We start from the raw sequence: 57671 nt of genomic DNA, 5'->3' as shown, positions 1-57671 counted from the left end.
AATCCAGAGAAAGGAAATCCATATGAAGAAGATGTGATTAATGCGTATTGGGGAAAATGGTTAAAAGAAATGAAAGTTAAAAAGTTTCAACTTGTGAGAGCAGATCTGCCATCACATGTAGATAAAATTATAGGGGAATTTTTATTAAAAAAGAACTAACATGAAAAAACTATTATTAATTGCGGGGATATTTTTAATAATAACAGCATTTGAAAAGAAAGAAGAAAAAAAAGTATTTATCTGTGTAAGTGTAGCTAGTAAGAGATATCACTTAAAAAAAGATTGTAAGGGGCTGTTAACATGTAAAGTGAAAATTAAAATAACTACAGCTAAAAGAGCAGAAAAATTGGGGAGAACCTTTTGTAAATGGGAAAAAAAACGATTAGCAAAAGAATAATAATAACACGCTGTTAGACCTTAAACTAACAGCGTTTTTTTATACGGAAATAAAAAAAGACCACTGGGAAACAAAAAGAATAAAAGAGAAAAACAAGCTAATATGTTTGCCGAAGAAAATTATAAAAGCAAACATAAAATGAAAAAAATTACCACATTATTCGCATTAATTTTATTAATACAATTCACTTCATGTTCAAAGGATGATACAGTGATAAACACAGCGCCAATTATTAAAGCGCAGGCTTTTGAGGTTAATGAAGATGCGATATTAAGCCTAAAAATAGTAGCGTCAGATTTAGAAGATGATGAACTTACGTTCTCAATAAAAAAAGACGATAATAACTTATTTGCGTTCTTAAACGATGGAACTTTAAGAGTGCAGCCAGGAAAGAAAATTTCACCAAAAACATATTTGATAGATGTAGAGGTATCGGATGGAAAATTAACATCTACTGCAACAATAACCATAAAAGTGAAAGCTGTAGCATAAAAATTTATTAGTTGAAGTTTTAGAGTTTAAATAATACACATTTTAAGCAAAAAGACGGGCTCTGTTGAAAATTAATTCAACAGAGTTTTTTGTTTTTACAGAGTAAATACTATTTTAGCAGAGACTTCAATTTCCTTAAATTTTATGACTCAAGAAACAAAATATACCGAAGATAATATACGCTCGCTCGACTGGAAAGAACACATCCGAATGCGTCCGGGAATGTACATTGGAAAACTAGGAGATGGTTCATCTCCAGACGATGGAATTTATATCTTGGTAAAAGAGGTTTTAGATAACTCTATTGATGAGTTTGTAATGGGTACTGGAAAAACAATAGAAGTATCTGTTCAAGGAGAAAAAGTAATTGTAAGAGATTATGGTAGAGGAATCCCGTTAGGAAAAGTAGTCGATGTAGTGTCGAAAATGAATACGGGAGGAAAATACGATTCTAGAGCTTTTAAAAAGTCGGTAGGACTAAACGGGGTAGGAACCAAAGCGGTTAATGCCTTATCTACGTATTTTAGAGTAGAATCTACAAGAGACGGGAAGTCAGCCTCTGCAGAGTTTGAAAAAGGAAGTTTAACAAATCAAGAGTTTTTAGAAGAAACATCGCGTAGAAGAGGAACTAAAGTAACTTTTATTGCCGATGATTCTATCTTTAAAAATTATAAGTACCGTCCAGAATATATAATCCGATTACTTAAAAACTATGTATACCTAAATCCAGGGTTAACCATTGTTTTTAATGGGGAAAAATTTCATTCAGAAAATGGATTAAAAGATTTATTAGAGGACAACAACAATCAAGATGATATGTTGTACCCAATAATCCATTTGAAAGGAGACGATATTGAAATTGCCATAACGCATAGTAAAACACAATATTCAGAAGAGTATCATTCATTTGTAAATGGACAGCATACCACACAAGGAGGTACACACCAAGCTGCATTTAGAGAAGCGATTGTAAAAACGGTTAGAGAATTTTACGGAAAGAATTTTGAGGCTTCAGATGTAAGAAAGTCTATTATTTCAGCGATTTCCATAAAGGTAATGGAACCAGTTTTTGAAAGTCAAACAAAAACAAAGTTAGGTTCTACAGATATGGGAGGCGATTTGCCAACTGTAAGAACCTATATCAACGATTTTGTTAAAACAAAATTAGATAATTACTTACATAAGAATACAGAAGTAGCAGAAGCTTTACAAAGAAAGATTTTACAAGCTGAAAAGGAACGTAAAGAGCTTTCAGGAATACGAAAATTAGCAAAAGATAGGGCTAAGAAGGCAAGCCTACATAATAAGAAACTTCGCGATTGTCGTATCCATTTTGGAGACACAAAAAAGGAAGCTTATTTAGATACTACTTTGTTTATTACGGAGGGAGATTCGGCAAGTGGATCGATTACAAAATCGAGAAATGTAAATACACAAGCAGTATTTAGTTTAAAAGGAAAACCTTTAAATTCGTACGGATTAACTAAGAAAATTGTATACGAAAATGAAGAGTTTAATTTATTACAAGCTGCATTAAATATAGAAGATGGTTTACAAGATTTACGATATAACAATATTGTAATCGCAACCGATGCCGATGTCGATGGAATGCACATACGTTTGTTATTAATAACTTTCTTCTTACAGTTTTTCCCAGAAGTAATTAAAGAAGGGCATTTATACATCTTAGAAACGCCACTTTTTAGAGTTCGAAATAAAAAAGAAACGATTTATTGTTATTCAGAAGAAGAAAAACAAGAAGCTATAAATAAATTAAGAGGAAAGCCAGAAATAACTCGATTTAAAGGATTGGGGGAGATTTCGCCAAATGAATTTGTACATTTTATTGGAGACGATATACGTTTAGATCCAGTAATGTTAGACAAAGAAATGTCTATAGATCAAATGTTACAATTCTACATGGGTAAGAATACACCAGATCGCCAAAAGTTTATTATAGAAAATTTAAAGGTAGAATTAGACTTAGCTGAGGAGAATTTATAAAAATGGATAAGCAGAGAAGAATAAAAATATATTTACTTGTAGCTGCAACATTTTTTATTATCAGTGTTTCTAACCTCGACTTTAATGATTTAAGTTGGAGTAGAAATAGTAAGAATTATGTAAGAATGATAGTTGCTATTTTAGTGTATCTAATAATATACTTGAGTAGTAAAAAACTAACAAATAAGAACTCTTAAAAGAATAAACATTATTCAATGAGTGAAGAAAACAACAATTACGAACACGACGAAGAATTAGCAAATCAAAATCACGAACAAACTGAAACCATTACCAAGGTTACAGGAATGTATAAAGAGTGGTTTTTAGATTATGCTTCGTATGTAATTTTAGAACGTGCTGTACCATCAATAGAAGACGGGTTTAAACCTGTACAACGTCGTATTATGCATTCGATGAAAGATTTAGATGATGGGCGTTATAACAAGGTAGCCAATATTGTAGGTCATACCATGCAGTATCACCCACATGGAGATGCGTCTATTGCTGATGCCATGGTACAAATGGGACAAAAAGAGCTGTTAATTGATATGCAAGGAAACTGGGGTAATATCTTAACAGGAGATAGAGCGGCAGCATCACGTTATATTGAGGCACGTTTATCAAAGTTTGCTCTAGAAGTAGTTTTTAATCCAAAAACTACAGAATGGAAAATGTCGTATGATGGAAGACGAAAAGAGCCAATAGATTTACCAGTAAAGTTCCCGTTATTATTAGCACAAGGAGCAGAAGGTATTGCTGTAGGACTATCGACTAAAATATTACCACATAACTTTAATGAGTTAATAGATGCCTCGGTAAAATATTTGAAAGGAAGAAGTTTTACACTAGTACCAGATTTCTTAACTGGAGGTATTGCCGATTTTACCAATTATAACGATGGTAAAAGAGGAGGAAAGGTAAGGGTAAGAGCTAAAATATCGCAATTAGACAAGAAGACGCTAGTAATTACCGAAATTCCATTTGCAACAACTACTACATCGTTAATAGATAGTATTTTAAAAGCTAACGATAAAGGTAAAATAAAGATAAAGAAGATAGAGGATAACACTGCAGCTAATGTAGAGATATTAGTGCATTTACCTCCAAATGTTTCGCCAGATAAAACCATAGATGCCCTATATGCTTTTACGAATTGTGAAAATTCAATATCACCATTAGCATGTACGATTGAAAATAACAAACCGGTATTTGCTGGAGTATCTGAAATATTAAAACATTCAACAGACTTAACTGTTAGATTGTTAAAGTTAGAGTTAGAAATTCAATTACACGAATTAGAAGAACAATGGCATTTTGCTTCGTTAGAACGTATTTTTATTGAAAATAGAATTTATCGTGATATTGAGGAAGTAGAAACATGGGAAGGAGTAATTGAAGCAATAGATAAAGGATTACAACCACATATAAAACATTTAAAGCGTCCAGTAACTGAGGAAGATATTGTTCGATTAACAGAAATTAGAATTAAAAAGATTTCTAAGTTCGATATTGACAAAGCGAAACAGCATATAGAGGCTTTAGAAGAAAAAATAGCAGAGGTAAAACATCATTTAGATAATTTGATTGATTTTGCAATTGACTATTTTAAAGCTTTAAAAGCAAAATTTGGAAAAGGACGCGAACGTAGAACTGAAATTAGAATATTTGATGATATCGTAGCTACTAAGGTAGTAATGCGTAACACCAAATTATACGTAAATAAAGAAGAAGGATTTATAGGTACTTCATTACGAAAAGATGAATACGTTACCGATTGTGCCGATATTGATGATATCATTGTGTTCAGAGATAACGGTACTATGATTGTAACAAAAGTAGCATCAAAAACCTTTGTAGGAAAAGGAATTTTACACATAGCAGTCTTTAAAAAGAAAGACAAACGTACGGTGTATAATATGATGTATAAAGATGGAACTAAAGGTCCAAGTTATATGAAGCGATTCAATGTAACGAGTGTAACTCGCGACAAAGAATACGATTTAACCAATGGAAATAAAGGTTCAAAAGTTTTATACTTTTCAGCAAATCCAAATGGAGAAGCAGAAGTAGTTACAATTAACTTACGTGCTGTAGGTAGTATAAAAAAGTTAAAATGGGACATTGATTTTGCCGATTTAGCTATAAAAGGAAGAGGAGTAAGAGGAAACCAAATAACAAAATTCGCAATAAAAAAAATCGAATTTAAATCAGCAGGAGTTTCTACTTTAAAACCTCGTAAGATTTGGTTCGACGATGCTGTTCAACGATTAAATGTAGATGGAAGAGGAGATTTATTAGGAGAATTTAGAGCAGAAGACAAAATATTAATAGCAACACAATCAGGAAAAATAAAAGCAGTTTCACCAGATTTAGCAATGCATTTTGAAAATGATATGATTGTACTGGAGAAATGGAATCCTAAGAAGCCAATATCAGCTATTTATTTTGAAGGAGCAAAAGAGCGTTACTATGTGAAACGTTTCTTAATAGAAACTCCAGACAAGGAAGAGGTTTTTATTTCTGAAAGTGAAAAATCTAAATTAGAAATTATTGCTACGGATTACAGACCAATGGCAGAGGTTGTTTTTTCAAAGAGAAGTTTAGAAAGAATTCAGGTAAACTTTGAAGAGTTTATTTCTATAAAAGGTATCAAAGCTTTAGGAAATCAATTAACAACTGATAAAATTAGAACAGTTAATTTATTAGAGTCTTTACCATACGAAGAACCAGAAGAGGAGAAAGTAGAAGAGATAGAGGTAAACGAAGAAGAAACAATTGAAGAAACATTACCTTTAGAAGTAGAGGAAGCTCCGCAAAAGGAATTTGTAGAAACTAAAGAGGATAAAGCAAAGAAAGCATTGGCAAGAGCACTTCAAAAGAAGAAAAAGAATGCCGAAGAAGATGACGATAGTCAAACAGCCTTATTTTAAATGAAAACAATAGGATTAATAGGAGGGATTACACCGCAGTCAACTATTATGTACTATCAGGTACTAAATAAGTTAGCCACAGAATCGTTTGGCGAAAAGCACTCGGCAAAAGTTCTTATTAATTCTATGGATTTTGGTAAAATATCTCAACTTCAAACCGAAGGTAAATGGGATGTTTTAGCTACCATTATGGTTGATGCAGCAAAAAGTTTAGAAGCGGCAGGTGCATCCTGTATTGTAATATGTGCCAATACCATGCATTTAACAATAAATGAGGTTAAAGAAGCCATACAAATTCCTGTTATACATATTGCAGAAGCTACTGGTGAGGTAATTTTAGAAAAGAAATTAAAAAAGGTAGCATTGTTAGGTACAAAGTATACTATGGAGAAAACTTTTTATACAGATGTATTAAAAAGTATGGGCATAGAAACAATAATACCAGATAAAGAAGATAGAGCTATTATCCACACAGTTATTTATAATGAATTAGCTAAAGGAGTTTTAAATAAAAACTCCAAAGAAGCATATCTAAAAATTATACGTAAATTAGAGGAGCAAGGTATAGAAGGAGTTATTTTAGGATGTACTGAAATACCTTTATTGATAAAACAAGAAGATGTTTCAATTCCTGTTTTTGATACTACAACTATTCACGCAACAAAAGCATTTAATCTTTCAAAGTAATGAAAGAACTACATACATACCAGTTTAATTTAGATTCTTTTTTTGGAATTGTAGGTTACATACTTGTCGTCGGATTAGTAGTTTGGTTATTATCTAGAATTACGCGTTATATTATAGTTCAAATAATAAAACGAAGAAAAACAGATCGCTATGGAAGAACAAGTATCTTGTTTTTTAGAAATTCGGTTAAGTTTTTTCTAGGTCTTTTCGGTATAGCCTATATTATTATGACTGTACCAGCTTTTAGAAGTAAAGCTACTTTAATATTCTCAGGAGCCGGTATATTAGCTGCGATAATCGGTTTTGCCGCACAGGCAGCTTTATCGAATTTAATAGCGGGAGCTTTTATTGTTATTTTCCGTCCGTTTAGAGTAGGAGATTATATCAAATTAGACGATACAAGAGTTGGTATTGTAGAAGACATTACTTTACGTCATACGGTAATTAATAATTTTGAAAACAAACGATTAATTATACCAAATTCGGTTATTAGTACCGATTCAGTATTGAATCATACGATAGAAGATTCACATGTTTTAAGTTTTAATAATTTCAAACTAGGTATAAAAGCTAATATTGATTTGGCTAGAAAAATTATACAAGAAGAAGCCATAAAATTACCAACTGTAATTGATTTTAGAACTCCAGAACAAGTAATGGCAAACGCAGAGCAAGTAGATGTACGTGTAATAGATATACATCCAGATCACATACATATGCGTGCTTATGTATGGTTGAATGAACCTTTTCAAGAGTTTAAAACAAAATGTGCTTTAAAAGAAGCAGTACACAAACGTTTTTTAGCTGAAGGAGTACAACTTCCAATTCCTATTCATAAAGTACTCAAGGTTTAGATATTCTTTTTAAGAAAAAATTATAGTAAAATCTATGTGAAATTTATTTTTTAGCTTTAGATTAGCAGTATTAATTTAAATTTTAAAACATGAAATTACTAGGAAAAGAATTAACCAGAACAGAACAATCAGAAATATTTGCAGGAGGTCCAAGTATGAGAAGATGCCAAAGATTACTTAATAGATCAGATAGACATCTTAGAAGAGGTGATGAAGAAGGTTCTCGAAGGTTAATAGCGAAATTTGAAAAGATTTGTCAAGAGTATATTGCAAATTAAAAAGAAAAGCTTAACATTTATGTTAAGCTTTTTTATATAGAATTAATTGTGTTTTAATTTTAAGAAATGCTTTTAATCATAATGGAAAATGATAATATTTATTATTATTAAAAACTAGCTTTTAAATAGGAAACCTAAACCTAAGCGACCTAAAAACTTTTTCTCGAAAGCCCAAAAGAACTTAAATTGACCAAATAACCAACCAACTATTGGTAACGTTGCTTGATAAATAGGGAAAATTAACAAAATACGTAATGGCCAATAAATCCAAGCAGCAGTTGTTTCTTGATGAAGCCCTAAGAAAGCTGTAATAGGTTTAGCAACCCAAGCTGCAAAAGAACCGTTAATAGCGAAAACAATTAGGATTGCTATGATTGCCCAATTATTTTCAATACCCCAACGTTGTTTTAATTTTTCCATAAGTAAATAATCGACTGCAAAAATAGTTAAAAGATTAAGTGCAGACAAATAGATTTTATTTAAAATCTCGTTGTCGTTTAGCTTCAAAAATTAATATAGCAGCAGCTACAGAAACATTCATAGAGTCTATTTCCCCCTGCATAGGAATGTTTATATTCTGAGTTGCTTTGTCACGCCATTCTTGTGTTAATCCATTAGCTTCAGTTCCTACTACTAATGCTGTAGCTTGTTTGTAATCGTTTTTATGATACTCATTAGAATTTTGCAATGTGGCACTGTAAATATGAATATTTTGCTGTTGTAAAAAAGCAATAGTTTCATCTGTAGTTCCTACACCTATTTGATTGGTAAATAAGCAACCAACACTAGAACGTACAATGTTAGGGTTGAATAAATCTGTTTTCGGATTTGCTATTAATACTGCATCAATATTGGCTGCATCTGCCGATCGTAACATAGCTCCAATATTTCCAGGTTTTTCAATCCCTTCTAATACTAAAACAAGTGGAGTAGGAGTGTTAAATTGAATAGAGTTCAACTCAAAATTTTTAGTTTTAACTACTGCAATTACGCCTTCGGTAGTATCTCGGTAAGCTAATTTTTGGTATACTTCTTTGGTTATTTCAATACAGTTTGTTGTATGCTTTTGTATTTCCTGTAAACTTTTTTCTGAAAATAATTCAGGAACAAATAAAATTGTTTCTATTTGATAAGCTCCTTTAATTACTAAAGATATTTCACGTTTTCCTTCTACTAAAAACAACCCTTTTTTCTTTCGTTCTCTGGATTTGTCTTGTAGTTTTAATAAATCTTTTATGTAAGAATTTTGCGTACTGCTTATTATTTTCATGTTGCAAAAATATTGAATATAGCGTATTTGACTTACTAGTTTTCAGATAAATTTTGAAGTATAAAAAAAGCTCGGTTAGTACCGAGCTTCTTTGTTATTGATTTTTATACTTGTTGGAATATCGTTTCCATAATTTTGTTTGATGTGTTTCCAAACTAATTTTTCTTCCTTGTATAAAAGCGTCTGTTAAAATATTTGTTCGCATATCTAAAGCATCACCTTCTGAAATAAATAAAGTTGCATCTTTACCTACAGCTAAGGTTCCTACTTTATCGTTTACTCCTAGAATTTTTGCATTGTTTTCTGTGATAAGTTGTACAGCTTTTTCTTTGTCTAAACCATAAGCGGCATAAGTTCCAGCATAAAAAGGAAGATTTCTTGTATTCATACGTTCCATATCTCCTTCCATACCTAAACCTACTAAAATTCCCGCATCGCTTAGCATTTTAGCAGCACGGAAAGGTAAATCATAATCTTCATCTTCACCTCCAGGTAATCTGTGGGCTCTTTCTAAAATTACAGGGATATTATTGCTTTTTAATAAATCAGCTACTTTTTCTGCTTCTCTACCTTTTACAATTACAATATTCTTAATACCAAGCTTTTTTAGAGTATTTACAGCATCTGTTATCGATTTTTGACCATTTACATGTACAAACATTTTTTGAGTACCATTTAACACTCCTTGTAAAGCTTCGTATGGTAAAATCTTTGCTTCTTTTTTTCCAGCTAAATAACTCTTAGCATTGGTAATGTATTTTTCTATATGATCAATACTTTTTTGGTAATTTTTGTTAGGTTTAAAATTTCCAACACCACCAAAGCTCCAGCTTGTAGGTCTAAAACTACTAGGCCAATTCATATGAACACCATCATCTGTTTTTAAAACAGCGTCTTCCCAGTTCCAAGCATCGAATTGTACAACTGATGATGTTCCCGATATTACACCTCCTCTTGGAGTTATTTGTGCCATAAAAACACCATTAGGTCTCATACTTTCAACAACTTTACTTTCTGTATTATAAGCAATAATACTACGTATATGAGGAAGCATATTTCCTATTTCATCAAAATCTCTAGTAGCTCTTACAGCATCAATTTCAGCTAAACCTAATGAAGTATTAGCAGCAATAAAACCTGGGTATACATGTTTTCCTTTGGCATTAATTATTGTACCTATACGAGCTATTCTCATATTAGCGCTACCAACAAAAGAAATTTTACCTTTAGAGAACATAATTAAAGAGTTTTCAATTACTTCTCCATTTCCTAAGTGAGCTGTGGCTCCCTCAATACTATAATCGGTAGTTTGTTTAGGAGCTGGCGTTTGTTGTGCCATTATATTTCCTATGAATAAGAAACACAATAGACTATATATTACTTTTAGTTTCATGTTTGTTTTTTTTAAGTTCTTATTCAGTATCACAGTGGAATAATTTTTTAGTTTTCTTAGAAGGTGCTTGAGTTTTAGCTCCTTTTAATTTTTCTTGTAACATCATATTAATCAATTTAGAACGCTCTTCTTTAATTGATTTTCTTTTTCGTAAATCGGCATCAATATCAAAGTAGATAGTACCATCAATAATTGTTTTTTCTGCTTTTGAATATACAGAAAGTGGGTTTCCACTCCATAAAACAACATCGGCATCTTTACCTTCTTTAATACTTCCAGTTTGTTGATCTAAGTGTAATAATTTAGCAGGGTTTATAGTTACTGTAGCCCAAGCTTCTTGTTCAGATAAACCACCATATTTTACCAATTTAGCAGCTTCTTGATTTAATCTTCTAGACATTTCCGCGTCATCAGAATTTATAGCAACCGTTACACCTTGTCTATGCATGATTGCTGCATTATATGGAATTGCATCATTTACCTCGTACTTATAAGCCCACCAGTCGGCAAATGTAGATCCACCAACACCGTGTTTTTTCATTTTATCAGCTACTTTATATCCTTCTAAAATATGTGTGAATGTATTAATGTTGAAATCAAACATTTCAGCAACTTTCATTAACATATTAATTTCTGATTGCACATATGAGTGACATGAAATAAAACGCTCTTTATTTATAATTTCTGCCAAAGCTTCTAACTCTAAATCTTTACGGTATGGTTGACCACTTTTCTTTTTAGCATCGTATTCTTTAGCTCTTTGGAAATAATCAATATAAACTTGTTCAACTCCCATACGTGTTTGTGGAAAACGTACAGTTTGTAAATCTCCCCAGTTTGATTGCTTTACATTTTCACCTAAAGCAAACTTGATAAATTTTGGAGAGTTCTTGTAAATTAATTTATCTGCGTTTTCACCCCATTTTAATTTAAGTATTGCAGAACGCCCACCAATTGGGTTTGCCGAACCGTGTAATACTTGTATTGAAGTTACACCACCAGTCAAGTTTCTATAAATATTAATATCATCAGGATTTACAACATCTTCTATAGTAACTTCAGCTGTTGAATTATGTCCTGCTTCATTTACTGCTGATGTAGCAATATGTGAATGCTCATCAACAATTCCGGCTGTTAAGTATTTTCCAGTTCCGTCAATAACTTTAGCTCCTCTAGAAGAAAGATTTTTACCTATTTGACTAATTTTTCCATTTTTAATTAAAACATCAGTATTGTTTAAAATAGTTCCATTTTCTGAGGTCCAAACTGTTGTGTTTTTAATTAAAATATTTTCTTGTTTTGGCTTACTAGTATTACCATATCCAACATTTGGATAAGTAACAGCTACTATTTCAGGAATTTTATTTTTGTCTCCTTTTTTAGCTTTTTTATCTTTCTTTTTAGAGTTAAAAACTGCTGACCATTGCGATGTGTTTCCATTATTATCTATAGCAGTTCCTTTTAAGTTTTTATCTTCTACAAAACTTGATAAGCGTGTGAAATTATCTCCTTCTCTCAAAGTAATAGTAACCCAGTTATCTTTGAAAGAAAATTTAGAATTCACTTTTTTATCACCTTGCTTTATAGCTGCTTTTTGTTTAGCTCCTTTTCCACTAATAGTCATATTATATGTTTTACCATTAGTAGTTAAAGTGTATTCTCCAGAAAGGTCTTTAATGTTCATAGGGTTCACAACATTTTTGTCTCCTTGAACCCAGTTTTCGTATAAGGTAGTATTCTTATCAAAAATATCTCCTGAAGTAATTAAGAAGTTAGCATAACTTCCATTGTTTAAGTTTCCAATCTTAGTATTTTTAAGAATATTTGCAGGAATTGTAGTTAAAGCTTCTAAAGCTTTCGTTTTGTTTAATCCATATTTTATAGCTTTTCTTAAGTTAGCTGTAAAATCAGTTGCTTTTTTTAATTGATACGTTGTTAAAGCAAAAGGAACTTTATTTTTAGCTAATACTGATGGATTAGAAGGCTCTTGATTCCATTTACGCATATCGCTAAGTGCTACTTGATCAGCTAAAAAAGGATCGCTAACATCGTAAGCTTTTCTAAAATTAATAGGGATTATAAAAGTAGCATTGGTATTTTTTATATCATTAATGCGCTCAAATTCATCACCACCACCAACTATGGTATATTGAATTCCAAATTCGTCACCAACTTTATCAGCTCTTAAATCATCTAGATAGTTTCCCCCTCTAAAAATTTGAGCCAAATCTTTTTTATCATTTAATGCTTGTAAAGCTAAATCGGTATTCTTCATTTTACCTTTAGCATACCAATTAGCATCTAAATATGTTTGTCTTAACAAAGCCATTGCTCCCATACGAGAAGTTGGATATGTTTGACGCGATTTCTTACTTTTACTAAACGATAAATAGTTTCCTGATTCTTTGTCTAAAATTCTATAGGCATTAGTACTATTTGGATTAAGTGCTACTAATACTCCATTACCCTGCATAATACCGTCTTCTAAGTGTGTATTAACAACACCAAAACCTAAGTTTAATAACTCTTTAGCTTTTTTAGTATCAAATTTAAATTGATTTAAAGGATTTACATCAGGTCTAATATGATCGTTCCAATAATATCCTTTTCTACCAGCTTCATATTGTGGACGCTTACCTGACCATCCTTCTCTTTTAGGGGTTTGTATACCAAAAGTAGTATAGGCATCGATAAAAGAAGGATAAATAGTTTTTCCTTTTAAGTCAATTACTTGCGCATTTTTAGGAATTGAAACAGACTTACCACTACTTACAACTTTACCATCTTTGATAAGTAGTGTTCCTTTTTTGATAATAGTATTTGGATTTACATAAATTTTAGCATTGGTAAAAGCAAATACATTGTTTTTGGATGTTTTGACTCCTTTGTTATTAGGAAAATATTCTTGTGCATATACTGTAGACAAACACATGAATAATAGGAGTAATAGTGTTTTTTTCATTGAACATTAAGTTGATTAATGGTTAAAGGTATCTTTTTCTAAAAAGAAAGCATCCTGTTTTAACAAATAATTAAGAATTTAAAAATTTAAGAGTTATTTTGATGGTAATTTAAGTTTTCCAATTTTTTCATGTCCTGAAAGCCAAGCTGTATTCTCATCAACAAATTGAATGGCGTAGTATTTATCTTTACTAACTTCTTTCCATGAGATTCCACCATCATTAGAAAAAGAAACTCCTGTTTTACCTACTGCAAAAATTTCTTTCCCATTGGTGTTTGGTACATACTGTACACAACTTTTATAACTAGGGTTTTGATTGTTTGCAACAACAGTCCATGTTTTACCACCATCTTTGGTAATAGCTTTGTTAGCACAATTATCATCTTCTTTAGAATAATTACCTCCAATAGCAATACCGTTGTTTTCATCATAAAAATCAATAGAATAAATTCCTTGAGGACCATTTCCTTGTACAATTGGTGTATTGTAAATTTCCCAAGTGTTACCATAATCTACAGACTTTAAAATTCTAGCTTTACTACCACCAGAAGCTATCCATACGGTTTTATTTATAATAGCAATATTGGTATTACTTGCAGCAAAAAAGGCTTCTCCTTCTTCAAATTTAGGAAGTTTTTCACAAGGAAGTTTTGACCAAGTTGTACCTCCATCAATAGTTAATAGGATAGAAGGACAATCTTCTGTAGGGTCTCCAACAGCAATTCCATGTATGCCATCATCAAAAAATTTCATACAATCGTAAAATACTTTTTCATGTTCTTCTTTGTAAGTCAATGATGGACCATAGAAACCAATATTATATAAAAGTGCTGGATTTGCTACTGATAAAGCAAAAAATCCATTTATACTATTATAAGCAATACTTCTAAAATGTGGCAATATAGAGTCCTGATATTTAATGGTCATAATATCCCAAGTTTTGCCTCCATTGATGGTTACTCCAAAGTCTCCTTTAGATCCAGCATAGTATAAAGTATCTGTATTTAGAGCATATATAGCTCTAATACTAGAACTATCTCTTTTGAATTCTTGAATGTTAATATTAGTAATTTCTCTAGGTGAGTACTCTTTTTCTTTTTTGCAAGAAAAAGAAATAATTACGACTAAAATTAAAAGTGAAATTCGTTTCATTTTTTGATATTTTTACAGAAATAAAAATAGATAAATCAATTTAATTCTATGAAGAAAGCATTAGTAATTTCTGGAGGTGGAAGTAAAGGAGCATTCGCAGGTGGCGTTGCTCAATATTTAATGAAAGAAAAAGGAAAGGATTACGATATGTTTTTAGGAACTTCAACAGGAAGTTTAATGGTTTCACACCTAGCTTTAGGGATGGTTGATGAATTAAAAGATGTTTATACTTCAGTAGACCAAAAATCTATTTTTAGTAACAGTCCTTTTAAAATTAGAAAAGTAAATGGCGCCAAAGTAATTTCTATTAGACACAGAAATACTTTTTGGAACTTTTTAAATGGACGAAAGACTTTTGGAGAAAGTAAGAATCTAAGAAAGCTGATCAAAAAAAGTGTTACTAAAAAGATGTACCACCAAATACGAAAAGCTAATAAAGATGTTGTAGTAACGGTTTCTAATTTAACAGCCAATCAAATTGAATATAAATCTATTTTAGATTGCAGTTATGATGATTTCTGCGATTGGGTTTGGGGTTCGTGTAATTATGTTCCTTTTATGAGTTTGTTAGAAAAAGACCATTGTCAATATGCAGATGGAGGTTTTGGTAGTTTAGTTCCTATTAGAGAAGCTATTTTAAGAGGAGCAAAAGAAGTAGATGCTATTATTTTAGCAACTGAAGTTACCCAAATAAATAGATTACCAGCTAGAAATCCATTTTCTTTAATGATGGATACTTTCGATTTTATGCTAGAAAATGTTGAAAAACATAATATTACCATAGGGAAGTTATCTGCTAAACAGCACGATGTAAAATTGAATCTATACTATACACCAACCGTTTTAACAACCAATTCTTTAGTCTTTGAAAAAGAGAAGATGAAAAAATGGTGGAAATCTGGTTATAAATATGCTAAAAGATTGAATGAGGAAAAAATGAGTGAGTTTAGACCTGAAATGATAGATAATCAAGAAATTGAAGAAGGATTAGAAAACTCTTAGTGTTATGAAATTTGGAAAGGTAGATCACCCAGAATTAATAGATTTTTCATTACCTGTTACACATGCAAAAACAGTTGATTTGTTAAGTTCTCAGGAGAAGGCAAATAAATTGAATGTTTATGTAGGTTGTGCTAAATGGAACAAGGCCGATTTAAAAGGTTTTTATCCTAGAGGAACTAAAGATGAATTAGCATATTACTCTAAGCAATTCAATTCGATAGAGTTGAACGCTACTTTTTATCGTCAATTTTCAGCAGAACAATTTGAAAAATGGAGATTGAAAACACCTGAAAACTTTAAGTTTTTCCCTAAGTTAGGGCAGGAGATAAGTCATTGGAAGCGTTTACAAGGAGTACAAGATGCAGTTAATTTGTATTTAGATAATTCGGCACATTTAAAAGAAAAGTTAGGGACTATTTTTTTACAGATGCATTCTAATTTTGGACCTAAAAATTTTGAAGCGTTAAAGAACTTTGTAGTAAGCTGGCCAAAAGGAATTCCACTAGCAGTAGAATTAAGACACAAAGATTGGTATGAAGATTCATCTATTTTTGATGAGTTTACAGAGTTGTTAGAAGAAAATCAGATAGCCAATGTATTAGTTGACACAGCAGGAAGAAGAGATATGGCTCATATGCGTTTAACTAATAACGAAGCGTTTGTACGATATGTAGGAGCTAATCATGTATCAGATTACACTCGTTTAGACGATTGGGTTGTAAGATTAAAAGAATGGGTTGATTTAGGTTTGGAGAATATTCACTTTTTTATACATCAGAATTTAGAAGTAGAATCTCCATTATTAGCAGCACATTTTATTAAGAAATTGAATAAAGAATTAAGTATTAATTTAAAAATACCAAACGAAGATAATGGTCAACAAATGAGTTTGTTGTAAATAAAAAGACCAGCTTTAAAGCTGGTCTTTTTATTTGTTTTTATTTTAAATCAACATACATGTTGTTGTAATCAATATTACTCATAGATGAATTCCAAGGAGTATGAGTTCTTATTGTTAGTGCTGAAGGAAAACCTTTAGAACCTGTAGTAATATATTGAATAGTTCTTTGTAATAAAGGTTCTGTAGGATCACCAATAATTCCTAAGTTTCCAGGGTTTTCTTCCAAAGTTACCTCAGGAATAAAACCTTCTGGTTTGTTTTCTCCATTTTTGTTCTGAATTTCTAAAACAATAGGTTGCATAGCCCATGTATGATTCGTTCTAAAATTAGGACCATTTTTTCTAAAGTTTTCAGAATCATATAAAGTAATAGAACCTACGTGTTTACCATAAGTTTGAACTCCAACTAATTTTACATCAATATATGGAGATAAAGCATTTATTATAAGTTCAGAAGCAGAAGCAGTATTATCCGATACTATAAAATAAACTGTACCTAAGTTTAAACTATTAATAGCTTCATCTAAAACTACATTACCGCTAGCGTCTTTATTTAAAATTTGATCGGTAAAATTGTTGATTAACTGATTAGGATTAGTTACAGCCATTACTTTACTATTCCAAACTTGTTTAGAAAAAAGTTCATCTTTAAATTGTCCAGTAACCATACTACCTAAATAAACAGCAGTTTGTACAGAACCACCACCATTATATCTTAAATCAATAATTAAATCGTCAATAGCATCATTTTTAAACTTTAAAAATTCAGCGTTTAAGTCACCATCAAAAGAATTAGAAAATTGATTATACATAATGTAACCAATCTTTCTACTACCGCTAGTAATAACCTTAGCTTCTTTTATTGGATTCTCAATTAATTGCGATTTGGTTAATGAAATAGTTGTTCCATTAGCAACAGGATTTCCAGCGTTATAGTCAGCTAAATGGATAGTAAATGAATCATTGTTAAATAATGAATTAACATTTGCTTCAGTAATAGTTGTACCATTTACTTGAGTAATTAGCATTCCTCTTGTAACTCCATTAGTTTCTGCATTAGAACCTTTAGCAACATCATAAACATAAACATAATAACCGCCAGAACCATCTGAAAAACTTTTCCCCTTAACTTTCATACCAGTTGTTAAACGATTACTTTGAAAAGCTTGTTCCAAAGCAACATAGTCATCAACAATCCAAGAATAAGTTCTATTAGGATCTTTTGGATATTCATTAGGCATATATAATAAGCTGCTAAAAAAAGCAGCAGGATCATTTTTAGTAGATAAATAACTGTATAATTCTTGATCGTTAGAAAAACGTCTATCAGATAAATCAGGAACTTGATCTTGCCATAAATAATAAGCATTCAAACCTTTCCAAACAAAGTTAGGGATTTGAATATTTGCTGGAGTATCATCTTTATCGCTACAAGAGGTTATTGATACTATTAAAAAGGCAATTAAAAATACTTTAAGTAATTTCATATGGAATATATTAGCTATAATACAACGCAATTTAATCAATAATATTATTTTTTTTGAAATTGATGTAACAAACTTGTAACTACGTCGTCGTAGTTATGTAAACCTTAAAATAATAAATGAATTTATAGAGTTTTACATTAAACTAATTAACTAAACAATGAACCAATCAGACTTTTTAAAAGTTGTACTACCATTTAAAGACAAAGTCTTTCGATTAGCAAAAAGACTTTTGGTTTCCAGAGAGGAAGCTGAAGATGCTACGCAAGAACTGTATTTTAAATTGTGGAGAAACAAAGAGAAATTGTCTAATTACAAAAATGTCGAAGCATTTGCTATGACGATGACGAAAAATTATTGCTACGATCGATTAAAATCAAAGCAAGCTAGTAATTTAACACTAGTTCATAGTAATTATAAAGAAAAAGATACGTCTTTAGACAAGAGAGTAGAACATAATGATAGTGTAAACCAAGTACATAAACTAATTGAAAAATTACCTGAACAACAGAAAATAATTATTCAGTTAAGAGATATAGAACAATACGATTTTGATGAGATTTGCAAAATGGTGGACATGAAACCAACCGCTGTTAGAGTAGCCTTATCAAGAGCAAGAAAAACAATAAGACAAGAACTAATAAAAAAACATAACTATGGAGTTAGCTAACATAGAAAAATTAGTAGATAAATACTTAGAGGCAGAAACAACTCTTCAAGAAGAACAAGTATTACAAGATTACTTTACTTCTGGAAATGTGGCTCCACATTTAGAAGAGTATAGTATGCTTTTCGGGTATTTTAAACAAAGCAAAGATGAAACCTTTACAAAAACCATTCAGTTAAAACCTGAGAAAACTAAGAAGAACTGGAAATGGTTATCAGTAGCAGCGTCAGTAGTCTTATTGTTTAGCGTTTTTGTAGGAAAACAAAGGTATGATGAGCATCAACAAAGAAAGCAATTTGCACAAATTAAAGAAGCACTGCAAATGGTTTCAGTCAATTTAAACAAAGGAAACGAAGCATTGTATGCAGTTTCAAACAACTTAAACAAAGGAAATGAAGCCATCGAACAATTGAATACCTACGGAGAAACTGTAAACAAAGTTATAAACAAAGTAAATTATTAAGTAAACCACAAGTAAACCAAGTACTTTTAAATTAAGAAAATCATGAAAAAAATAATATTATTATTCGCGTTTGTTATCACAGCAAATTTTAGTTTTGGACAATCATTGTTTGATAAATTAGAAGATATTGATGAAGTGTCATCAGTTGTTATAACAAAAGATGCTTTTGAATTAATTAAAAAATTCCCAGATGCTAAATCTGAAGACATGGAAATTTTTAATACTGCAAAAGGATTAAACGAATTAAAAGTGTTTTCAACGGAAGATTCTAACATTGCTTCAAGAATGGAAAGCATGGTGAATTCAGCAATTAAAGGATCTAATTTAACACAATTAATGAGAGTTAAAGACAAAGGGTCTAGAGTGAAAATTTACGTGAAAGCTACTAAAAACAAAGATATTGTTAGTGAAGTGTTAATGTTTGTAAAAAACTCTAACAAAGGAAATAAAAATGGTAAATTAAGCTCAACTATTATTTCTTTAACTGGTGATATTGATGTAAATAAATTATCAAAAATAGCTAGTAAATATTCTGATAAAAAGAAATAATTAAAACCAAATAACAAAAAATGGAAGTTGAGATTTTCTCAACTTCTATTTGCTAATCAATAAAAATACTCTGATGAAAAAACTATTTATATATTCATTATTATTAGTGGCATTTGCTACTATTTCCTGTAAAAAAGAACAATCATTACAAGGTTATTTAGTAGAAAGCCAAGACAAAAAAGGATTTATTTCTCTTGATTTACCTGCTAGTCTTTTACAGTTAAGTACAGATAACGCATCAGAGGAAGATAAAAAAGCTTATGAAAGTATTCGTAAAATAAATGTTACAGGATTACCTTTTAAAGATACCGATGAGGCTACTTATGAAGCTGAAAAGAATAAACTAAAAGAGATTTTTAAGAATTCTGATTATAAAAGGTTAATAAATTTCAAAAAAGATGGAGCAACAGCAGTGATTTATTACACAGGTGAAGCAGATGCTATTGATGAAATTATTGCTTTTGGGTATAGCAAAGAAATGGGAGTAGGAATTGCTCGTCTTTTAGGAGATAATATGAATCCTGCAAAAATTATGGATATGATGAAAAAGTCTAAATTAGATGAAAAGAATTTAGATTTTGGAAAGTTCAAATCTATCTTAGGGGAAAATGTTATAAAATCGGAAGAAAGAAAAGAGATTAAAGTAAAAGTAACAGAATAATTATAATTCTAAACTTAAATTAAAAACAGCTAAAATGTATGCATACATTTTAGCTGTTTTTTTGTTTGTATAGAATTTTTTTAATTAAAATATCAAAAAATTAAAAATATTTTATTTAAAATTAATTCATGGAAACCCTTGTTTTAATAGGGTATTTGTAATTTTTTTAGAAAAAAAATAAATAATTTTCATTAAAGTGTTGTTTTTTAGATATAAAGCTGTAGTTTTGGCAGCCAATAATTAAACTTTAGTTAAGTATACTAGTCATCTATAAATTATAGTTGGTTATTGAAAAAATAAGCGATAGCATAGCCCCCCGGATGCAATTGAATTACATAATGAAGCTATATAACTTCATTATTGTGTAAAGTCTACTTATGAAAATATTTCATTTCTTAGAAATATAACATAAAGAGATTAATTACTTCGGTAGGAATACCTTTTTGAACAAACGGTTTGGCTGATTTGTTTCCCTTATTTTTTATTAAATCAAAATTATAATTAACAAAAAAATATTTTTCAACGTGAAAAAATATATTAGATATACAATACTTTCATTGTGTTTAGCAATGGTTGTATCATGTAAAAATGATGAGGTTTTAGTAGAAAAAAACTTAGAATTATCAAAAGGACAATTTTTAAATGAAAATATCCCTGATGGAATTAGCAATTTAGAAGTCAAAGAAATTAAGAATAATCTAGCCTCAAGATCAGAAGTAGAAGCTAATTGTGTAGAAAAAGAAGTAAGTTTTGATAAAACTGATTCTAATTTCTTCTTAATTAACCCTAATGGTAGTTTATTATGGCCAGGTAATATAGTTGCTTTAAGATCAATTCAAGACGGAGCACCAACATCTGTTCCTTTTTATGGAGCGGATAGAAACTCAATAGAAATAGGTTTAGACGTCATTTCTGGAACAGCTGCATCAACGTCTACAGTAGTGGGAAGCCCTTCTCCTGGTACTGTTAGAAATGAGTTAAATAGAATTCTGGGGAATTACTATGACTCTGGTGCTAGCTTTCCAGCGGCGTTTGAAGTTTCTATAGAAAGAGTTCATAATGCAAGTGATTTACAATTTGCTTTAAAAGCTGGATATTCTGGTTATGGAGTTGATGTTGCTGGAGAATTAGGTATCAATTTTAACGAGCAAAAAACTCGCTATGTTGTAACATTAAAGCAACGTTTTTTTACAGCAACTGTGACTCCTAAATCTCAGTTAATAGGGAAAAGAGGTTGGTATAATTCTAATGTTACTCCAAACGATTTAGCTCCTTATGTAACCGATTTTAAAAGTGAAGTTTCGAATGTTGATATGAATCCTGCTGGTTATGTAGAATCTGTTACTTATGGTAGATTATTTACTTTAATCTATGAATCATCTGAAAGTGCTAGAAATGTATCTGCTGCATTAAATTTTGCCTATAAAGGAGCAATAGGTTCTGTAACAGCAGATGTGTCAACAAAATATAGCCAAACATTACAGAATACTACAGTAAAAGTTAAACAAATAGGAGGTGATGCTCAGCCAGGAATTACAGCTGGATTAAGAGCAATGGCTGGTGATTTAAATGCGATAAATGCATTCTTAGAAAAAGGAGCAAATGTATCTAGAACTAATCCAGGGTATCCAATTTCATACAAGGTTAATTATGTGTCTAATAATTCTCCATTTAAGGTAGTTAGTAATGTAAAATATACACAAAGAAATTGTGAGTTAGTAACTAGAAGAAGAGTACGTTTTAATCCTACAGCAGTTTTATTAGATTATTATTCATACGATCATAATACCTCAGGTTTAGAAATTCAAGGGTGGTTTAAAGTACAAAAATACGATAGAGATTTAAATCAATGGTATGATGTTGTTAGTCCTTTTTGGTGGGGTTACGGAGTAGAGCATACTCAAAGAGATTATTATAAGTATAGCAATAGTTATAGTATTTTAGGAGGAAGTCGTTTTGTAGACTTTGACATAGATGAAATTAATGGAGAGCGTTTTAGAGTTGTATCAACAGCTAGAGAATGTGATGCAACTTGTACAGTTTTACCTAATGGAGGAGTTGCTCCAGTATTTTACGAATATAGCGCAGCGTCTAAAACTTGGACTGGACATGGTGGTAGGCCAGGTGCAAGTAATACTATTTTAGATGCATTAGATTGGAATCGCCAACATGTATTTGTAAATAAAGTTGATGGTAGTACTTTAAATATTTTCTATAATATTTACTTTTTAGATTAAACTTTAAATAAATAAAAAATGGAGGTGTTACTTTTAATAACATCTCCATTATATTTTATATAGTAGTTTAAAAACTAAGCTTGTTTATTTTTTACTGATAGTAAGGTGTTTTTTAATAACATAGCAATAGTCATTGGTCCAACTCCACCAGGAACAGGAGTTATAAAATCTGATTTTTTAGAAACTTCATCAAAAGCAACATCACCTACTAAACGAAAACCTCTTTTTTTAGAAGGATCGGCAACACGAGTGATTCCAACATCAATTACAGTTACATTATCTTTAACCATATCTGCCTTTAAAAACTCAGGAATACCAATAGCTGCTATAATAATATCTGCTTGTAAAGTTATTTCTTTTAAGTTTTGAGTTCTACTATGAGTTAAAGTAACTGTAGCATTACCTACTTTTCTTTTTTGAGATAGTAATATACTCATTGGACTTCCAACGATATGACTACGTCCAATTACAACTACATTTTTACCACTAGTTTCTACATTATAACGATCTAATAATTCTAAAATACCAAAAGGTGTAGCAGAGATAAAAGTAGGTAAGTTTAAAGCCATTTTTCCAACATTAGTTGGATGAAAACCGTCTACATCCTTATTAGGATCTATCGCCATTATTATTTTTTGTTCATCAATGTGATCGGGTAGAGGGAGTTGAACTATAAAACCGTCGATATCATTGTCAACATTTAAAATATTTATTTCGTTTAATAATTCTTCTTCAGTAGTTTCTTCAGGTAATCTAATTAAAGTCGATTCAAAACCAACACGCTCGCAAGCTTTTACTTTAGCATTTACATAGGTTAAACTCGCTCCGTCATTACCTACTATCACAGCAGCTAAATGAGGTGTTTTTTTATCTTGGTTTTTTAATTCTAATACTTCTAGAGCAATTTCTTCTTTAATGTTGGCGGATGTTTTTTTACCGTCTAGTAAAATCATTTTTAGTGTGTTGTGGGTTTGTTGTTAAGTTGTATATAAAAAAAAGAGAAGCCGTAACTTCTCTTTATATTATCTCATACCTTTCATCATTTGCATCATTTTTCTTCCGCCACCACCTTGCATCATTTTCATCATTTTGCTCATTTGGTTGAATTGTTTCATCAGTTGATTTACTTCTTGTACAGAGGTTCCTGAACCTTTTGCAATCCTTTTCTTACGGCTTGCATTTATAGTAGAAGGAGTACTTCTTTCAAGTGGTGTCATGGATTGAATAATAGCTTCAATCCCTTTAAAAGCATTGTCGTCTATATCAACATCTTTTAAAGCTTTTCCAGCACCAGGAATCATTCCTACTAAATCTTTCATGCTACCCATCTTTTTGATTTGCTGTATTTGACTTAAAAAGTCATCAAAACCAAATTGATTTTTAGCAATTTTCTTTTGTAATTTTCTAGCTTCTTCTTCATCGTATTGTTCTTGAGCACGTTCTACTAACGAAACAACGTCTCCCATTCCTAAAATACGATCAGCCATACGATCAGGGTGGAATACATCAATTGCATCCATTTTTTCACCTGTACCGATAAACTTTATTGGTTTGTTTACTACCGTTTTAATAGATAATGCAGCTCCACCTCGTGTATCACCATCTAATTTTGTAAGAACTACACCATCAAAATTTAAAACATCGTTAAATGCTTTTGCTGTATTTACAGCATCTTGACCTGTCATAGAATCTACAACAAATAATGTTTCTTGTGGAGTTACAGCTTTATGAATGTTAGAAATTTCATTCATCATTTCTTCATCAACAGCTAAACGACCAGCGGTATCTATAATAACTACATTTTTACCGTTTGCTTTTGCATGCTTAATAGCGTTTAATGAAATCTCTACAGGATTTTGGTTCCCCTCTTCAGCATAAACATCAACACCAATTTGTTCTCCAACAACTTGTAATTGATTAATAGCGGCTGGACGATAAACATCACATCCTACTAATAAAACTTGTTTAGATTTCTTTGTTTTTAAGAAGTTAGCTAATTTACCAGAGAAGGTTGTTTTACCCGAACCTTGTAAACCAGACATTAGAATAACCGTAAGAGAACCTTTTAAGTTGATACCAACAGTATCTCCACCCATTAATTCAGTTAATTCGTCTTTAACTAACTTTACCATTAACTGACCAGGATTTAATGTAGTTAATACATCTTGTCCTATGGCTTTTTTCTGTACTCTTTTAGTAAACTCTTTGGCTATCTTAAAGTTAACATCGGCATCTAATAAAGCTCTACGAACTTCTTTTAGTGTCTCAGCAACATTAACTTCGGTAATTTTTCCGTGTCCTTTCAGCGTATGTAACGCTTTATCTAACTTTTCGCTTAAATTATTAAACATGTGTCTACTTCATTTTTAGAGGCACAAATATAATAATTTAGTTGTTAGGACTGTAGGTTTTTATAAGCAGTTTATCTGAATATTTTTAATTTTAAATAGAAAAATTAAAATTAATGTTTCTCTTTTAAAATATTCAGGTGATGATCAGTATGATAGGCTGTCCACATAATTATTTCACGAACAGGCATTTTTCCCATTAGGGGGTGTGGTAAAATTAAATCATCTAAATCTTTGTCTTTCCAATGCTGTGTTTTATACTGTAATTTTTTGTTTTGAACTTGAAGAGTAGTAAGTAGTTGTTGAAACTTTTTTTTGCTTGGTGTTTTTACTGAACTATTAAATTCTCTAGCTTTATCAAGATTTTTAGAAAGTTTTTCTTGATAGCGTTTTGAGATTTCATCGTATGAACGAAGTGCACGATTTGAAACGCCAAATTTATATTTGAGAATAAATTTAGGAACACTCAGAGCTGTGTTTAATTTTTTTAAAGAATCCACTAAATGAACCGTATGTTGTCCTAAAGTCCATTTACCTTCAGGTCCTTTTTCAAAACTATCTTCTGGCTGATTTTCTACCCATTTAAAAAATTCCTGATGCTTTTCTTCTAGTAAATTAACTATACCTTCTTTATTCATAAATAATATTATTTAGAGGTTTAAAAATATGAAATTTAAAAAGAAATACAATTGAATACATAAATTCTGCAGTTCACTACATTGAGTTTTTTTTTATTCCAATGAGGAAATACTTTTGAGGTGTCCAAATGAAAAAATAAACATTATGAAATCAATATTTAATTTAAAAAGAGCTATAAGTGTAGCTGCTTTTTTATTTGTACTTAGTACTACTTTTATTTTTGCACAAAAAAAATCTTCAGATAACTACACACATGTTACTTCAACAGAAACAGGAGTACATAGAATTAATGTGAAGAATGATAAAAATAATTTTAGTGTTGAATATGAGGGAGATATTACTTTATCTGATGACGATAAAGATATCATAGCTATTTCAAGAGGAGGTTTTATCATTATAAAAAAATCGAGTTTTGGTAAAAAACGAAAAGTTGTTATTGAAGCTGAAAGTGGAAAGTTGAATAAAAGGTATTATGTTGGGTGGAATGAAAAAGCATATAACCCTGAAGGAAAAGCATGGTTAGCTGAAATTTTACCAGAAATAGTAAGGACTACAGTAATAGCAGCTGAGTCTAGAGTAAATAGGTTTTATAATAAAGGAGGGGTTGATGCTGTGTTGGCTGAAATTAGAGAGCTACAAAGTGATTTTGTACAGTCTAAATACTTCGGATTCTTACTAGAAAAAGATTTAAATAATGATGCTTTAGTTAAAGTATTACAGTCGGCAGGAAAGAACATAAAGTCTGATTATTATTTATCGCAAACATTGCAAAAAAATCAAAAAGCATTTTTAAGTAATTCACAAACGTTATCGGCTTATATCAGAGCTTCAGAAAACATAAAATCTGATTATTACTTATCGCAAGTATTAAGAAAAGCTATAAAAACTGATGGAATTTCAGATAATCAATTAACAGATTTATTACAAATTTCAAGTAGTATTGGTTCGGACTATTATTTATCGCAAGTTTTATCAGATATTCTAAAAAATAGAGAGTTGAATAAGTCGAATATGGATAAAATTATGAAACTTTCAAAAAGTATTGGTTCTGATTATTATAAAGCGCAAGTTTTAAAGAAAGCTTTAAAAAAGAAGAATTTATCTTCTGAAAACTATGATACTTTTATTTCTTCTATGGATGATGTAGGATCAGATCATTATGCATCAAACATTATAAAAGAATTACTAAAAAAAGATTTAGATAATAAATCATTAGATAAATTATTAGAATTAATATCTAAAAATGTGAGTTCTGATTATTACGCTTCTGGAATTTATAAAAAATTAGCAAAGAAGAGATTAACAGAAAGTCAATTGATAAAAACATTTGAATCTATGAAGAAGAGCATTAGTTCAAATAATTATCTATCGAGTTCTTTGGTTGCTTTCGGTTCTCAAGTAAAGAATAGTAGTCAAAGAGTAAAAGATGCTTACATGAATGTAGCTAAATCAATAAGTTCTGATACCTATTTTGGAAGAGCTATGAAGGCTATTTATTAAAAACTTCACTGAGGTAAGTAAATATTCAGAACGAAATTTACTTACCTTAGTTTCATGCAAAAAATCAATCAGCTAATCAATCAACCTAAAGTGAAAAAACATTTTTTCATAACTTTATTAGGAGTTTTAATTGGAGCTTTACTAGGGTATTATTTACTAGTTAGTGAGCAGCAAGATTTTACACTATCTCAATTTTTTCTGACAGCACTTAGTGGTGTAGTTATAGGGTATTGTTGTTATCTAATAACAAAACTTTTAGATAAAAGTATTCCTTGGAAAAAGCAAGTTGGAACTCGATTGTTATTAGGAATTATAACGCATTTTGTATTGTCTTTTTCGTTGTTTTTTATTCTTTTTAGTATTTATAACCTTTCTGACATCGAAGGTATATTAAGTAAATATCAACCAGTATTTATAAAATTTGGAATACTCTTATTTATACTAACTATTATATATCAAATAATATATTTTGCTCTTTATTCTTATTATTCTTATGCTTCTTTACAGGTAGAAGAAGTAAAGCAGGAGAGAAAGCAAGTAGAATTACAATTAAATGCTTTAAAATCTCAATTGAGTCCTCATTTTTTATTCAATGGTTTGAATACAATTTCATCATTAATTTATAAAGATGAAACTAGAGCTAAGCTTTTTATCCGTAAGCTGGCAAAAATGTACGATTATACCTTAAAAAGTTATCATTCAAAATTGATAACGATACGAGAAGAATTGGAGTTTGTACATTCTTATATTTATTTAGTTGAAACTCGTTTTGAAAATAAATTTAGTTGTGAAATTTCAATAAATGATAATTTATTAGAAACTAAAATACCACCTTTAGCTTTACAAATGTTGATAGAGAATGCGGTAAAACATAACACTATGAGTAATGAAGAACCATTGTCTATTCATATTACTTCAGATCAAAAACATATTACTATTCAAAATAATATAACTTCAATGCCATATAAAGTAAACTCTTTTAAAATTGGATTGAAAAATATTAGTTCTAGATACTTATTGTTACATGGTGAAGGAATTATCATAACCAATGGAAATAATTTTGTTGTTAAAATACCTATCATACGATGAAAAAATTATTTATCCATAAGCCTTTATTTAGGTTATTAAGTCCGGTATTTAGTGGGGCCGTTATTTATTTACTGATACTGCTAGTAAATAACAATGTGTCACAATTACAAGAGCAATTTTTAGGAGAAGAACTGTATGTATGCATAGGATTATCATACATTGTTCAAGAGTTTTCTAGAATATTACTTATCCTTTTTAAAAAAGTACCTAAGTTAGAAAGTATCTTATTGAATATAGGATTGCAAATAATTGTTTCACTGTTTTTATGTATTATAATAGTTAGTGTGTCTATTACAGTGTACTATAAACAAGTATTAGGTTTTTCACCAAATTCTGAAGAGTTATGGCTTTTTAATAGTGTTTTCAGTGTAGTAACACTTATTTATATTTTATTATTTATAAGCAATCAGTATTTACATAAAACAAATACAGAAAAACTATTTAAAGAGCAGGAAATAAAACAAATTATAGAGGCCGATTTTATAGATTTTAAACAAGGTATAAACCCTAAGTTGTTATTTGAAAGCTTAGAGGTATTGTTAATTCTTATACAGCAAGAAAAAAATAAAGCAGATGATTTCATAGATTATTTAGCAACTATTTATAGATACATACTATCAAGTAACAAAAAACAATTAGTAACTATTGAAGAGGAAATAGAAATAGTAAACGAATTAATTAATTTGTTTAATTATTTACCCTATAGAAATATAGTTTTAATAAATGAAATAGTGTCTAACTTTCTAACAGTACCTAAAAGTTTGTTGTTTGTTATAGAACAAATTGTAAGAACAACAATAACTTCTTCTTTAATATTAGAGATTTCTCTTAAAGAAGAGGAAAACTATTGGGTTATTGAATATAGTCCGAATGATAAGATTACAACACAGTTTAAACCTGAAAATTTAAAAGAAATAGAAAGAGTTTTTAGTATTTATAGTACTTATGAGATTCAAATAGAAGAAACAAGTGCAATGAGAAAAATTTTACTACCAAAATTAACTATAGAAAAAGCTTAAAGAGATGAAGATAGTAATTGTAGAAGACGAGCATTTAGCAGCAGAAAAGTTAGAGCGATATATACAAAAGTATAATTCAAATGTATCTGTTTTAATAAAACTAAGTAGTATAGTAGACGCAGTAACTTGGTTTGAAAAAGGAATTGATTATGATGTTGCTTTTATGGATATTCAGTTAACAGATGGTTTGAGTTTTGAAATATTTAATCAAGTAAAAATAACGAAGCCAGTAATATTTACTACCGCTTTTGATGAATATGCAATAGATGCATTTAAAGTAAATAGTATTGATTATTTACTAAAGCCAATAACATTTACCGATGTATCTAAGGCAATGGTGAAACTAAAAACAATGGAAAGTTTGTTTGTAAATGAAGAAGCTATCAATAAAGTAAAAAGTAGTGTAACAAAATTAAAAACAAAAGATCGATTTTTAGTTCGTTTAGGTAATCATATTCATTCTATAAAAACTACAGATATATTGCTTTTCTATGCTGAAGGAAGAACAGTTTATTTAGTAACTAAAGAAAATAAAAAGTATATTTTAGATTATAAGCTTGAAGACTTAATTAAAGTTTTAGAGCCCTCAGAGTTTTTTAGAGTAAATAGAACTTTTATTGTAAGTCTTAATGGAGTAGAAGATGTTATAGTATACTCAAATAGTCGTTTAAAAATAACTCCTAAAGTAAATGTAGAGAAAGAAATTATTGTAAGTAGAGAAAAAGTATCTGCTTTTAAAAGCTGGTTTGAAGGTAATTAATCACTAATTTTATACAAAACACAAGCTTCTATTTTAGGAAAGTTGCCTAAAAGAGGATGCTTAAATTCTTTTACTTTTTTCATATTGATTTTTTCCATCACTATAATTGAAGGAGTATTAACAATAGGAGCAACAGAAACAATTTCTTTAAGTTTTAATTGAGAAAAACCATATTCAAGGCATCTTTTAGCTCCTTCAGTAGCATAACCTTTGCCCCAAAAATTAGGATGTAATCTCCAGCCAATATCAATAGAAGGATTAAAATCGACAGCATAGGTTTGTTCAGAAAGACCAATAAAACCAATAAATTCTTTAGTTTCTATAATTTCTACAGCAAAATAACAAAGTTCCTTTTCATTAAATTGTTTTTGCATTCGATGAATAAAGTCTAGCGTTTGCTCTTTTTTTAAAATAGTAGGAAAATAACGCATAACTTCTGGATTAGAATTAATCTCATGTAAAGCGTCAAGGTCAGAATCTGTCCAATTTCTAAAACCTAAACGATCTGAAGTAAAAAGATAATTTTGCATAGTGCAAATTTATAATTTTACTTATAAATCATCGGTAAAATGTGTACGTGATTTTTCTTTTGAAAATTTCTCTGCATTATAATCTTTAGAAGTATTTTTTGCTATAGATAATGATTTCCAATTTTTACCTAAAAGTAACCTTCCTAAGAACACTATTTGTCCTACATGATATGAATAATGACATAATTGTCGGTTTATAGCTTCAGTAATTGTGTGCCCTTGGTTTCTGATATAAACAATAGTGTCAGAATTCTCTTCAGTTATAGAATTTAAAGCCTTAAAAAGACATTGCCATCCATTTTCCCAATAAGCAATAACTTCTTCTTTAGTGGTAAAAGAGTTGATGAATTCATCATCTCTATTTCGCCATTCTTTTTCACCATCTTCAGTTAAAAAATTTGTCCATCTAGAAAGCATGTTTCCAGCTATATGTTTTACAATAATAGCTATAGAATTATCATCAGCATTTGGAAGCCAAAAAAATTGTTCTTCAGTAAGCTGAATAAAAGTTTTATCGCCTAAACTTTTATAGTATTCAAATTGTTTTTTAACGCTAGTTAAGTAAGATGTATCCATAAAAAAAGAGCTAGTTTAATTAGCTCTAATTTACGTTGTTTTTTTGAATTTATTTCTTTGGAATAAATTTTAAAGCAGCTCCATTAATACAATGACGCTTTCCTGTAGTATCTCGAGGTCCGTCGTTAAAAGAATGTCCTAAATGTCCACCACAAGTATTACACTTTAACTCAGTACGAGCATATCCTATTTTATAATCAACATCCAGTTCAACATTACCTTTTACTTCTCTATCAAAAGAAGGCCAACCAGAACCAGAATCAAATTTGTGTTCAGATTTATACAAAGGAGTATCACAACCTGCACATACATAAGTTCCTTTAGAATAAACTTTGTTTAATTTACTACTAAATGGGCGTTCTGTTCCAGCTTCTCTAAGTATATAGTATTGTTTTGGAGTCAGTGTTTTTTTCCACTCAGAAGCTGTTTTTTCAACTTTGTACTTTTTTTCACTTTTTTTAGTTTGAGCATTTCCTACACAGCTAATAAAAAGTCCTAAAAATAAGATAGCTAATAATTGTTTCATTCGTTTTGTATAATAAAATTAACGGCACGGTTTATTACATTTTTATCACGCAAAATTTTAGTATGCCCTAAACCTTGTGTAATGAGTAATTTTCCGCTTTTTAAATTTTGACGAATGTTTTGTGCGCAACTTACAGGAACATCTCCATCTTGAGAGTCATGAATAACTAAAGTTGGAATAGAAACGCTTCTTGCTACAGTACTTGAAGAATGTTTATCAATATTAGTTTGCCATTGTTTGTCAAATTTAGCTTTAATCTTTTTAGCAACTATAGGTTTCACTTTTAAGTTGTTGGTGAAATTTAGAATCACATCTGAAATTTTATCAGCAGAACCAATAGTAACTAGTTTTTTAATATTAAAATTGTCTCTATCAATACTATTGTATAAACACATTCCTCCAAAAGAATGTCCCACAGCAGCTTCAAAAGGCCCAAACTGTTGATCAATTTCACTAATAGTATCTAAAAAATCAGGCATCATAGTAGTTTTTCCTGTAGAGGCTCCATGTGCCGGTCCATCAAAAGAAATTACCATATATCCTTTTTCTAAAAGTTTATCGGCAATCATAAATAGTTGTGTACTTCTACCTGCCCAACCATGAACTAATAAAACTTTCTTTTTGGAATATCCATAAGATAAAACTTGAATGTTTTGATTTATTGAAGGTACATTTATCGTTTTCTTTTGAGCACTTTCCAACATTACTTTTTCTCTTTTTGGTATTGAAAAACCAATAGGAGTTATAAAAAGCTTTGAAGCAAGTTTAGCAGTTAAAGAAGTTGAAAAAAATTGTGTAAACTTAGCGATAGCAATAACTGGTTTAGGAATTGTTAAACTAGGAGGAAATATATTTGAATTCATAAAATTCATGAAATTGATTTTTTGGATAAAGATAGAATTTGTAATTTTAAATGATATAAAGCGTTCTAAAATTGTGACATTATTTTGAATGATGTGTCATAATTATATAACTCAAACAAATAAAAACATTAATAATGAAAAGAAGTATAGCCTTAGCTTTTTTAACAGTATTTTTAATACAGTGTAGCACGGTGCCAATTACAGGAAGGAAACGTATTAATTTTGTAAGTGATTCTCAGGTGCTTCCAGCAAGTTTTGCTCAGTATAAAGGATTTTTAGAAAAAAATAAACTGTCTAAAAATGTAGCTAAATCAAATCAGATAAAAAGAGTAGGGAAGAAAATTTCAGCAGCTGTTGATCGATTTATGAGAGCTAATGGAATGGTAGCAGAAGCAAATGCTTATAAATGGGAATTTAATTTAATAGAAGACAAAACAGTAAATGCTTGGTGTTTACCAGGAGGAAAAGTGGTTTTTTATACAGGAATTTTACCAATGTGTGCAAATGAAGATGGTGTAGCTGCTGTTATGGGACATGAGGTAGCTCATGCTTTTGCTAAGCATGGACAAGAGCGTATGTCTACTGGACAGTTACAACAATTAGGTGGTGCAGCAGTGGCTTTAGGGACTCAAAATAGTGAGAATGCTAAAATTTGGAATATGGCATATGGTATAGGTTCTCAAGTAGGAGTTATGTTACCTTTTAGTAGAAAGCATGAGACGGAAGCAGATAAGTTAGGATTAGTTTTTATGATTATGGCTGGATATAATGGAGAAGAAGCTGCTGAGGTATGGGTACGAATGAGTCAACGTGCTAAAGGTAAACAGCCTGCACAAATATTAAGTACACACCCTTCAAATGAAGAACGTATTAAAACATTAAGAGCATTTTTACCTGAAGCAAGGAGTTTAGCAGCAAAATACAATGTGCCTGCTAAAAAATAATAGCACTCAATAATTTATATTATATTGCAAACCGTTCATTTTTTTGAACGGTTTTTTTTGTATAAAGAATAGAATAAATATGTATAAAATAGGAGATAAGAAGCTAATTAATGCCTGGGCATTTTACGATTGGGCTAATTCAGTATATTCATTAGTAATTAGTACAGCCGTTTTTCCATTGTATTATAGTGCTGTAACCAAAGGTAAAACAGTTCGTTTTTTAGGAATGGATTGGGAGCATCCAGATAGTTTGTATAGTTATGCTTTATCTTTCTCTTTTTTAGTAGTTGCTTTTATTTCACCTATTTTATCGGGTATTGCTGATTATACAGGGAGTAAGAAAAAGTTTATGAAGTTCTTTTGTTGGTTAGGAGGTTTGTCTGTAGCATCATTATACTTTTTTGATGGAGTAGATACTGTATGGATTGGAATTTGGTTTACCATCTTAGCAAGTATTGGTTTTTGGGCAAGTTGGGTGTTTTACAATGCTTATTTACCAGAAATAGCACTACCAGAGCAACAGGATAGAGCAAGCGCAAAAGGTTTTATATATGGTTATATTGGATCTGTAATTTTATTAATTATCAATTTAGGAATGATTATGTTTCCTGATGCTCTAGGAATTACCACAGGAATGGCTTCGAGACTTTCTTTTGTAATGGTAGGGATTTGGTGGATTGGTTTTGCACAAATTACTTTTCGTAAGCTACCAGATGATATTTATAATAAGCAGCCTGACAATGATTATATATGGAAAGGATATAGAGAGTTACAAATTGTTTTTAAAGAGGTTTTAAATTATCCTACTTTAAAGAAGTTTTTAGTAGCTTTTTTCTTTTTAAGTATTGGAGTTCAAACCATAATTTTAATGGCAGCCATTTTTGGTTCTACTGAATTAGAGTTACCTTCAACAAACATGATAATTACCATATTATTGGTTCAAGTAGTAGCTATTGTAGGAGCTTTTTTCTTTTCAAGATTTTCTGATAGATATGGAAATTTTACAGCTTTAAAAGTTACTATAGGAATATGGATGCTAGTTTGTTTTTCAGCATTTATGCTAGACAAAAGTCAAGAGAATGTTGAATTATATTTTTATGGACTAGGAGGTTTATTAGGTTTGGTACAAGGAGCTATTCAATCGTTAACAAGATCTACTTATTCTAAATTATTACCAGAAACTGAAGATCATGCTACTTACTTTAGTTTTTATGATGTTACTGAAAAAATAGCAATCGTATTAGGAACCGCTGTTTATGGTGCTTTATATGCAATTACAAACTCAATGCAGTGGAGTGTATTATGTTTGGCTATTTTCTTTTTAATATCATTTATTATCTTAAGTACTCTTAAGAAAACAAAGTATGTAGAATAGTTTTAAAAAGGACAAGCTGAGGTAAAACTCACTTTTTCTTTGGTTATTGGGTGTATAAATTCAATATGTTCTGCGTGTAAATGTAATCGATTAGATTTTTCACCGTATAAATCATCACCAACAATAGAAGTATTTAAACCTAAATTATGAGCAGCATGCACGCGTAATTGGTGTGTACGTCCTGTAATTGGGTAGAAATGTACTTTTGTTTTTCCATTATAGACTTCAATTGTTTCCCATTTAGTCAAAGCAGGTTTCCCATGTTCATTACAAACCAACTGTTTGGGTCTATCATCTAAATCAACTCTTAAAGGTAGGTTTATGGATCCATTGTTTTTAGATAAAGTTCCATCAAGTAAAGCTACATAGCGTTTATGCACAGTTTTATTTATAAATTGAGCTTGTAAAGCTTTATATATTTTTTCATTCTTAGCAATTAATAAAATACCTGAAGTTGACATATCTAAACGATGTACGATTATTGGGCCAGTAATCTCTGGGTATTTATTTTTGATACGTTGATAAACGGAATCTTGTATTTCTTTACCAGCTACTGTAAGCAATTCTTCTGGTTTATTTATAACCATTAAAGCATCATCTTCATAAATAACTGTAATCTCCTTTTTATTGACTGATAATTGCTCTAATAAAGGATTTTCAGTTACTAACATACCTTTTAACATATGTGTTAAGATAGGTTTGCATTTTCCAGTACAAGCTGGGTAAAAGTTTTTATGCTTTCTTACAGAAGTAGCTAAAGGTTTTCCCCACCAAAATTCTGCCATACAAATAGGTGTTAAACCATGTTTAAAAGCATATTGAAGTAGTTTAGGGGCACAACAGTCACCAGCTCCAGCAGGAATGTTTTGCTTTGAGTTTTTAAAGATATCTAAAAGATTTTGAGTTTCTTTTTCTTGATTTAAAAACTGATAGTGTTTAAAAATTTCAGTTTGTACCCAAGCAGAAAGTTTTTTTCGTTGTTTTTTTAATTGATTAACTTTTTGTTGGTAGCTTAAAAATTCTTTTTCTAAAGGAAGAATCTTAGCTTTTAAATAAACTTCATATTCTCGTAAATAAAACTCTTCATTAATATTTAATTGATTGTTTTGTTTACCTAGTTGTTTTCTTAGTTTTCTTCTTGCTTTTATTTTAGAGTGTTCTTCGTTTAAAAGTTTTTCATTAGTTAACGAAAGTGTATTATAATCATTTTTAATTGTTGTGAACTGAATATTGTTTTCTAGTTCAAAAAGCTCTTGATTAATTTGATTGAGTTTCTTTTCGGTTTGTATATAAAAACCATTTTTATCTAGTATATCATAAACAGGCGGAACAAAATGTTGATGTACAGAAGTATTCTCAATTTTTCCTGAAAAAGCTGCCAAATAGCCTATTTCTTCGTTTGAGTTTTTTACTACTAAAACACCAAACATTTTACCTAAAGCATCTTTAGTTGTATTGTTTTCTATTCCAAAGTTATGCTCAAAATCTGTTTGTTTTTTTAAATACTCTTGTAATTCATTTGCTGCTGTTATAGCTAATTTGTGAGGTGAATAGTTATGAGGATAATCAAATTTTTGAGGTAATGAAATAGCATTTATACTAGATGTAAAATGAATAAACTTAGTCATATATTAAAAAGAAAAAAGTGTTGCTTACACAACACTTTAGTAAAATTAGTTATTATAAATTTTATCGTATAAATCTTTATAAATTTCTTTAATTATTTTTCGTTTCATTTTCATGGTAGGAGTAAGGTGTCCACCATCTATAGACCATTCTTCTGCTGTTAATTCAAACTTTTTAATCATCTCCCATTTTCCAAATTTAGAATTACAAAGAGATACTTCTTCTTGAATACGCTCTATAACTTTAGGATTTTTAATTAAATTTTCATTATCGCCTAGAGTTACATGATGTCTTACAGCCCATTCTCTAATAAACTCAAAATTTGGTTGTATAAGTGCTGCAGGCATTTTTTCACCTTCACCAATAACCATTACTTGCTCTATAAAACGAGACTGTTTTAATTCACCTTCTAATAAAGGCGGAACAACGTATTTACCACCAGAGGTTTTAAACATCTCTTTGGTACGTCCTGTAATTTTTAAGAATCCATCATGACAAATTTCTCCTTTATCACCTGTATGGAAATATCCATCTTTTAGTACCTCAGCTGTTTTTTCAGGATCTTTATAGTATCCTTTCATAACATTAGGTCCTTTTACTAATATTTCTCCAGTATCTGCAAGTTTAACCTCAACACCATCTATCATACGACCTACAGTGCCAACTCTAAAACCACCATTACGTACATCGTTTACAGAGATTACAGGAGAAGTTTCAGTAAGACCGTAACCTTCCATAACTGGCATTCCAGCGGCAGCAAATACTCTTGTTAAACGCGGTTGAAGAGCAGCAGAACCAGAAACCATTAATTTCAATTCTCCACCTAAAGCAGCTTGCCATTTAGAGAAAATTAATTTACGTGCAATACCTAGTTGTTTTTCATACCACCATCCATTTGCACCATATGGCTTATACTTAAGTCCTAATTCAATAGCCCAAAAGAATAATTTTTTCTTTACTCCAGTTAAATCAGCTCCTTTGGCATAGATTTTATCATATATTTTTTCATACAACCTAGGAACGGCTGTCATTACATGAGGTTTTACTTCTTGAGCATTCTCACTTAATTTATCAATTGCTTCGGCAAAATAAATTGAAACTCCACAATATTGGTATAAATACAATATCATTCGCTCGAAAATGTGACAAACAGGTAGGAAGCTAAGTCCACGCTCCTCTCCATATAAAAGTGGAACTCTTTTTTCACTAGATAAAACATTAGAAACAATGTTTCCATGTGAAAGCATCACCCCCTTAGGTCTACCAGTGGTACCTGAAGTATAAATTAGCGTAGCTAGTGTATCAGAAGTTACATTGTTTTTTCGCTCTTCTACTTCGTTTTGATTGCTATTATCTTTACCTAATTCTAAAATTTCTTTCCAATTTTTTTCTCCAGAAATTTCATCAAAAGTATAAACATCTTTAAGTTTTGTATTGCCTTTAATTTGATTTAATTTTTCTAAAATTTCAGTGTCAGAAACAATACAATAAGTTGCTTCTGAATGATTTAAAACATATTCGTAATCTTCTTTAGAAATAGTAGGATAAATAGGTACATTTTGAGCACCTGTTTGTAAAATTCCTATGTCGCAAACATTCCATTCAGTTCTATTGTTTGTTGATATTACTGCAATTTTATCGTTTGGCTGTACACCTAAACGAAGTAAACCTCTACTAATAGCATTCGCTTGATCAATATATTCTTGAGTTGATATTGATTGCCATTTACCATTATATTTCGTTGTAAAAGCTTTTTTTAAATTATAAGTTTCTTGTTGATAGTAAGGGAAATCAAAAAGACGAGTAATTTCAATCGACATATGTTCAAATTTTTGGGCTCTGCAAATTATGAAAAATAGACCGATTGCACAAGTTTGAGCTTAATGGTTGATTTATTGTGAATTATATATTTTTTTATATAAATCGTTGTATTTTTCTAAGATAATTTTACGTCTCATTTTCAATGTTGGGGTTAAATGCCCGGCATCGGTAGTCCATTCATCTGAAGTAATTTCAAATCGTTTAATTTGCTCCCAATTACCAAATTTTTTATTGTAATAATCAATTTCTTTTTGAATACGATTTATCAGTTTTTGATCAGTAGAAACATCGGTAATTGTATGATGATGTCTTTTAGCCCATTCGTATACAAATTCAAAGGATACTTGGATCAGTGCTGCAGGCATTCTTTCGCTTTCTCCAATAACCATTACTTGTTCAATAAAACGTGATTTTTTTAATTCACTTTCTAATACAGCAGGAGCTATGTATTTACCACCAGATGTTTTAAAAATTTCTTTTTTCCTATCTGTAATCTTTAAAAAGCCTTCTGAGTCAATTTCTCCTATGTCCCCAGTATGTAAATAACCATTTTTAATGGTTTCATTGGTTTGTTCATCATTTTTATAATATCCCATCATTACATTTGGACCTTTTACCAAGATTTCTCCATCGTTAGCAATTTTAACCTCAACATCTTTAATGATTCTTCCAACTGTGCCTATTTTAAAACCATTATTACGCATATCTGTTACTGAAACGGCAGGAGATGTTTCGGTCATTCCATAACCTTCAAAAACTGGGATTCCTGCTGCTGTAAAAACTTTAATTAGTCTTGGCTGCATTGGTGCACTTCCTGCTAACATAAAATCTAACTGACCACCTAAAGCTTCTTGCCATTTAGAAAAAATAAGTTTTCTAGCTATTCCTAGTTGAAATTCATACCACCAACCATTTGCTTTATATGGTTTGTATTGTTCCCCCAGCTTAAGTGCCCAAAAGAATAAACGCTTTTTTAAACCTGATAAGTTACTTCCTTTATCTACAATTTTATCAAAAACTTTTTCTAATAACCTTGGCACTACTGCCATAAAATTAGGTTTAACTTCTTTTAAATTATCTCCAATTTTCTCAATACTTTCGGCAAAATGAATTTCAAAGCCCATATATTGACAGTAATAGGACGCTGCTCTTTCGAAAATATGACAGATAGGAAGATAACTAATAGCCTTTTTTTGATTGTCGTGTAAATCTAAAGAATTACCTACAGCAAAAATATTACTTACTACATTTTGATGTGAGAGCATAACTCCTTTTGGAGTACCTGTAGTTCCTGATGTATAAATAATAGTAGCTAAGTCTTCTGGTTGCACATTATCTTTAGCGTTTTCTACAGTTGATTGTAATTCATTATTTTTTCCTTGTGATAAGAAAGAAGTCCAGCTATAATCAGCATCAATTTCTTCGAAAGTATATACTTTTTTAATTTGCGTTTGATCTTGAACTTTAATTACTTTTTGATATAATTCATTATCAGAAACAAAACAGAATACACTATCAGAATGATTTAAAATATATGCATAATCTTTTTCAGAGAATGTAGGATATAGCGGTACATTTATGGCTCCAATTTGCATAACGCCTATATCTAAAATATGCCATTTTGGTTGATTGACAGATGTTATTACAGCTATTTTATCTCCTTTTTTTATTCCTAAATTTAATAAAGCTCTACTTACTTGATTAGCTTGTTCTATATAATTCTGAGTAGAGATATTTTTCCAAACATTTTCTTCTTTGTAAACTAAGCACTTTTGTTGTGGGTATGTTTGTAACTGGTAATAAGGGAAATCAAAAAGGCGAGTAATTTCTGTAGGTTTTTGCATAAATGTAAGCGGTTTGCCATAAATCTATGAAAAAAAAGTGAAAGAGTTAATTATATAACTTACTTACAGTGCTTTTATAAGTTTGACCTATAGGTACTTTATGATTATCGATAATGATTCTATTTCCTTCAATGAACTTTATTTTATCTAAGGCTATAATAAACGACTTATGTACTCTTAAAAAGAGAGAAGATTCTAAAATAGTTTCATAGTGAGATATTTTTTCATGACTTATAATCATTTCATCATTTAAAAAAAGTTTAGTGTAATTTCCGTATGCTTCAATAAATAACAGATTTTTTAGATCTATTTGATGATGCTTCTTGTCTCCCTTAACAAAGAGACGGTTAGATGGAGTATTGGTACTAGTAACTTCTTTAATAGTAGTTTTCGATTCTTGCGATTTAGAAACTTTATTAATTGCTTTTACTAAACGATCAAAACTGAATGGTTTTAAAATATAATCCACTACATTTAATTCAAAGCCTTCTATAGCATGCTCTTTATAAGCTGTAGTAATAATTGTTTTAGGTGGATTTGTTAATGTTTTTAGAAAGTCTAAACCTTTTAATTTAGGCATGTTGATGTCTAAAAACATAAAGTCAACAGTGTTCTCATTTAAAAACTTTATAGCTTCTATGGCATTATAACAATTTTGTTCTAATTGTAAATGTGGTAACATGCTACAGAATTCTTCTATAATTTCATGTGCTAAAGGCTCATCATCAATAATAATATATTTAAGCATGTTTTTTTATTTTTAAAGTAGTTTTATAGATATTTTCAGTTTTTTTAATTGAAAATTCATGTTGATTATTATATAACAATGATAGTCTCTTTTTTAAATTATTTAAACCAATTCCATTTGATTTGCTTAGTTCTTTAGAATCAAAATTATTCTCTACATCAAAGCAAATATAATTGTTAGATTCATATAAATTTATGTGTACAAAAGCATCTTCTGTAAGTGTTTCTATTCCGTGTTTAAAAGCATTTTCTAAAAGAATAATAAATAATAACGGAGCGATATGTAATTCGGGATCTACATTATGATTAAATATAATATCTACGGTTTTTTTATACCTAATTTTATGTAATTCAATATAGTTTTTTAAATATGTAATTTCCTCTTTAATGCTTACTTTCTCATTTTCTCCTTCGTAAATAGTATAACGCATCATGTCTGATAGCTTTAAAATTACTTCAGGGGCTTGTTTAGAATTTTTGACTGTTAAAGCATATAAGTTATTTAAAGTATTAAAGAAAAAATGAGGGTTTATCTGAGTTCTTAATAAAGATAATTCTGTTTTTGTTTTTTCAGCTTTTAAGTTTTGTAACCATTTCCATTGTTCAAAAACCCAAAGAAAAAAGAAAAGAGGAATTGGAATAAAGAATATGTAAAAAGGAAAATCTTTTTTAATTTTTAGATAAGCTTCTAAATCACCAGAAAACAAGCGTAAATAAAGGAAATAGATAAATAAAGGAAGATAAAGAAATAGAATAAACTTCCAATATTTTAAAATAAATGTAGGGACTAATAAATAAGCTATTCCTAACCAAAACCCACTTAATAAAATAAATGTTATTGGATTATCTGGTAATTTCATAGAGGTATCTACAAGTAATGCAAAAAAGAAGAGAAGTAATAAAACTCCTATTTTAATAAATGTCTTTTTTTTATGTTTTAGATAGTGGTAATTATGAATTGGAAGCGCAATGACTAAAAACCAAAATAGTGTAACAAGAAAAACTTCAAAAGGCCTTTTAGTAGGTATATTTAAAAAGCCAATTAAATCAAGTAAATAAATAATAGGAATAATTATTAATGCTATAAAAAAGGCTTTGTATTTTTTTATAAACTGAATCATACTTCAAAACTACTAATGTTGTTGAGTTTTTACAATAATATTGATGTACAGTATTATTTTTTAGATAAACATATATGTTTTAATGTTCAACTATGGTATAAAGTCAATACTGTTTTATATGATGTAAAAATAAAAGTATACATCATTTTTTATTTGAAAGAGAAAAATAGCAGTAGACATTCGTGATATAATTTAAAAATTATCATTGCAAATGAATACATTAATAATAAAAAATCTTAGCAAAACTTATTCTAATGGAGTAAAAGCTCTTAATGGAATTGATATTGAAATTTCCAATGGTATGTTTGGGTTGTTAGGAGCAAATGGAGCAGGGAAATCTTCTTTAATGCGTACTATTACTTCTTTACAAAAACCAACATCAGGAAGTATTCTTTTTAACGAAATAGATATTGTAAAACAACCAGATGAAATTAGAAAGTGTTTAGGTTATTTGCCTCAAGAATTTGGAGTGTATCCAAAAATTTCAGCAGAAAGATTGTTAAATCATTTAGCAGTATTAAAAGGTATTTTAAATAAAAAAGAACGAAAAGAACAAGTTAAAGCTTTATTGCAACAAGTAAATTTATATCAGCATAGAAAGAAAGCAGTATATACTTTTTCTGGAGGAATGCGTCAACGATTTGGAATTGCACAAGCTTTATTAGGAAGTCCAAAAATAATAATAGTGGATGAACCTACAGCTGGTTTGGATCCAGAAGAAAGTAATCGCTTTTTAAATCTTTTAAGTGAAATAGGGGAAAATGTTATTGTAATTCTCTCAACTCATATTGTTGAAGATGTTAGAAACTTGTGTCCAAGAATGGCAATTCTTTCTGAAGGAAAAATTATTTCTCAAGGAAATCCTAAAGAATTAGTTGAGAGTATAAAAGGAAAGGTATGGAGTAAAATTATTGCTAAAAAAGAAATTGAATTTTATAAAAATAAGTTCAATATAATTTCAACAAAGTTAATCTCTGGAGAAACTCAAATTAGAGTTTTATCTAATAGCAAACCTGAGTTAGATTTTGAAATGATTAATCCGAGTTTAGAAGATTATTATTTCTCTACACTATATAACCAAAAAAAGAAGTAAGCTATGTTTAGAAAATTATTAGACTTTGAGTTTTTTTATCAATTAAAGCAAAAAGCTTTTCCATTGTTTGTTCTTTTATTCTTTGTTTTAGGAATTTTTATAGGGAAACAAGGATTTGCGCCAAAAGGAGTAAATTTTAACGCGGTTTATCAGGTATATTTTCATACAGGGATTTTTACTTTAGGAAGTGTATTCATAATTATGTTTTTTGCTATTAGTGCAATGCTAAGAGATAAACAATATCATATGGAAGGATTAATTTATAGTTCTTCAATTAAAAAACGATATTATTTCTGGAGTAGATTTTTAGGAACTTTTCTTTTTAGTGCTTTAGCATTCAGTCCTTTTATGCTAGGATATATAGTAGGAAACTATTTTTTTGATTTAGATCCTGAACGTATTGGAGATTTTCAAATACTAACTTATTTACAGCCGTGGCTGTATATGATTTTACCAAATATTTTTATTAGTTCAGCCGTAATTTTTTCTGTGAGTACTATTACTAAGAATAGTGTTGCAACTTATGCAAGTGCAGTATTTGTTTACATGCTATATTTTGTTTGTTCTATGTTTTTAAATTCCCCTCTATTAGCTCAATCAGTTCCTGCTTCACCAGAAGCAATGCGTTTGGCAGCAGTTTTAGATCCTTTTGGAATTGCAGCTTTTTTTGAACAAACACAATATTGGACACCATATCAAAAGAATACTCAATTATTGTCGTTTTCAGGCTTGTTTTTATTAAATAGATTCGTTTGGATTGTAAGTAGTTTAATTTTTCTTTTAATCACTTATAAAATATTTTCTTTTAGAAAAATAACGAAGAAAGTAAAAAAAGAAAAGATACAACAAATAAGTAATGTTCAACAAACAGCATATAATCCCCTAAAAACAGTTCATAATTTTAAAGCGCAACAATTAGCATTTTTTTCTTTGTTAAAGTTGGAACTAAAAAACGTTTTTAAAAGCTTACCTTTTTTAGCAGTGTTATTAATGTGGCTTTTTATTATTTTTTCAGAATTATATTCGACTATTACAAGTGGAGGAGAATATAATGTTAGCTTATATCCCTATACAAATGAACTTATTGAGTTGATTGTAGATCCATTAACTATTTTTAGTTTGATCTTAATTGTTTTTTATAGTTCAGAAATAATTTGGAAAGAAAGAAACTTAAACTTTAATCTTATCATAGATGCTACTCCAATTAAAAACAGTGTGTTTTTTCTGTCCAAGTTTTTTGCAATACTGTTATTACCAATTATTTTAATAGTAACTGGAATTTTAATGTGTATTGCATTTCAGATAAGTTTTGGATATACAAACTTTGAACTAGGAGTGTATCTCTCTCTATTCTATTATTACGGACTACAATTAGTTATATTTTGTATGATTATATTATTTATAAATAGTATAGCAAAAAGTAAGTATTTAGGAATGGGAATTTCTGGTTTACTAGTTATTTTAAGTTTTAAAGCTAATCTACTTGGTTTGGAGCATCCTTTAACTAATATTGGTTTTATGCCAAGAGCAGCATATACTAATATGAATGGTGTTTATGGGGTAAAAATGTTTCATCATTTAGCAATATACTGGGCAACTTTTGGGAGTTTGTTAGTAGTACTTTCTTTTAAGTTATGGCATAGGGGGAGTAATACAATCTTTTTAAGTAAAATAAATGAGTTTAAGTATAATTGGACTAAAGTTCAGAAAGTAATTAGCTTAGTTTTATTGTTGTTATTTGTAAGTAGTGCAAGTTTGATATATAGAAATACGAATATTATTTCTGATTATGTTACTGTAGAAAATAGACTAAGTTTTAGAGAAAATTATGAACGTAAGTTTAAGCAGTATGAAAGTTTAGAACGTTTATATCCTGTTTCAATAAAAACAGAAGTAGCTATTTATCCCGAAAATCAAAAATATACTGTTAAGGCTTATTATTTATTGAAAAACAAAAGTGATAAGCCATTAAAAGAAGTGTTTATAACTGAGAGAATACCATTGCAAGATATTACTATCGAAAATGCAAGTTTAGTAAATCATGACACCAATTACGGAACTTATAATTTTAAACTGAAAACTCCATTAAAGCCTAATCATTCTATAAAATACTCTTATGAAATAAGTAAGTCATTGAAAGTATATGAGGAAGATAATTCAATTCTAAAGAATGGAACTTATATAATGCATCAAAGTTTTGAACCTGTTTTAGGATATAATGCCAATTTGGAAATTTCAGATAAAATAGAACGAGAAAAAAGAAATTTACCTAAAAGAAAAGAAGAAGATAATTCCGATACTCATATTGAATTTGAAGATTACAAAAATGAAAAAATTCCATTTGAAGTTATATTATCTACTGCAAAAAATCAAACAGGAATAAGTTCAGGTAAATTACTGAAAACATGGATAGAGAATAATAGAAATTATTATCATTATAAAACAAAAGGGGAAGTAATACCAATGGTTGCATATTTTTCAGCAAAATATAAAACTAAAAAGGTAAACTATAAAGGGGTTTCAATAGAGCAGTTTTTTGATGAAAACCATTATTTTAATATAAAAGACATAGAAGAGAGTACTAAACAAACTTTAGATTATTGTCAAGCAAATTTTGGAAAATACAATTTTGATTATGTAAGAATAGCAGAAGTACCTTCACATTGGTCTTTTGGAGGATTTGCACACCCTGGAATTATTAGCATGGTAGAAGATCGATTATATTTATGTGATATAAGAGATGAAGATACTTTTAATTTAGTAGCTAAGAGAACAATACATGAGGTAGCTCATCAGTGGTGGGGGCACACTCTATCTTCAAAGCCAGTTCCAGGAGGATCATTATTTACAGAAGGATTCGCAAAGTATACAGAAGCTGTAATATTAGAAAAATTATATGGAAAAACTGCTGTTTATGAATTAGTAGAAAATGCAAGAAGTAGATATTTTAGAGGAAGAGCCTATGCAGGTGACTTAGAACCACCAGTATATAAAGTGTTTGGACAAGGTTATATTTCTTATGGGAAGGCATTAACAGTAATGCTAGCTTTAAAAGATTTAATTGGAGAAGAAAAAGTTAATGAAGTTATAAAGGAATTAACTGATAAGTATAGAAAAACAAATACATTGGAAGTAACTTCTATTGAATTTTTAAAATGTGTATATAAGAAAACTCCAACTAAGTATTATAATCTTGTAGATGACTGGTTTAAAAGGGTAATCACTTATGATTTAGGTATTGAAAGTGGTGATTATAAAAAGTTAAATGATGGAACTTATGAAGTGTCTGTAAAAATAAAAGCGAATAAGTTTGAAACAAAAAATAATGGGGAGATAAAAGAAATTTCATTAAATGAACCTATTAGGCTTGGAGTTTTTACCAAACATCCTTCAGAAGTTAAAAATAAAAGTAGCATACTTCATTATAAGTTAACCCAAATAAAAAAGGGAGAAACAGAAATGAAAATAATTGTAAAAGAAAAACCAAAATATATTGCAATCGATCCTTATGGTACCAGATCAGATGAAAATTTAGTGGATAATATGGTAAAATTATAATTTTAGTTAAAATATTTATAAAGAAGCTAAAATGTTAATTATATGATAACTATATTTTTAAATTTGAGAAAAAACTATTCAAACTATGGTTAAACAAGCAATTTTAATTTTAACGTTATTGATTACATTTCATTCTTATTCTCAAAAGAAAGATGATAAAATAACCATTGGTACTAATTATATAATTGAATCAACTATCTTAAATGAAAATAGAGAAATTCAAGTTTATTTACCTGATAGTTATAATAGTTCAAAGGAAAGGTATCCAGTAATGTATATTTTGGACGGACAGTGGTTTTTTACAAATGGAGTAGGAATTCAAAAATCATTAAGGACTCCTGGAGCCATTCCAGAAATGATTATTGTTGGAATTAAAAATAAAAACCCATTAAGAAGAACCTTGTTTAATAATGAGAGAACAAAGTTTACATCATTTTTAGAGAAAGAAGTGATTAGTTTCATAGATGGTAATTTTAGAACTACTAATGAACGAATTATATATGGATGGGAAGCAGCAGCATATTATGTTAGTAAACTTATTTTAGAAAAGAACGAATTGTTTAGTGGTGGTATTATAACTGATGGGGGCTTTGCATCTGAGAAAATTATTAAAAATTTTAAATCGACTAAAGATGTATATCTATACATAGCGAATTCTAAGAAGGATATTTATTATATAGCATCAACAGAAGCGTTTAGTAAAGGATTAAAAAAACACAACCCCGAAAATTTACTTTGGAAATATGAATTATTTAACGATGAAGTGCATGAAACAATGCCACATTTAGCAATGTACAAAGGGATTATGTATTATTATCATAATTATGATTCCTTAGTTTTTGAAAGTATTGAAGCTTATGAAAAAGCGGGAGGAATTTCGTATTTAAAGTCTTTTTTTAAAGAAAGAGCTAAACGTTTTGGAGGTAATGGTAAAATAGATAATAGCACTAAGAATTCATTGATATGGTTAGCATGGAGACGTGACAATTTTAAATACTTTAGCTTTTTTATGGAAGAGTTTAAAGATGTTTTAGATACGAGAAGATATGATAGTGCCTATTGGAAAAACAGATTAGCTCAATTCTATTTAAAGCATAAAGATTATAAAAATGCTGTTAAGTTTTTTGAAGAAGGTATAAAGAAGTACCCTAAATCTGAGTTTGATAAGTTAATGAAGGAAGGACTCAAAATAGCGAAGAATAAATTGTAAATTTTAAATAAAAAGTCACTTCTATTTTTGAAGTGACTTTTTATTTACAAAGTAGTTTTTAAAAAGGGTACATTTTTACATTTTTATGTTGCCACAATAAATTTATAATACTCCATTTACCATCTAACTTGATTAAGTGTAAATATTCAACCCAATTATCTGAATATAGTTTTACAGTCGCAATTCGATGATATATGTCTAATATTTTTATTTGATTATTAGGTGTAGAAGGGAATTTAGTATTTGATTTATTCCAATTTTTAGCGTTCTCAATCATTCTTTCTTTAGAGGTAGCTCTAGCAACTTCTTTTCTAATTTTTCTATTAAATCCAACAGTAACTTTATTTAAACTATCATTCATTACTTCTTTCATTAATTCAGGTTTTAAATCTTGTAAAGCAATTAAATAACCTAAAGAGATTCGTTTAATTTCTAAACTATCTTTTTTCGATGCTTTTTTACTCAAAGAAACATATTGATTGTTAGGTATGGTCCTTTGTCTTAATAACTTATTATTAGTATCGTAATGTTGTTGTTTTATATAGTTTCCTATAGAGTCATATACTTTTATACCTACAGAAAAACCAAACTGATTCATAACAAGTTTGTTGTTTTTATCATGGTAAGTATATTTTATATGATTTCCGTTTTTATCATAAATATCTTGATAAGAAGCTACTCCAAAAGAATTGTTTGTTATTTGTAAATCCTTATTTAAATTATAGTTTGCAATAGGACTACCATCTTTGTTAAACTTCATACCAGTGGTACCAAATTCAAAATAAGTAGATATATTTTGAGGTTCATTTTTTAGATTATATCTTTTTTCAATAATCATCTTATTTTTTTTGAACCAAATGTATTTAGCAATTTTCCAGTTAGATTCCATAGGAGAGTCATCAAGATTGAAAAATTCTAGTTGACTATAGTTTCCATTTTTATCAAAAGTAAATACCTCTTTAAAAACGGCTCTATCATTAGTAACTCTATTGTTGTTTTTATCCAAGAAAATACGAGTTTCTTTTCCATTTTTATAAGTAATTACTGTTTTGTAAGCTCCTATAGAACCTAAAGGGTGCCTTCTTTCTGTAAAATAATGCTTGTTTGTAATAAGAGTTAGTTTGTGGTCATTATTATAAGTAAAAACATAATGTGAGGTGCTTTTAGCAGTTTCTTTATCAATAGGAAATATCCCCGATAGTTTAATGTAAGGAGATACATGATTATATTTTAGATGCCTAAAATATTTATGAGAACTCTTTTTTTGAGCTAGTATAATAACAGAAAATAGTATTGTAATTAATAGTAAAGAATGTTTTTTAGTTTTCATAATATGCTTCTATAATTTGATATCGATGCAATTTATTTGAAATACAAGAGCTATATTTTTTTGTAGACATACAAATACAAAGAGAAGAATGAGAGTAAATTCTTCCAGATAAAACAGATTTATTGTCTGTAACTTGGGTTTGGACTTCTTGTAATTAAGATTTGTCTACAAAAAACACCATAAAACAATATTCTTATTAGATTTGTTTATTTAGCAATTATTCTAAGAAAGAAAAGCTTGTATTTAATATAAATGAAGAATATTCTGTCAAAAAATATTATTAGAAATTCAATTTTTTGGGGTATTATGTTTCTATACTTACTTAGTTCGTATTGGTATAGAGAACACGATAAGACTTATATTATAACTTACATAGGGTTTAAGGTCTTTTTGCAGTTTTTATTATGTGTTACAATAGTTTATTATTTAATTCCTACATTTTTAAATAAAAAAAAGCAATTCCTTTTTGTGTTACTAAGTCTGATAGCCATATATTTAATTCAGTCATTATATGGAGTAGTCAGAGTTTATTATTTTGCTAGTAATTACCCTGAAATCTATAAGAGAATGCCTCCTTATATTTTAAAAGATAGAATGGTTTCGATTATTGTATTCATAAGGAATATTACATGGGTACTTTTTCCAACAGTTATATTTATAGCGATAAAGTATTATAGAGATCAAAAGGATCTTATAATGTTGAAAGAGCAAAAGAAAACGACAGAACTTAATTTGTTGAAGAATCAATTAAATCCTCATTTTTTATTCAATACATTAAATAATTTATATGCTTTAGCTTTAAAGAAATCTGATAAAACTCCTGAAGTAATAGCTAAACTTTCGGAGATATTAGATTACATTTTATATCAATGTAAAGACAATTATGTTTCTTTAGATAAAGAAATAGAATTATTAGAAAATTATATTGCTTTAGAAAAAGTAAGATATGGAAATAGGGTAGAGGTCAATTTTGAAAAACAAATTAAAAGTGATGTAAAAATTGCTCCCCTAATATTATTAACCTTTGTAGAAAATGCATTTAAGCATGGTATAAGCCAAGAAATTGACAAAGGCTTTATAACTTTAACTATAGTAGCATCGGAAGCCGAAATAAAGTTTAAACTAAAAAATACTAAACCAAGTTTATACAATAGTAATAAAAAGAGAAAATCAATTGGAATGGAAAATATTACCAAACAATTAGATTTTTTATATTTAGGTGCTTATTCTTTAGAGGTTAATGAAACAAATAAGGACTATAGTTTGGAATTAATACTTAAGTTAAATGAAAAAATATAGATGCATAATTGTTGATGATGAAGAGTTAGCAAGAGAATTAATTGCTACACACTTAAGTCAATTACCAGATTTTGAAATTGCGGCAATTTGTGCTTCTGCAATTGAAGCAAATAGTGTTTTAAAAAATGAGACTGTTGATTTAATGTTTTTAGATATTGAAATGCCTTTATTGAAAGGAACAGATTTTTTAAAAAACTTAGTTAATAAACCAAAAGTAATATTTACAACGGCACATAGAGAATATGCAATTGAAAGCTATGAGTTAAATGTGATTGACTATTTATTAAAACCAATAGTTTTTAACCGATTTTTTAAAGCAATTGAGAAGTTTTTAGATACACAGATCGTTTTAAAAGAAAAAGATAAAACTACACAAGAATCGACACATATTTTTGTGCAGAGTAATAAAAAAAATATTAAAGTACAATTAAGTGATATCTTATATATAGAGAGTATAAAAGATTATATTAAAATTCATACTGAGAAGTCGAAAATTATTATAAAACATGGAATTTCCGCTTTTGAAGATAAATTAGATAATAGATTTATAAGAGCACATAGATCGTATATTATAAACTCAGAAAAAGTAACAGCCTATACCAAACAGGATATTGAAATAGATTCTATAGAAATTCCAATTGGAGATCTATATAAAAAGCATACTTTAGAAAGATTAAAATATTAAAAAAAGCCTCAATATTTTGAGGCTTTTTTATTTTAAGAATTAAGAAAAGTTTTTAAATCTTCATATGAGTTTATGGCTATAGCACTCTTCTTTTGATGCATAATCGATTGAATTTGTTCAGGAATAGTTACTTGAATGTCTAATGTGTTTTCTACTACATCTAAAAACTTTACTGGGTGTGCTGTTTCTAAAAATAAACTTATAGAATTTGGATTTTCTTTTTGATATTCTTTAGCACCTAAGTACCCAACAGCTCCATGAGGATCGGCAATATAATTACTTTTTTTGTGTATTACTTTCATTGCACTACGTGTTTCTTCATCTGTAAAAGAATAAGACGAAAAAGTACTTTTTAAAGCATTTAAATCATTATTGAACAATTCTTGAATACGTATAAAGTTACTAGGGTTTCCAACATCCATAGCATTAGAAATTGTAGCTATTGATGGTTTTGGATTATAATTTCCGTCTTTTAAAAAGTTAGGAACAGTATTATTTACATTCGTAGCCGCTACAAAATGTTTGATTGGAAGTCCTAATTTTTGAGCCATAATACCAGCACAAATGTTTCCAAAGTTTCCACTAGGAACAGAGAATACAACATCTTTTTGCTGTTTATAGATCTGTTTGTAAGCAAAGAAAAAATAAAACATTTGAGGTAACCAACGAGCAATGTTAATTGAGTTAGCTGAGGTTAAAACACGATTTATTTCTGAATCTAGAAAAGCAGTTTTTACCATATCTTGACAGTCATCAAATACTCCATTAACTTCTAAAGCTGTAATGTTTTGTCCTAAAGTAGTTAATTGTTTTTCTTGAATATCACTTACTTTTCCGCTAGGGTAGAGTATAACTACTTCTACACCTTTTACCCCTAGAAAGCCATGAGCAACAGCACCTCCAGTGTCGCCAGAAGTAGCTACTAAAACAGTTACTTTATTGTTGTTGTTTCTATTAAAATATCCTAAGCAACGTGCCATAAAACGAGCTCCTACGTCTTTAAAAGCCATGGTAGGACCATGAAATAATTCTAAGGTTCCAATATTTTCTTCAATTGAAACAACAGGAAAATCAAAAGACAATGTCTCTTTAATTATTTCTTGTAAAGTTTCGGTAGGTATTTCATCTCCTACAAATTGTTGAATAGCTTTATATGCAATTTCTTCATTAGAATATTCTCCAATATTTTCAATAAAGTCTTTGTCTAAAGGAGTAATATTTTCTGGAAAATATAAACCTCTATCAGGAGCTAATCCGTTTACAACAGCTTCTTGAAAACTAACTTTTGGTGATTTTTTATTTAAACTGTAATATTTCATTTTGTGTTGTGTTTATTTTGTCTCTAATATTTTAACTCCTTGCGTATTTATTTTAGATGTAAAAAGGTTAAAATCAATGTTTTTATCACTGTATGCATTTTGTATAGCTTCATATACATTTTTAGTTGTTTTTTCACCTTTACATAATGCAAAAATTGTAGGGCCAGAACCAGATATTCCTGCTCCTAATGCACCTGCTTTGATAGCTTCATTTTTAACTAAATCAAAATGAGGAATTAAATGCTTTCTAGCTGGTTCTACAATAACATCAGTTAATGAATTGGCTATTACTTGATAATTACTTGTATACAATCCACTTACAAGACCACCAACATTGGCCCATTGAGTAGTAGCATCTTTTAAAGATACTTTTTGAGGTAATACATCTCTAGCGTCCTTAGTTTTTACTTCTATTTGTGGATGTATAGCAACTAATTGTAATTCATTAGGAACAGGCAGCTTTATAATGTCTAGAGGTTCATAACTTCTTATTAAGACAAAACCTCCAAAAATAGCAGCACCTACATTATCAGCTATAGGAGTCCCACAGGCAGCTTTTTCACCTAACATTGCAAATTTTGTAAGCTCTAAGCTAGAAAATGGCTTTCCTAATAATTCATTTACACCAAAAGCAGCACCTCCAGAACTAGCGGCGCTACTTCCTAATCCACTTCCAGGTGAATATCCCTTATGCATAGTAATCTCTATACCAAAGTCTACTGAATGTTCTTTAAGCATAGCTAAAGCAACTACTCCTGCCGCATTTTCTTTTGGGTTTAAAGACAAACCTTTAGCGCCAGTTATTTGTGTTATTTTAACTCCTTTTTCTACAGTTTTTGTAAAAGTCATTTCGTCGCCAATAGTATCTACGGCAAATCCCATAGAGTCAAATCCGCAAGAAACATTAGCAACTGTTGCTGGAGCAAATATTTTTATATAGTTCATTTTTTTGCAATTAAAAATAAGTCGGTATCACCAATAGTACTACCTTCTTGATATTTTTTTGTGTAATTTTCTAATAGTTGAAACTTGTTGTTTTGTAAAGCATCAACTAAATATTCTTGATTATGGTAGTGAATAAATAAGCTATTTTTTCCATCTGAACTGGTTCTATATCCAGAGTCAGTATTATAATCACCTATCATTGTGCTTATATAAAGTAATCCATTTTCATTTAAGATAGTATAAGCATCTTCAATTAATCGGATACAATCTTCTTTTGAGATATATGGAAAACAGAAACCGAAAATAATAAGATCAAATTTTTGATTTAAGTATTTAATGTTTCTACAGTCTTCAACTTTAAAACTAGCATCTTTAACATGTCCTTTTGCTAATTGAATCATATTTTCTGCGGCATCTATCCCTAGAATTTTAAAATCACTCCTTTTATTAAGTAAATACTTAGTAATATTTCCAGGACCACAGGCAACATCTAAGATTGTTTTATGGTCATTTTTACAATGTTTTAAAAGCCTATCGTAACTATGATGATATATAGTTGCTTCCATAAATTTATCATGGTATTGCTGTGATACCTTATTATAAGTTTCTATGATATGTTGATACTTATTCACCATTCAATTTTAATTATTAGCTATTCTAATAACGTCAGCAAAAATTCCTGAAGCAGTTACATCTGCACCTGCACCAGCACCTTTTATTTGCAATGGATTTACAGGGTATCTATCTGTAAAGAATAACACAATATTATCGCTACCTTCTAAATTGTAAAAAGGATGGTCAGAAGGAATATGCTGTAAACCAACATTAGCTTTACCATTTTCGAATTCAGCTACATATTTTAAACGACAATTTTGATCGTTAGCTTCTTTGAATATTTTTTGAAAATGAGCTTCATATTCAGTTAAACTAATGTAAAATTCATCATTATTGGTTGTTTTTAAACTTTTTTCAGGTAAAAACGCATTGTTTTTAATGTCTGATAATTCTAAGTTAAAACCACTTTCACGAGCTAAAATCAATATTTTTCTAGCAACATCAATTCCACTTAAATCAATTTTTGGGTCTGGTTCAGTATAGCCCTGTGCTTGTGCATCAGCAACAACATCATGAAAAGTATTCTTGTTATTAAAATTATTGAATACAAAATTTAAAGTTCCAGATAAAACAGCTTGTATTTTATGAACTCTATCTCCAGAAGCGATTAAATTTTTTAAAGTATCTATAATTGGTAGTCCAGCACCAACATTAGTTTCAAATAAAAACGGAGCATTATACTTATTGGAAACTTTCTTTAGTTTTTTATAATTTTCTAAATCTGAAGCACAAGCTATTTTATTGCAAGTAACTACTGCAATATTATTACGTAGGTAGTTTTCGTAAACTTCAGAAACCGATTGATTAGCTGTGTTATCAACAAAAACAGAATTACGAAGGTTGAAAGATTTTGAACGTTCAAAAAATGATTGTATCGAGCTTTCTTCTCCATTTTTTAACTGTTCTTTCCAATTCGATAAATCGATACCTTCTTCATGAAATACCATTTTTCTTGAGTTAGAAACTCCAATTACTCGAATGTTTAATTTTAAGTTTTCTTTTAAAAACTCTTTTTGTTGATGTACCTGTGCTAAAAATCGTTCACCTACATTTCCAACACCCGTTACAAATAGGTTTAATTGTTTTACTTTTTCTTCAAAAAACTGTTCATGTAATGTATTCAGCGCTTTTTTTGCATCTGAACTATTTATAACAGCTGAAATATTTTTTTCTGAAGCTCCTTGTGCAATCGCTCTTACGTTTACATTATTTTTTCCTAAAGCACTAAACATTTGTCCACTCAAACCTTGATGATTTTTCATTTTATCACCTACTAAAGCTATAATAGCAAGGTTGTTTTCAACTAAAACTGGATTAAGTTTATGCTGTCGAATTTCAAAAGAAAAAGTTTCATTTAATGATTCTTTCGCTAGTGAAGCGTCTTCTTCGTAAATTCCAATACAAATAGAATGCTCAGAAGAAGCTTGTGTTATAAATACTACATTGATATTTTGTTGCGATAATGTTTCGAACATTCGCTTTGAAAAACCAGGAATACCAATCATGCCACTTCCTTCAAGAGTTAAGAGGTTTATATTTTCTATATGCGTAATTCCTTTTACAGGCTTATGATTGGTAGACTCTTTTGAAATTAGAGTTCCTTCATTTTCTGGATCAAATGTATTTTTGATTCGAATAGGAATTTCTCTTTCTAATACAGGCTGAATAGTTGGAGGATACAAGACTTTAGCTCCAAAATGCGATAATTCCATTGCTTCTTTATACGAAATTTGAGTAATTGGAAATGCTTGTTTTACTATGCTAGGATTTGCTGAATACATTCCACTAACATCTGTCCAAATTTGAAGTTCATTAGCGTTAAGCGCAGCAGCATAAATAGCTGCAGAATAATCAGAACCACCACGTCCTAGAGTTGTTGTTTCTTTTTTTACATTGGAAGCTATAAACCCACCTAAGATAACAGCATCAAAAGAGTTTTCTTTAAAAAAGCTACTACAATTTTTATTAGTTAGTTCAAAATTTACCTGAGCATTTAAAGAATCACTATTGGTAATTATAAGTTCTCTACTATCTTTATATGTTGCATTTATTAATTCCTTTGCAGCATTGGCAATAATATAAGATGACAGTCTTTCACCAAAACTAGCTACTTTAGCTAGAGTTTTAGGAGAAAGCTCTTGTAAGAGAAAAATACCTTCATAAATAGCTTTTAACCTGTTAAATAAATACTGAACTTCTTGAATTATTTTAGGTTGTTTTTCTTCAGAAATTAATTCTTCAATTACAGAAAAATGTAACTCTTCTAATTCTATAATTGATTGATTAACGGTACTATTATCTTTTAAAGCTACTTGTGCTGTTGCTAATAATTTATCGGTTGTTTTTCCGAAAGCAGAGACTATAACTGCAACTTTTTCGTGTTTAGATACTTGTTTTACAATATGTAAAACCTTTTTGATGTTTTGATGATTGGCAACTGATGATCCACCAAATTTTAAAACTTTCATTGTTTAATGTGTGAAATTATAAATTGATTTTGAGTGAGTTATCTTTTTTTGAATCTTTCAAAAATATAACTATAGCCTAAGGTGATATGTAAAAAATGAACCCCCTAAAGGGTACCCGTAATGATAGTAGTAATTGTAGTAGTGCCAACAAAAGAAGTCGTAAAGTTTACGACTGGTAAAGAATTAATATTTCCTTTGTTGTTTAACATCGATTCAAATGTATACTTTTTTTTGAATTAATGCTATTCTTTTTTAATTTTTTGAAAAATAATAGGTTAGGGCTAGTGTTTACCACTAAAGAGAGGAAATAAAAAAGGCATTTACTTAGTAAATGCCTTTTTTTCTAGTTAACTTTAAACTGAAATATTTCTGAGGTTGATGTATTACCTTTAGAATCTTCAGTTATTACTCTCCAATAGTATGTCGTATTAGAGCTTACATTTGTGTCTAACGAAGTTGTCGTTACTGTACCTATAGAACTAGTAGGGGGGCTTGTTATATTTAATTGAATTGTGTATTTACTGATATCATTGTCAACATCACTACCTGTCCATTTTAAACTTACTGAGGTCGTACTATTAGATAAGTTAGCTCCCATAGAAGGACTCACTAGATCAGCAGGAAAAGGAGCGTGTGATGAAACAGGTTTACCTGCATTATAAAACTTCCATGTATCACTTTGTGCTACCTGTGTACCTGAATTTTTTGAAACTACATACCAAGAGTATGGAGTTCCTCTGTTAATAGTGATAATCTTTTCAGAATCGCTACTTGTATAAGTAGAAGTAACGTCAGTGTCTAAGTTTTTTACAAAGATTTCATAATTAGTTGTGTTTGTAGCATCAGACCAATTAAACGTTACTGAACTTTTAGTATCACTAATAATAGTTCCTTCGTTGCATTCAGAATTTTGTTCAGGAAAAACTAATGTAGCTTTAGTTGGAGCAGCTGGTGGAATATCTTCCGCACTGCTACCACCTCCACAAGAAGTTAAAATTAAACCTGAAAAAAGGATAAAATATATATTACGAAAAGTCATTATTCTTTAATTATTTTAAACGATTTACTTTCATTGTTTTTTGTTACATATAAGATGTACATTCCTTTAGCTAAATCCGAAACATCGATTCTTTTTGTTTCAGAATTTGCTGATGTTTGATAAATTAAACTTCCATTTAACGCATATATATCTATTGATGCTTTTTCTTTTAAAGTACCTAAATAAACATTAATATGAGTAGTTGATGGGTTAGGGAAAGTGCTAATTTCTTCACCTAAATAAATTGTTTTTTCAAAAATTCCTTGACAATCTTTATCCCCCACAACTTTTAATGTATTCTTTCCTTGTAAAAGAGGTAATTCTATAAACGAGTTTGATGTTTTATAAGTTTCATCATTCAGCGTAATATTATAGTTTTTACTACCGTCTAATTTAAGCT

General features: G+C 29.5%; 51 protein-coding genes (2 of these 51 cut by a window edge). 26 read left to right on the top strand and 25 right to left on the bottom strand.

Going from position 1 to position 57671, the window contains the following annotated elements; genetic code table 11:
- The 8 genes from F7018_RS08505 to F7018_RS08470 form a co-directional block, all read left to right on the top strand.
- Nucleotides 1-159, top strand: partial view of a hypothetical protein gene (locus F7018_RS08505; protein ID WP_150899619.1) — the 3' end only. It extends 759 nt beyond the left edge of the window; the window shows 159 of its 918 coding nt (coding positions 760-918); its start codon lies beyond the left edge, outside the window; the stop codon is at nt 157-159.
- A gap of 1 nt (nt 160) precedes the next feature.
- The gene (locus F7018_RS08500) at nt 161-397 is read left to right on the top strand and encodes a hypothetical protein (RefSeq protein WP_150899618.1); all 237 of its coding nucleotides are present in this window, start codon (nt 161-163) and stop codon (nt 395-397) included.
- A gap of 138 nt (nt 398-535) precedes the next feature.
- Nucleotides 536-889 (top strand): cadherin repeat domain-containing protein, encoded by a 354-nt coding sequence (locus F7018_RS08495; RefSeq protein ID WP_150899617.1) that lies wholly within the window; start codon nt 536-538, stop codon nt 887-889.
- A gap of 144 nt (nt 890-1033) precedes the next feature.
- On the top strand, nt 1034-2893 hold the full coding sequence (locus F7018_RS08490; protein WP_150899616.1) for a DNA topoisomerase IV subunit B: 1860 nt from the start codon (nt 1034-1036) through the stop codon (nt 2891-2893).
- A 215-nt stretch (nt 2894-3108) separates the two neighbouring features.
- Entirely contained in the window at nt 3109-5823 is a 2715-nt protein-coding gene (locus F7018_RS08485) for a DNA gyrase/topoisomerase IV subunit A (RefSeq protein ID WP_150899615.1), read from the top strand.
- On the top strand, nt 5824-6510 hold the full coding sequence (locus tag F7018_RS08480) for an aspartate/glutamate racemase family protein (RefSeq protein ID WP_150899614.1): 687 nt from the start codon (nt 5824-5826) through the stop codon (nt 6508-6510). It abuts the gene before it with no gap.
- Nucleotides 6510-7364, top strand: coding sequence for a mechanosensitive ion channel family protein (locus F7018_RS08475; RefSeq protein WP_150899613.1), 855 nt, complete (start codon nt 6510-6512; stop codon nt 7362-7364). Before F7018_RS08480 ends, F7018_RS08475 begins: the two co-directional genes overlap by 1 nt.
- Before the next feature lie 89 nt (nt 7365-7453).
- Nucleotides 7454-7642 (top strand): hypothetical protein, encoded by a 189-nt coding sequence (locus tag F7018_RS08470; protein ID WP_150899612.1) that lies wholly within the window; start codon nt 7454-7456, stop codon nt 7640-7642.
- A gap of 114 nt (nt 7643-7756) precedes the next feature.
- On the opposite strand, the gene F7018_RS08465 is transcribed toward F7018_RS08470, so the two are convergent.
- From F7018_RS08465 to F7018_RS08445, 5 genes are all read right to left on the bottom strand, one after another.
- A complete protein-coding gene (locus F7018_RS08465; RefSeq protein WP_150899685.1) occupies nt 7757-8062 on the bottom strand; it encodes a DUF6787 family protein in 306 nt (101 codons plus the stop codon).
- Between the two features lie 55 nt (nt 8063-8117).
- Complete coding sequence (locus F7018_RS08460) at nt 8118-8912, bottom strand: TrmH family RNA methyltransferase (protein WP_150899611.1); 795 nt, start codon at nt 8910-8912, stop codon at nt 8118-8120.
- Nucleotides 8913-9006: 94 nt separating this feature from the next.
- Complete coding sequence (locus tag F7018_RS08455; protein WP_150899610.1) at nt 9007-10305, bottom strand: amidohydrolase family protein; 1299 nt, start codon at nt 10303-10305, stop codon at nt 9007-9009.
- 19 nt (nt 10306-10324) lie between these two features.
- Nucleotides 10325-13267: an amidohydrolase family protein gene (locus F7018_RS08450; RefSeq protein ID WP_150899609.1), complete on the bottom strand. Its 2943-nt coding sequence runs from the start codon at nt 13265-13267 to the stop codon at nt 10325-10327.
- A 93-nt stretch (nt 13268-13360) separates the two neighbouring features.
- Nucleotides 13361-14419, bottom strand: a complete 1059-nt coding sequence (locus tag F7018_RS08445) for a WD40/YVTN/BNR-like repeat-containing protein (protein WP_150899608.1) — start codon at nt 14417-14419, stop codon at nt 13361-13363.
- Nucleotides 14420-14467: 48 nt separating this feature from the next.
- Here F7018_RS08445 and F7018_RS08440 point away from each other — a divergent pair, with 48 nt between their 5' ends.
- Nucleotides 14468-15421, top strand: a complete 954-nt coding sequence (locus F7018_RS08440; RefSeq protein WP_150899607.1) for a patatin-like phospholipase family protein — start codon at nt 14468-14470, stop codon at nt 15419-15421.
- 4 nt (nt 15422-15425) lie between these two features.
- Nucleotides 15426-16319, top strand: a complete 894-nt coding sequence (locus F7018_RS08435) for a DUF72 domain-containing protein (protein WP_150899606.1) — start codon at nt 15426-15428, stop codon at nt 16317-16319.
- A 40-nt stretch (nt 16320-16359) separates the two neighbouring features.
- Here F7018_RS08435 and F7018_RS08430 read toward each other — a convergent pair whose 3' ends face one another.
- Nucleotides 16360-17808: a S41 family peptidase gene (locus tag F7018_RS08430; protein ID WP_150899605.1), complete on the bottom strand. Its 1449-nt coding sequence runs from the start codon at nt 17806-17808 to the stop codon at nt 16360-16362.
- Between the two features lie 157 nt (nt 17809-17965).
- Between F7018_RS08430 and F7018_RS08425 the strand changes: the two genes are divergently transcribed.
- From F7018_RS08425 to F7018_RS08405, 5 genes are all read left to right on the top strand, one after another.
- Entirely contained in the window at nt 17966-18475 is a 510-nt protein-coding gene (locus F7018_RS08425; protein ID WP_150899604.1) for an RNA polymerase sigma factor, read from the top strand.
- Nucleotides 18462-18935 carry a hypothetical protein gene (locus tag F7018_RS08420; protein WP_150899603.1) on the top strand — a complete coding sequence of 158 codons (474 nt, stop codon included), beginning with the start codon at nt 18462-18464 and terminating at the stop codon, nt 18933-18935. The genes F7018_RS08425 and F7018_RS08420 overlap by 14 nt, the downstream gene beginning before the upstream one ends.
- 42 nt (nt 18936-18977) lie before the next feature.
- Complete coding sequence (locus F7018_RS08415; protein WP_150899602.1) at nt 18978-19484, top strand: DUF4252 domain-containing protein; 507 nt, start codon at nt 18978-18980, stop codon at nt 19482-19484.
- A 73-nt stretch (nt 19485-19557) separates the two neighbouring features.
- Entirely contained in the window at nt 19558-20145 is a 588-nt protein-coding gene (locus tag F7018_RS08410; protein ID WP_150899601.1) for a DUF4252 domain-containing protein, read from the top strand.
- Between the two features lie 524 nt (nt 20146-20669).
- Nucleotides 20670-22382, top strand: a complete 1713-nt coding sequence (locus tag F7018_RS08405) for a thiol-activated cytolysin family protein (RefSeq protein ID WP_150899600.1) — start codon at nt 20670-20672, stop codon at nt 22380-22382.
- Between the two features lie 74 nt (nt 22383-22456).
- On the opposite strand, the gene folD is transcribed toward F7018_RS08405, so the two are convergent.
- The 3 genes from folD to F7018_RS08390 form a co-directional block, all read right to left on the bottom strand.
- The gene (folD, locus tag F7018_RS08400) at nt 22457-23335 is read right to left on the bottom strand and encodes a bifunctional methylenetetrahydrofolate dehydrogenase/methenyltetrahydrofolate cyclohydrolase FolD (RefSeq protein WP_150899599.1); all 879 of its coding nucleotides are present in this window, start codon (nt 23333-23335) and stop codon (nt 22457-22459) included.
- A gap of 69 nt (nt 23336-23404) precedes the next feature.
- On the bottom strand, nt 23405-24733 hold the full coding sequence (ffh, locus tag F7018_RS08395) for a signal recognition particle protein (protein WP_150899598.1): 1329 nt from the start codon (nt 24731-24733) through the stop codon (nt 23405-23407).
- 110 nt (nt 24734-24843) lie between these two features.
- On the bottom strand, nt 24844-25368 hold the full coding sequence (locus F7018_RS08390) for a DinB family protein (RefSeq protein ID WP_150899597.1): 525 nt from the start codon (nt 25366-25368) through the stop codon (nt 24844-24846).
- 145 nt (nt 25369-25513) lie between these two features.
- Between F7018_RS08390 and F7018_RS08385 the strand changes: the two genes are divergently transcribed.
- The 4 genes from F7018_RS08385 to F7018_RS08370 are packed head-to-tail and all read left to right on the top strand — an operon-like array spanning nt 25514 to nt 29737.
- The gene (locus tag F7018_RS08385) at nt 25514-26869 is read left to right on the top strand and encodes a hypothetical protein (RefSeq protein ID WP_150899596.1); all 1356 of its coding nucleotides are present in this window, start codon (nt 25514-25516) and stop codon (nt 26867-26869) included.
- A 54-nt stretch (nt 26870-26923) separates the two neighbouring features.
- Nucleotides 26924-27958 carry a sensor histidine kinase gene (locus tag F7018_RS08380; RefSeq protein ID WP_150899595.1) on the top strand — a complete coding sequence of 345 codons (1035 nt, stop codon included), beginning with the start codon at nt 26924-26926 and terminating at the stop codon, nt 27956-27958.
- A complete protein-coding gene (locus tag F7018_RS08375; RefSeq protein WP_150899594.1) occupies nt 27955-28977 on the top strand; it encodes a histidine kinase in 1023 nt (340 codons plus the stop codon). Before F7018_RS08380 ends, F7018_RS08375 begins: the two co-directional genes overlap by 4 nt.
- Nucleotides 28978-28981: 4 nt before the next feature.
- Nucleotides 28982-29737 carry a LytR/AlgR family response regulator transcription factor gene (locus tag F7018_RS08370; RefSeq protein ID WP_150899593.1) on the top strand — a complete coding sequence of 252 codons (756 nt, stop codon included), beginning with the start codon at nt 28982-28984 and terminating at the stop codon, nt 29735-29737.
- Here the strand turns inward: F7018_RS08370 and F7018_RS08365 are convergent.
- From F7018_RS08365 to F7018_RS08350, 4 genes are read right to left on the bottom strand one after another with little or no spacing between them, the layout of a single operon-like run.
- Nucleotides 29734-30267, bottom strand: coding sequence for a GNAT family N-acetyltransferase (locus F7018_RS08365; RefSeq protein ID WP_150899592.1), 534 nt, complete (start codon nt 30265-30267; stop codon nt 29734-29736). The genes F7018_RS08370 and F7018_RS08365 overlap by 4 nt on opposite strands.
- Before the next feature lie 21 nt (nt 30268-30288).
- Nucleotides 30289-30843 (bottom strand): DUF1572 family protein, encoded by a 555-nt coding sequence (locus F7018_RS08360; protein WP_150899591.1) that lies wholly within the window; start codon nt 30841-30843, stop codon nt 30289-30291.
- Nucleotides 30844-30892: 49 nt separating this feature from the next.
- Complete coding sequence (gene msrB / locus F7018_RS08355) at nt 30893-31369, bottom strand: peptide-methionine (R)-S-oxide reductase MsrB (protein ID WP_150899590.1); 477 nt, start codon at nt 31367-31369, stop codon at nt 30893-30895.
- Complete coding sequence (locus F7018_RS08350; protein ID WP_150899589.1) at nt 31366-32241, bottom strand: alpha/beta hydrolase; 876 nt, start codon at nt 32239-32241, stop codon at nt 31366-31368. The genes msrB and F7018_RS08350 overlap by 4 nt, the downstream gene beginning before the upstream one ends.
- A gap of 125 nt (nt 32242-32366) precedes the next feature.
- Here F7018_RS08350 and F7018_RS08345 point away from each other — a divergent pair, with 125 nt between their 5' ends.
- Both F7018_RS08345 and F7018_RS08340 read left to right on the top strand, forming a co-directional pair.
- Nucleotides 32367-33176 carry a M48 family metallopeptidase gene (locus F7018_RS08345; RefSeq protein WP_150899588.1) on the top strand — a complete coding sequence of 270 codons (810 nt, stop codon included), beginning with the start codon at nt 32367-32369 and terminating at the stop codon, nt 33174-33176.
- Nucleotides 33177-33255: 79 nt separating this feature from the next.
- On the top strand, nt 33256-34551 hold the full coding sequence (locus F7018_RS08340) for an MFS transporter (protein WP_150899587.1): 1296 nt from the start codon (nt 33256-33258) through the stop codon (nt 34549-34551).
- Between the two features lie 2 nt (nt 34552-34553).
- Here the strand turns inward: F7018_RS08340 and F7018_RS08335 are convergent, their stop codons facing one another.
- The 5 genes from F7018_RS08335 to F7018_RS08315 all read right to left on the bottom strand — a co-directional run bounded on the left by F7018_RS08335 (nt 34554) and on the right by F7018_RS08315 (nt 41710).
- Nucleotides 34554-36179, bottom strand: coding sequence for an RluA family pseudouridine synthase (locus tag F7018_RS08335; protein ID WP_150899586.1), 1626 nt, complete (start codon nt 36177-36179; stop codon nt 34554-34556).
- 45 nt (nt 36180-36224) lie between these two features.
- Nucleotides 36225-37997, bottom strand: coding sequence for an AMP-dependent synthetase/ligase (locus F7018_RS08330; protein WP_150899585.1), 1773 nt, complete (start codon nt 37995-37997; stop codon nt 36225-36227).
- A 72-nt stretch (nt 37998-38069) separates the two neighbouring features.
- Nucleotides 38070-39842, bottom strand: coding sequence for an AMP-dependent synthetase/ligase (locus F7018_RS08325; protein ID WP_150899584.1), 1773 nt, complete (start codon nt 39840-39842; stop codon nt 38070-38072).
- Nucleotides 39843-39888: 46 nt separating this feature from the next.
- On the bottom strand, nt 39889-40590 hold the full coding sequence (locus F7018_RS08320) for a LytR/AlgR family response regulator transcription factor (protein ID WP_150899583.1): 702 nt from the start codon (nt 40588-40590) through the stop codon (nt 39889-39891).
- A complete protein-coding gene (locus F7018_RS08315; protein ID WP_150899582.1) occupies nt 40583-41710 on the bottom strand; it encodes a sensor histidine kinase in 1128 nt (375 codons plus the stop codon). The genes F7018_RS08320 and F7018_RS08315 overlap by 8 nt, the downstream gene beginning before the upstream one ends.
- A gap of 211 nt (nt 41711-41921) precedes the next feature.
- On the opposite strand from F7018_RS08315, the gene F7018_RS08310 reads away from it, so the two are divergent.
- From F7018_RS08310 to F7018_RS08300, 3 genes are all read left to right on the top strand, one after another.
- Nucleotides 41922-42803 (top strand): ABC transporter ATP-binding protein, encoded by an 882-nt coding sequence (locus tag F7018_RS08310; protein WP_150899581.1) that lies wholly within the window; start codon nt 41922-41924, stop codon nt 42801-42803.
- A gap of 3 nt (nt 42804-42806) precedes the next feature.
- Nucleotides 42807-46361 (top strand): ABC transporter permease/M1 family aminopeptidase, encoded by a 3555-nt coding sequence (locus F7018_RS08305; RefSeq protein ID WP_150899580.1) that lies wholly within the window; start codon nt 42807-42809, stop codon nt 46359-46361.
- An 85-nt stretch (nt 46362-46446) separates the two neighbouring features.
- Entirely contained in the window at nt 46447-47571 is a 1125-nt protein-coding gene (locus F7018_RS08300; RefSeq protein WP_150899579.1) for an alpha/beta hydrolase-fold protein, read from the top strand.
- 58 nt (nt 47572-47629) lie between these two features.
- Here F7018_RS08300 and F7018_RS08295 read toward each other — a convergent pair whose 3' ends face one another.
- Nucleotides 47630-48901, bottom strand: a complete 1272-nt coding sequence (locus tag F7018_RS08295; protein ID WP_150899578.1) for a nuclear transport factor 2 family protein — start codon at nt 48899-48901, stop codon at nt 47630-47632.
- Nucleotides 48902-49597: 696 nt separating this feature from the next.
- Between F7018_RS08295 and F7018_RS08290 the strand changes: the two genes are divergently transcribed.
- Nucleotides 49598-50200 carry a sensor histidine kinase gene (locus tag F7018_RS08290; protein WP_217701367.1) on the top strand — a complete coding sequence of 201 codons (603 nt, stop codon included), beginning with the start codon at nt 49598-49600 and terminating at the stop codon, nt 50198-50200.
- Entirely contained in the window at nt 50187-50885 is a 699-nt protein-coding gene (locus tag F7018_RS08285) for a LytR/AlgR family response regulator transcription factor (protein WP_150899576.1), read from the top strand. The genes F7018_RS08290 and F7018_RS08285 overlap by 14 nt, the downstream gene beginning before the upstream one ends.
- 32 nt (nt 50886-50917) lie before the next feature.
- Here the strand turns inward: F7018_RS08285 and thrC are convergent, their stop codons facing one another.
- From thrC to F7018_RS08255, 6 genes are all read right to left on the bottom strand, one after another.
- Nucleotides 50918-52204: a threonine synthase gene (gene thrC / locus F7018_RS08280; protein WP_150899575.1), complete on the bottom strand. Its 1287-nt coding sequence runs from the start codon at nt 52202-52204 to the stop codon at nt 50918-50920.
- A gap of 12 nt (nt 52205-52216) precedes the next feature.
- Entirely contained in the window at nt 52217-53149 is a 933-nt protein-coding gene (locus tag F7018_RS08275) for a homoserine kinase (protein WP_150899574.1), read from the bottom strand.
- Nucleotides 53146-53784 (bottom strand): class I SAM-dependent DNA methyltransferase, encoded by a 639-nt coding sequence (locus F7018_RS08270; protein WP_150899573.1) that lies wholly within the window; start codon nt 53782-53784, stop codon nt 53146-53148. Before F7018_RS08270 ends, F7018_RS08275 begins: the two co-directional genes overlap by 4 nt.
- Nucleotides 53785-53790: 6 nt before the next feature.
- Entirely contained in the window at nt 53791-56232 is a 2442-nt protein-coding gene (gene thrA, locus F7018_RS08265; RefSeq protein ID WP_150899572.1) for a bifunctional aspartate kinase/homoserine dehydrogenase I, read from the bottom strand.
- A gap of 343 nt (nt 56233-56575) precedes the next feature.
- A complete protein-coding gene (locus F7018_RS08260) occupies nt 56576-57271 on the bottom strand; it encodes a hypothetical protein (RefSeq protein ID WP_150899571.1) in 696 nt (231 codons plus the stop codon).
- Nucleotides 57271-57671 carry the end of an alpha-amylase family glycosyl hydrolase gene (locus tag F7018_RS08255; RefSeq protein ID WP_150899570.1) on the bottom strand. Its footprint extends 2707 nt past the window's final position, so only the last 401 of its 3108 coding nucleotides appear in the window; its start codon lies beyond the right edge, outside the window; it ends in the stop codon at nt 57271-57273. Before F7018_RS08255 ends, F7018_RS08260 begins: the two co-directional genes overlap by 1 nt.

Source organism: Tenacibaculum aiptasiae, from assembly GCF_008806755.1.
GTDB lineage: Bacteria > Bacteroidota > Bacteroidia > Flavobacteriales > Flavobacteriaceae > Polaribacter > Polaribacter aiptasiae.
The sequence above is the reverse complement of the archived record's forward strand: the minus strand, read 5'-3'. Positions and strand labels throughout refer to the sequence as shown.

Bases quoted from the DNA above. Each gene is read 5' to 3' on its own strand.
- F7018_RS08500 (WP_150899618.1), top strand. From the start codon at position 161: ATGAAAAAACTATTATTAATTGCGGGGATATTTTTAATAATAACAGCA.
- F7018_RS08495 (WP_150899617.1), top strand. From the start codon at position 536: ATGAAAAAAATTACCACATTATTCGCATTAATTTTATTAATACAATTC.
- F7018_RS08490 (WP_150899616.1), top strand. From the start codon at position 1,034: ATGACTCAAGAAACAAAATATACCGAAGATAATATACGCTCGCTCGAC.
- F7018_RS08485 (WP_150899615.1), top strand. From the start codon at position 3,109: ATGAGTGAAGAAAACAACAATTACGAACACGACGAAGAATTAGCAAAT.
- F7018_RS08480 (WP_150899614.1), top strand. From the start codon at position 5,824: ATGAAAACAATAGGATTAATAGGAGGGATTACACCGCAGTCAACTATT.
- F7018_RS08475 (WP_150899613.1), top strand. From the start codon at position 6,510: ATGAAAGAACTACATACATACCAGTTTAATTTAGATTCTTTTTTTGGA.
- F7018_RS08470 (WP_150899612.1), top strand. From the start codon at position 7,454: ATGAAATTACTAGGAAAAGAATTAACCAGAACAGAACAATCAGAAATA.
- F7018_RS08465 (WP_150899685.1), bottom strand. From the start codon at position 8,062: ATGGAAAAATTAAAACAACGTTGGGGTATTGAAAATAATTGGGCAATC.
- F7018_RS08460 (WP_150899611.1), bottom strand. From the start codon at position 8,912: ATGAAAATAATAAGCAGTACGCAAAATTCTTACATAAAAGATTTATTA.
- F7018_RS08455 (WP_150899610.1), bottom strand. From the start codon at position 10,305: ATGAAACTAAAAGTAATATATAGTCTATTGTGTTTCTTATTCATAGGA.
- F7018_RS08450 (WP_150899609.1), bottom strand. From the start codon at position 13,267: ATGAAAAAAACACTATTACTCCTATTATTCATGTGTTTGTCTACAGTA.
- F7018_RS08445 (WP_150899608.1), bottom strand. From the start codon at position 14,419: ATGAAACGAATTTCACTTTTAATTTTAGTCGTAATTATTTCTTTTTCT.
- F7018_RS08440 (WP_150899607.1), top strand. From the start codon at position 14,468: ATGAAGAAAGCATTAGTAATTTCTGGAGGTGGAAGTAAAGGAGCATTC.
- F7018_RS08435 (WP_150899606.1), top strand. From the start codon at position 15,426: ATGAAATTTGGAAAGGTAGATCACCCAGAATTAATAGATTTTTCATTA.
- F7018_RS08430 (WP_150899605.1), bottom strand. From the start codon at position 17,808: ATGAAATTACTTAAAGTATTTTTAATTGCCTTTTTAATAGTATCAATA.
- F7018_RS08425 (WP_150899604.1), top strand. From the start codon at position 17,966: ATGAACCAATCAGACTTTTTAAAAGTTGTACTACCATTTAAAGACAAA.
- F7018_RS08420 (WP_150899603.1), top strand. From the start codon at position 18,462: ATGGAGTTAGCTAACATAGAAAAATTAGTAGATAAATACTTAGAGGCA.
- F7018_RS08415 (WP_150899602.1), top strand. From the start codon at position 18,978: ATGAAAAAAATAATATTATTATTCGCGTTTGTTATCACAGCAAATTTT.
- F7018_RS08410 (WP_150899601.1), top strand. From the start codon at position 19,558: ATGAAAAAACTATTTATATATTCATTATTATTAGTGGCATTTGCTACT.
- folD (WP_150899599.1), bottom strand. From the start codon at position 23,335: ATGATTTTACTAGACGGTAAAAAAACATCCGCCAACATTAAAGAAGAA.
- ffh (WP_150899598.1), bottom strand. From the start codon at position 24,733: ATGTTTAATAATTTAAGCGAAAAGTTAGATAAAGCGTTACATACGCTG.
- F7018_RS08390 (WP_150899597.1), bottom strand. From the start codon at position 25,368: ATGAATAAAGAAGGTATAGTTAATTTACTAGAAGAAAAGCATCAGGAA.
- F7018_RS08385 (WP_150899596.1), top strand. From the start codon at position 25,514: ATGAAATCAATATTTAATTTAAAAAGAGCTATAAGTGTAGCTGCTTTT.
- F7018_RS08380 (WP_150899595.1), top strand. From the start codon at position 26,924: ATGCAAAAAATCAATCAGCTAATCAATCAACCTAAAGTGAAAAAACAT.
- F7018_RS08375 (WP_150899594.1), top strand. From the start codon at position 27,955: ATGAAAAAATTATTTATCCATAAGCCTTTATTTAGGTTATTAAGTCCG.
- F7018_RS08370 (WP_150899593.1), top strand. From the start codon at position 28,982: ATGAAGATAGTAATTGTAGAAGACGAGCATTTAGCAGCAGAAAAGTTA.
- F7018_RS08365 (WP_150899592.1), bottom strand. From the start codon at position 30,267: ATGCAAAATTATCTTTTTACTTCAGATCGTTTAGGTTTTAGAAATTGG.
- F7018_RS08360 (WP_150899591.1), bottom strand. From the start codon at position 30,843: ATGGATACATCTTACTTAACTAGCGTTAAAAAACAATTTGAATACTAT.
- msrB (WP_150899590.1), bottom strand. From the start codon at position 31,369: ATGAAACAATTATTAGCTATCTTATTTTTAGGACTTTTTATTAGCTGT.
- F7018_RS08350 (WP_150899589.1), bottom strand. From the start codon at position 32,241: ATGAATTTTATGAATTCAAATATATTTCCTCCTAGTTTAACAATTCCT.
- F7018_RS08345 (WP_150899588.1), top strand. From the start codon at position 32,367: ATGAAAAGAAGTATAGCCTTAGCTTTTTTAACAGTATTTTTAATACAG.
- F7018_RS08340 (WP_150899587.1), top strand. From the start codon at position 33,256: ATGTATAAAATAGGAGATAAGAAGCTAATTAATGCCTGGGCATTTTAC.
- F7018_RS08335 (WP_150899586.1), bottom strand. From the start codon at position 36,179: ATGACTAAGTTTATTCATTTTACATCTAGTATAAATGCTATTTCATTA.
- F7018_RS08330 (WP_150899585.1), bottom strand. From the start codon at position 37,997: ATGTCGATTGAAATTACTCGTCTTTTTGATTTCCCTTACTATCAACAA.
- F7018_RS08325 (WP_150899584.1), bottom strand. From the start codon at position 39,842: ATGCAAAAACCTACAGAAATTACTCGCCTTTTTGATTTCCCTTATTAC.
- F7018_RS08320 (WP_150899583.1), bottom strand. From the start codon at position 40,590: ATGCTTAAATATATTATTATTGATGATGAGCCTTTAGCACATGAAATT.
- F7018_RS08315 (WP_150899582.1), bottom strand. From the start codon at position 41,710: ATGATTCAGTTTATAAAAAAATACAAAGCCTTTTTTATAGCATTAATA.
- F7018_RS08310 (WP_150899581.1), top strand. From the start codon at position 41,922: ATGAATACATTAATAATAAAAAATCTTAGCAAAACTTATTCTAATGGA.
- F7018_RS08305 (WP_150899580.1), top strand. From the start codon at position 42,807: ATGTTTAGAAAATTATTAGACTTTGAGTTTTTTTATCAATTAAAGCAA.
- F7018_RS08300 (WP_150899579.1), top strand. From the start codon at position 46,447: ATGGTTAAACAAGCAATTTTAATTTTAACGTTATTGATTACATTTCAT.
- F7018_RS08295 (WP_150899578.1), bottom strand. From the start codon at position 48,901: ATGAAAACTAAAAAACATTCTTTACTATTAATTACAATACTATTTTCT.
- F7018_RS08290 (WP_217701367.1), top strand. From the start codon at position 49,598: ATGTTGAAAGAGCAAAAGAAAACGACAGAACTTAATTTGTTGAAGAAT.
- F7018_RS08285 (WP_150899576.1), top strand. From the start codon at position 50,187: ATGAAAAAATATAGATGCATAATTGTTGATGATGAAGAGTTAGCAAGA.
- thrC (WP_150899575.1), bottom strand. From the start codon at position 52,204: ATGAAATATTACAGTTTAAATAAAAAATCACCAAAAGTTAGTTTTCAA.
- F7018_RS08275 (WP_150899574.1), bottom strand. From the start codon at position 53,149: ATGAACTATATAAAAATATTTGCTCCAGCAACAGTTGCTAATGTTTCT.
- F7018_RS08270 (WP_150899573.1), bottom strand. From the start codon at position 53,784: ATGGTGAATAAGTATCAACATATCATAGAAACTTATAATAAGGTATCA.
- thrA (WP_150899572.1), bottom strand. From the start codon at position 56,232: ATGAAAGTTTTAAAATTTGGTGGATCATCAGTTGCCAATCATCAAAAC.
- F7018_RS08260 (WP_150899571.1), bottom strand. From the start codon at position 57,271: ATGACTTTTCGTAATATATATTTTATCCTTTTTTCAGGTTTAATTTTA.